The 54,509-nt window shown below is 62.8% G+C and carries 62 protein-coding genes, 1 tRNA gene and 2 pseudogenes (2 of these 65 running past the window's edge); 53 read left to right on the top strand and 12 right to left on the bottom strand.

Features of this window, described 5'->3' with window-relative positions; all coding sequences use genetic code 11:
- On the bottom strand, nt 1-315 hold the 5' portion of the coding sequence (locus L6637_RS35665; RefSeq protein ID WP_237873579.1) for an Arm DNA-binding domain-containing protein. It extends 213 nt beyond the left edge of the window; 315 of the gene's 528 nt are visible here — the first part of the coding sequence; it begins with the start codon at nt 313-315; its stop codon lies beyond the left edge, outside the window.
- 867 nt (nt 316-1,182) lie between these two features.
- Entirely contained in the window at nt 1,183-1,968 is a 786-nt protein-coding gene (locus L6637_RS35660; RefSeq protein WP_237861385.1) for an SDR family NAD(P)-dependent oxidoreductase, read from the bottom strand.
- A gap of 133 nt (nt 1,969-2,101) precedes the next feature.
- Between L6637_RS35660 and L6637_RS35655 the strand changes: the two genes are divergently transcribed.
- Both L6637_RS35655 and L6637_RS35650 read left to right on the top strand, forming a co-directional pair.
- Entirely contained in the window at nt 2,102-2,797 is a 696-nt protein-coding gene (locus L6637_RS35655; RefSeq protein WP_237873578.1) for a histidine phosphatase family protein, read from the top strand.
- Between the two features lie 79 nt (nt 2,798-2,876).
- Nucleotides 2,877-3,644, top strand: coding sequence for an SDR family NAD(P)-dependent oxidoreductase (locus L6637_RS35650; RefSeq protein WP_237861388.1), 768 nt, complete (start codon nt 2,877-2,879; stop codon nt 3,642-3,644).
- A 203-nt stretch (nt 3,645-3,847) separates the two neighbouring features.
- Here L6637_RS35650 and L6637_RS35645 read toward each other — a convergent pair whose 3' ends face one another.
- Nucleotides 3,848-5,068 carry a serine hydrolase domain-containing protein gene (locus L6637_RS35645; protein WP_237861389.1) on the bottom strand — a complete coding sequence of 407 codons (1,221 nt, stop codon included), beginning with the start codon at nt 5,066-5,068 and terminating at the stop codon, nt 3,848-3,850.
- A 151-nt stretch (nt 5,069-5,219) separates the two neighbouring features.
- On the opposite strand from L6637_RS35645, the gene L6637_RS35640 reads away from it, so the two are divergent.
- Nucleotides 5,220-5,295 (top strand) — tRNA-Trp (locus tag L6637_RS35640).
- Between the two features lie 54 nt (nt 5,296-5,349).
- On the opposite strand, the gene L6637_RS35635 is transcribed toward L6637_RS35640, so the two are convergent.
- Nucleotides 5,350-5,499 (bottom strand): hypothetical protein, encoded by a 150-nt coding sequence (locus L6637_RS35635; RefSeq protein ID WP_237873577.1) that lies wholly within the window; start codon nt 5,497-5,499, stop codon nt 5,350-5,352.
- A 692-nt stretch (nt 5,500-6,191) separates the two neighbouring features.
- On the opposite strand from L6637_RS35635, the gene L6637_RS35630 reads away from it, so the two are divergent.
- Entirely contained in the window at nt 6,192-6,422 is a 231-nt protein-coding gene (locus L6637_RS35630; protein ID WP_237861421.1) for a hypothetical protein, read from the top strand.
- A gap of 674 nt (nt 6,423-7,096) precedes the next feature.
- Here L6637_RS35630 and L6637_RS35625 read toward each other — a convergent pair.
- From L6637_RS35625 to L6637_RS42680, 6 genes and pseudogenes are all read right to left on the bottom strand, one after another.
- Nucleotides 7,097-7,666 carry a Gfo/Idh/MocA family protein gene (locus L6637_RS35625; RefSeq protein WP_237873576.1) on the bottom strand — a complete coding sequence of 190 codons (570 nt, stop codon included), beginning with the start codon at nt 7,664-7,666 and terminating at the stop codon, nt 7,097-7,099.
- Nucleotides 7,663-7,947 carry a hypothetical protein gene (locus L6637_RS35620; protein WP_237873574.1) on the bottom strand — a complete coding sequence of 95 codons (285 nt, stop codon included), beginning with the start codon at nt 7,945-7,947 and terminating at the stop codon, nt 7,663-7,665. Before L6637_RS35620 ends, L6637_RS35625 begins: the two co-directional genes overlap by 4 nt.
- A gap of 1 nt (nt 7,948) precedes the next feature.
- A complete protein-coding gene (locus L6637_RS35615) occupies nt 7,949-8,875 on the bottom strand; it encodes a class I SAM-dependent methyltransferase (protein ID WP_237861425.1) in 927 nt (308 codons plus the stop codon).
- A complete protein-coding gene (locus L6637_RS42690) occupies nt 8,868-9,014 on the bottom strand; it encodes a hypothetical protein (protein ID WP_237861426.1) in 147 nt (48 codons plus the stop codon). Before L6637_RS42690 ends, L6637_RS35615 begins: the two co-directional genes overlap by 8 nt.
- Nucleotides 9,015-9,056: 42 nt before the next feature.
- Nucleotides 9,057-9,140 (bottom strand): annotated as a pseudogene (locus L6637_RS42685) (hypothetical protein); the annotation flags it as partial.
- A 302-nt stretch (nt 9,141-9,442) separates the two neighbouring features.
- Nucleotides 9,443-9,970, bottom strand: a pseudogene (locus L6637_RS42680) (class I SAM-dependent methyltransferase); the annotation flags it as partial.
- Nucleotides 9,971-10,194: 224 nt separating this feature from the next.
- Between L6637_RS42680 and L6637_RS35595 the strand changes: the two are divergent.
- The 13 genes from L6637_RS35595 (at nt 10,195) to L6637_RS35535 (ending at nt 29,019) form a co-directional block, all read left to right on the top strand.
- Nucleotides 10,195-10,728 (top strand): methyltransferase C-terminal domain-containing protein, encoded by a 534-nt coding sequence (locus L6637_RS35595; RefSeq protein WP_237861428.1) that lies wholly within the window; start codon nt 10,195-10,197, stop codon nt 10,726-10,728.
- A 355-nt stretch (nt 10,729-11,083) separates the two neighbouring features.
- Nucleotides 11,084-11,275 (top strand): preprotein translocase subunit SecE, encoded by a 192-nt coding sequence (gene secE / locus L6637_RS35590; RefSeq protein ID WP_007611620.1) that lies wholly within the window; start codon nt 11,084-11,086, stop codon nt 11,273-11,275.
- Nucleotides 11,275-11,832 carry a transcription termination/antitermination protein NusG gene (nusG, locus tag L6637_RS35585; RefSeq protein ID WP_015685389.1) on the top strand — a complete coding sequence of 186 codons (558 nt, stop codon included), beginning with the start codon at nt 11,275-11,277 and terminating at the stop codon, nt 11,830-11,832. Before secE ends, nusG begins: the two co-directional genes overlap by 1 nt.
- Before the next feature lie 130 nt (nt 11,833-11,962).
- Nucleotides 11,963-12,391 (top strand): 50S ribosomal protein L11, encoded by a 429-nt coding sequence (gene rplK / locus L6637_RS35580; RefSeq protein WP_011088164.1) that lies wholly within the window; start codon nt 11,963-11,965, stop codon nt 12,389-12,391.
- A 6-nt stretch (nt 12,392-12,397) separates the two neighbouring features.
- Nucleotides 12,398-13,090, top strand: a complete 693-nt coding sequence (gene rplA / locus L6637_RS35575; protein WP_237873573.1) for a 50S ribosomal protein L1 — start codon at nt 12,398-12,400, stop codon at nt 13,088-13,090.
- A gap of 90 nt (nt 13,091-13,180) precedes the next feature.
- Entirely contained in the window at nt 13,181-14,134 is a 954-nt protein-coding gene (locus L6637_RS35570; protein WP_237873572.1) for a 2-hydroxyacid dehydrogenase, read from the top strand.
- A gap of 42 nt (nt 14,135-14,176) precedes the next feature.
- The gene (locus L6637_RS35565) at nt 14,177-14,458 is read left to right on the top strand and encodes a hypothetical protein (RefSeq protein WP_237873570.1); all 282 of its coding nucleotides are present in this window, start codon (nt 14,177-14,179) and stop codon (nt 14,456-14,458) included.
- Nucleotides 14,459-14,712: 254 nt separating this feature from the next.
- Nucleotides 14,713-15,231 carry a 50S ribosomal protein L10 gene (gene rplJ / locus L6637_RS35560; protein WP_140976519.1) on the top strand — a complete coding sequence of 173 codons (519 nt, stop codon included), beginning with the start codon at nt 14,713-14,715 and terminating at the stop codon, nt 15,229-15,231.
- 54 nt (nt 15,232-15,285) lie between these two features.
- Entirely contained in the window at nt 15,286-15,663 is a 378-nt protein-coding gene (rplL, locus tag L6637_RS35555) for a 50S ribosomal protein L7/L12 (protein WP_018647233.1), read from the top strand.
- 483 nt (nt 15,664-16,146) lie between these two features.
- Entirely contained in the window at nt 16,147-20,271 is a 4,125-nt protein-coding gene (gene rpoB, locus L6637_RS35550) for a DNA-directed RNA polymerase subunit beta (protein WP_237873569.1), read from the top strand.
- A 129-nt stretch (nt 20,272-20,400) separates the two neighbouring features.
- Complete coding sequence (gene rpoC / locus L6637_RS35545; protein ID WP_237861434.1) at nt 20,401-24,597, top strand: DNA-directed RNA polymerase subunit beta'; 4,197 nt, start codon at nt 20,401-20,403, stop codon at nt 24,595-24,597.
- 192 nt (nt 24,598-24,789) lie between these two features.
- A complete protein-coding gene (locus L6637_RS35540) occupies nt 24,790-26,853 on the top strand; it encodes an FAD-dependent oxidoreductase (protein WP_237873568.1) in 2,064 nt (687 codons plus the stop codon).
- Nucleotides 26,854-26,988: 135 nt separating this feature from the next.
- Entirely contained in the window at nt 26,989-29,019 is a 2,031-nt protein-coding gene (locus tag L6637_RS35535; protein ID WP_237873566.1) for an ABC transporter ATP-binding protein, read from the top strand.
- On the opposite strand, the gene L6637_RS35530 is transcribed toward L6637_RS35535, so the two are convergent.
- Complete coding sequence (locus tag L6637_RS35530; RefSeq protein ID WP_237873563.1) at nt 28,938-30,185, bottom strand: FAD-dependent oxidoreductase; 1,248 nt, start codon at nt 30,183-30,185, stop codon at nt 28,938-28,940. The genes L6637_RS35535 and L6637_RS35530 overlap by 82 nt on opposite strands.
- A 673-nt stretch (nt 30,186-30,858) precedes the next feature.
- On the opposite strand from L6637_RS35530, the gene rpsL reads away from it, so the two are divergent.
- The 32 genes from rpsL (at nt 30,859) to rplQ (ending at nt 51,063) form a co-directional block, all read left to right on the top strand.
- Nucleotides 30,859-31,230, top strand: a complete 372-nt coding sequence (gene rpsL, locus L6637_RS35525; RefSeq protein WP_007603006.1) for a 30S ribosomal protein S12 — start codon at nt 30,859-30,861, stop codon at nt 31,228-31,230.
- Nucleotides 31,231-31,245: 15 nt separating this feature from the next.
- Nucleotides 31,246-31,716: a 30S ribosomal protein S7 gene (gene rpsG / locus L6637_RS35520; protein ID WP_008136420.1), complete on the top strand. Its 471-nt coding sequence runs from the start codon at nt 31,246-31,248 to the stop codon at nt 31,714-31,716.
- Between the two features lie 33 nt (nt 31,717-31,749).
- Nucleotides 31,750-33,822: an elongation factor G gene (gene fusA, locus L6637_RS35515; RefSeq protein ID WP_237861441.1), complete on the top strand. Its 2,073-nt coding sequence runs from the start codon at nt 31,750-31,752 to the stop codon at nt 33,820-33,822.
- Between the two features lie 40 nt (nt 33,823-33,862).
- Nucleotides 33,863-35,053, top strand: coding sequence for an elongation factor Tu (gene tuf / locus L6637_RS35510; RefSeq protein WP_057745503.1), 1,191 nt, complete (start codon nt 33,863-33,865; stop codon nt 35,051-35,053).
- A gap of 82 nt (nt 35,054-35,135) precedes the next feature.
- The gene (gene rpsJ / locus L6637_RS35505) at nt 35,136-35,444 is read left to right on the top strand and encodes a 30S ribosomal protein S10 (RefSeq protein WP_002712302.1); all 309 of its coding nucleotides are present in this window, start codon (nt 35,136-35,138) and stop codon (nt 35,442-35,444) included.
- A gap of 53 nt (nt 35,445-35,497) precedes the next feature.
- Nucleotides 35,498-36,214: a 50S ribosomal protein L3 gene (gene rplC, locus L6637_RS35500; protein ID WP_092294142.1), complete on the top strand. Its 717-nt coding sequence runs from the start codon at nt 35,498-35,500 to the stop codon at nt 36,212-36,214.
- A 1-nt stretch (nt 36,215) separates the two neighbouring features.
- Nucleotides 36,216-36,836: a 50S ribosomal protein L4 gene (rplD, locus tag L6637_RS35495; RefSeq protein ID WP_011088150.1), complete on the top strand. Its 621-nt coding sequence runs from the start codon at nt 36,216-36,218 to the stop codon at nt 36,834-36,836.
- Nucleotides 36,833-37,135 carry a 50S ribosomal protein L23 gene (locus tag L6637_RS35490; RefSeq protein ID WP_237861442.1) on the top strand — a complete coding sequence of 101 codons (303 nt, stop codon included), beginning with the start codon at nt 36,833-36,835 and terminating at the stop codon, nt 37,133-37,135. The genes rplD and L6637_RS35490 overlap by 4 nt, the downstream gene beginning before the upstream one ends.
- Before the next feature lie 12 nt (nt 37,136-37,147).
- A complete protein-coding gene (gene rplB, locus L6637_RS35485) occupies nt 37,148-37,981 on the top strand; it encodes a 50S ribosomal protein L2 (protein ID WP_237861443.1) in 834 nt (277 codons plus the stop codon).
- Nucleotides 37,982-37,993: 12 nt separating this feature from the next.
- Nucleotides 37,994-38,272, top strand: a complete 279-nt coding sequence (gene rpsS, locus L6637_RS35480; RefSeq protein ID WP_007603021.1) for a 30S ribosomal protein S19 — start codon at nt 37,994-37,996, stop codon at nt 38,270-38,272.
- 10 nt (nt 38,273-38,282) lie between these two features.
- Nucleotides 38,283-38,672, top strand: a complete 390-nt coding sequence (rplV, locus tag L6637_RS35475; protein ID WP_057745488.1) for a 50S ribosomal protein L22 — start codon at nt 38,283-38,285, stop codon at nt 38,670-38,672.
- Nucleotides 38,673-38,690: 18 nt separating this feature from the next.
- The gene (gene rpsC / locus L6637_RS35470) at nt 38,691-39,416 is read left to right on the top strand and encodes a 30S ribosomal protein S3 (RefSeq protein WP_237861444.1); all 726 of its coding nucleotides are present in this window, start codon (nt 38,691-38,693) and stop codon (nt 39,414-39,416) included.
- Between the two features lie 30 nt (nt 39,417-39,446).
- A complete protein-coding gene (gene rplP, locus L6637_RS35465) occupies nt 39,447-39,860 on the top strand; it encodes a 50S ribosomal protein L16 (RefSeq protein ID WP_008136349.1) in 414 nt (137 codons plus the stop codon).
- Nucleotides 39,861-39,865: 5 nt separating this feature from the next.
- Nucleotides 39,866-40,072 (top strand): 50S ribosomal protein L29, encoded by a 207-nt coding sequence (gene rpmC, locus L6637_RS35460; RefSeq protein WP_027535297.1) that lies wholly within the window; start codon nt 39,866-39,868, stop codon nt 40,070-40,072.
- 13 nt (nt 40,073-40,085) lie between these two features.
- Nucleotides 40,086-40,334 (top strand): 30S ribosomal protein S17, encoded by a 249-nt coding sequence (gene rpsQ, locus L6637_RS35455; protein WP_057745481.1) that lies wholly within the window; start codon nt 40,086-40,088, stop codon nt 40,332-40,334.
- A gap of 84 nt (nt 40,335-40,418) precedes the next feature.
- Nucleotides 40,419-40,787 (top strand): 50S ribosomal protein L14, encoded by a 369-nt coding sequence (gene rplN / locus L6637_RS35450; RefSeq protein WP_008549246.1) that lies wholly within the window; start codon nt 40,419-40,421, stop codon nt 40,785-40,787.
- Nucleotides 40,787-41,101 carry a 50S ribosomal protein L24 gene (gene rplX, locus L6637_RS35445; protein WP_007603031.1) on the top strand — a complete coding sequence of 105 codons (315 nt, stop codon included), beginning with the start codon at nt 40,787-40,789 and terminating at the stop codon, nt 41,099-41,101. Before rplN ends, rplX begins: the two co-directional genes overlap by 1 nt.
- Nucleotides 41,094-41,651, top strand: coding sequence for a 50S ribosomal protein L5 (gene rplE, locus L6637_RS35440; protein ID WP_128966828.1), 558 nt, complete (start codon nt 41,094-41,096; stop codon nt 41,649-41,651). Before rplX ends, rplE begins: the two co-directional genes overlap by 8 nt.
- A gap of 46 nt (nt 41,652-41,697) precedes the next feature.
- Entirely contained in the window at nt 41,698-42,003 is a 306-nt protein-coding gene (gene rpsN, locus L6637_RS35435; protein WP_027535302.1) for a 30S ribosomal protein S14, read from the top strand.
- A 14-nt stretch (nt 42,004-42,017) separates the two neighbouring features.
- Nucleotides 42,018-42,416, top strand: coding sequence for a 30S ribosomal protein S8 (gene rpsH, locus L6637_RS35430; protein ID WP_057745471.1), 399 nt, complete (start codon nt 42,018-42,020; stop codon nt 42,414-42,416).
- 16 nt (nt 42,417-42,432) lie between these two features.
- Nucleotides 42,433-42,966 carry a 50S ribosomal protein L6 gene (rplF, locus tag L6637_RS35425; RefSeq protein WP_237861445.1) on the top strand — a complete coding sequence of 178 codons (534 nt, stop codon included), beginning with the start codon at nt 42,433-42,435 and terminating at the stop codon, nt 42,964-42,966.
- A gap of 11 nt (nt 42,967-42,977) precedes the next feature.
- The gene (gene rplR, locus L6637_RS35420) at nt 42,978-43,340 is read left to right on the top strand and encodes a 50S ribosomal protein L18 (RefSeq protein ID WP_007603036.1); all 363 of its coding nucleotides are present in this window, start codon (nt 42,978-42,980) and stop codon (nt 43,338-43,340) included.
- A gap of 44 nt (nt 43,341-43,384) precedes the next feature.
- A complete protein-coding gene (gene rpsE, locus L6637_RS35415) occupies nt 43,385-43,978 on the top strand; it encodes a 30S ribosomal protein S5 (protein ID WP_057745465.1) in 594 nt (197 codons plus the stop codon).
- A gap of 25 nt (nt 43,979-44,003) precedes the next feature.
- Complete coding sequence (rpmD, locus tag L6637_RS35410; protein WP_063682061.1) at nt 44,004-44,198, top strand: 50S ribosomal protein L30; 195 nt, start codon at nt 44,004-44,006, stop codon at nt 44,196-44,198.
- A 75-nt stretch (nt 44,199-44,273) separates the two neighbouring features.
- Entirely contained in the window at nt 44,274-44,759 is a 486-nt protein-coding gene (rplO, locus tag L6637_RS35405; protein ID WP_128951226.1) for a 50S ribosomal protein L15, read from the top strand.
- Nucleotides 44,760-44,910: 151 nt separating this feature from the next.
- Nucleotides 44,911-46,242 (top strand): preprotein translocase subunit SecY, encoded by a 1,332-nt coding sequence (secY, locus tag L6637_RS35400; protein ID WP_237861446.1) that lies wholly within the window; start codon nt 44,911-44,913, stop codon nt 46,240-46,242.
- Between the two features lie 13 nt (nt 46,243-46,255).
- On the top strand, nt 46,256-47,461 hold the full coding sequence (locus tag L6637_RS35395; protein ID WP_237873562.1) for a preprotein translocase subunit SecY: 1,206 nt from the start codon (nt 46,256-46,258) through the stop codon (nt 47,459-47,461).
- Entirely contained in the window at nt 47,458-48,312 is an 855-nt protein-coding gene (locus L6637_RS35390) for an adenylate kinase (RefSeq protein WP_237861450.1), read from the top strand. The genes L6637_RS35395 and L6637_RS35390 overlap by 4 nt, the downstream gene beginning before the upstream one ends.
- Nucleotides 48,313-48,500: 188 nt before the next feature.
- The gene (gene rpsM, locus L6637_RS35385) at nt 48,501-48,869 is read left to right on the top strand and encodes a 30S ribosomal protein S13 (protein WP_014494511.1); all 369 of its coding nucleotides are present in this window, start codon (nt 48,501-48,503) and stop codon (nt 48,867-48,869) included.
- Nucleotides 48,870-48,991: 122 nt separating this feature from the next.
- Complete coding sequence (gene rpsK, locus L6637_RS35380; protein WP_007603045.1) at nt 48,992-49,381, top strand: 30S ribosomal protein S11; 390 nt, start codon at nt 48,992-48,994, stop codon at nt 49,379-49,381.
- A gap of 112 nt (nt 49,382-49,493) precedes the next feature.
- The gene (locus L6637_RS35375) at nt 49,494-50,525 is read left to right on the top strand and encodes a DNA-directed RNA polymerase subunit alpha (RefSeq protein WP_097658748.1); all 1,032 of its coding nucleotides are present in this window, start codon (nt 49,494-49,496) and stop codon (nt 50,523-50,525) included.
- Nucleotides 50,526-50,646: 121 nt separating this feature from the next.
- Nucleotides 50,647-51,063, top strand: coding sequence for a 50S ribosomal protein L17 (rplQ, locus tag L6637_RS35370; protein WP_057745449.1), 417 nt, complete (start codon nt 50,647-50,649; stop codon nt 51,061-51,063).
- A 201-nt stretch (nt 51,064-51,264) separates the two neighbouring features.
- Here the strand turns inward: rplQ and L6637_RS35365 are convergent, their stop codons facing one another.
- Nucleotides 51,265-51,504, bottom strand: a complete 240-nt coding sequence (locus L6637_RS35365; RefSeq protein WP_237873561.1) for a hypothetical protein — start codon at nt 51,502-51,504, stop codon at nt 51,265-51,267.
- A gap of 125 nt (nt 51,505-51,629) precedes the next feature.
- Between L6637_RS35365 and L6637_RS35360 the strand changes: the two genes are divergently transcribed.
- The 4 genes from L6637_RS35360 to hisC form a co-directional block, all read left to right on the top strand.
- Nucleotides 51,630-52,022: a c-type cytochrome gene (locus tag L6637_RS35360; RefSeq protein ID WP_237873560.1), complete on the top strand. Its 393-nt coding sequence runs from the start codon at nt 51,630-51,632 to the stop codon at nt 52,020-52,022.
- 81 nt (nt 52,023-52,103) lie between these two features.
- Nucleotides 52,104-52,892, top strand: a complete 789-nt coding sequence (locus L6637_RS35355) for an SDR family NAD(P)-dependent oxidoreductase (RefSeq protein ID WP_237873559.1) — start codon at nt 52,104-52,106, stop codon at nt 52,890-52,892.
- A 94-nt stretch (nt 52,893-52,986) separates the two neighbouring features.
- On the top strand, nt 52,987-54,303 hold the full coding sequence (locus L6637_RS35350) for a chloride channel protein (protein WP_237873558.1): 1,317 nt from the start codon (nt 52,987-52,989) through the stop codon (nt 54,301-54,303).
- A protein-coding gene (hisC, locus tag L6637_RS35345) for a histidinol-phosphate transaminase (RefSeq protein ID WP_237873555.1) crosses the window boundary here: on the top strand, nt 54,300-54,509 show its 5' portion. Its footprint extends 864 nt past the window's final position; only the first 210 of its 1,074 coding nucleotides appear in the window; its start codon is at nt 54,300-54,302; its stop codon lies off the right edge, out of view. Before L6637_RS35350 ends, hisC begins: the two co-directional genes overlap by 4 nt.

Here is a 54,509-nt window from a genome sequence, read left to right as displayed (position 1 = left end):
GAAAGTCTCGAGAAGCGCGTCGCCGCCCATGGCCTTGAGGCCGTAGACCTTGCTGCGGGCATCCTCGACGGTGAAGGTCTCGGGATTGTAGATACCGAGCCAGCCGGTGCGCTGCTTGCCGGTCTGCCGGTCAGTGAACTTGAAGGAGAAGGTGGCGACCCCCGCCGCGGTGATGCTGACGTAGAGGCCATGGCATTTGCGGTCGTAGAACTTGGTCCGCTTGGCGACCCGCTTCTCGCAGAGGCGATCGGTCAGGATGACGCTGCTGTTGCGGCCCCGCTTGCCGGCGGGGGAGGGGACAGTGATAGTATCCATGTGGTTTCGGCTCCTAAGGCTTGGGACCAAAGGGCTCGGCTTTGGGACTTTCAGTTTGTCGTGCGGACGCTGAAAGGCTCTAGGGCCGGGCCCTTGTTTTGGTGAAGCCCGCTGAAACAGCCCGCCTCAGGCTAGTTCAAAAACGCTTATTTGAAAGGGTTTTCTTAGTTTCGGCGTGTTTCACCGAGTGCCAAAATATAGACGTGTGGTCCTGGCGCCCGGAGCCTGTGCGCCAAGGCTCGTGATGATGTGCGATGTCCAACCGGGCGTGCACATCAGTCATCTGCGAGACGACGGGGGCAATAGTGCATCGCTCCCCGGGGAGATCACGACATAAGCCGTCAAACCACTGCGCAGGGAAGGCCGGATGTTTCGGCTTCACCTGTATGCCGCCGTGCAGCCTGTTGTAGCGCAGATATCGCACAGTGGACCGCGGGTGCCAGCCTTGCACCCGGTCTTCCCTGCGCCCTCTTTCAGAGGAGGGTGAGACGATGAAGCAAAACTCGGGCGAGATGAGCCCCGAGGATGCGAAAGTGTGTCTGAGAGGAAGACGCAAACAATAGGGCGATGCCGATGCACCTCACTCCGTCATTGCGAGCGTAGCGAAGCAATCCAGACTGCCACCGCAGAAAGACTCTGGATTGCTTCGCTACGTTCGCAATGACGGTGTTGATGCAGGTGTGCCCAAAAGCAACCGTCTCGTGCCCCGGACGCAGCGCAGCGTCCCCGGCGATGCGAAGCATCGTCCGGTGCGGTGCGCTGCAGAGCCGGGGCCCATGCCACAGCGGACTCGGTTGCTTGCTCGATCCCGGCTCTGCGCAGCAGCGTAAGGACGCTGCAGCGCGTCCGGGACACGGAGAGCACGTGTCAGACCGGCTTGCCCGTATACGGCATCGATGCCGTCAGGCCACCGTCCACGGGGAACGCTTGCCCATTCACATACGACGCTTCGTCGCTCGCCAGGAACAATCCCATCGCGGCGAGCTCGTGCGGCTGGCCGGGGCGCTTTAGCGGGTTGAGCTGGCCGATCTTGTCCTGGGTGCCACGCTCCTTGGCGCGATCGAAGATCGGCTTGGTCATGCCGGTTTCGATCAGGCCGGGGCACACCGCATTGATGCGCACGCCGGTGCCGGTGAGCGAATAGGCCGTGGTCTGCACGAGGCTGATCACGCCCGCCTTGCTCGCGGCATAGGGATGCCCGCTGGCGCCGGCCTTGAGGCCTGCCACCGACGCCGTGAGCACGATCGCGCCGGATTGCTGTTTCACCATATGCGGCATCGCATGTTTCACCGCGAGGAACGGTCCGATCAGATTGATGCGGAGCACCTCCTGCCAATGCTCGACGGTCTGCTCGCCGAGCGGAACGAGACCGCCGGAGATGCCGGCATTGGCCCAGATCACGTCGAGCCGGCCGTGGGTCGTCACGGCCTTGTCGATGAACGCCATGACGTCCTTTTCGGAGCCCGCGTCGGCGATCATCGCCTCGGCGACGCCACCGGCCTTCTTCACTTCGTCGACGGTCTCTTTCACCGCCTCGGTGCGATCGACCGCGATCAGCTTGGCGCCTTCCCTAGTGAACAGGAGCGCAGCCGCGCGGCCGATGCCGCTGCCGGCGCCGGTGATGATGACGGATTTGCCTTGCAGGCGGCCCATGCGTTTCTCCCTTTGCTTCGCACGCGACGCTTGCCGCGCGACGGAATTTCAAACAAGATTTCAAACAGTAAAGTGTCTTGAGACACGTTCACACCTCACGTACAGCGACATCACACGAGATGGAAGGGTTTCGATGGCAGCCGAAGACAAGCCTGTGATCACGACGCGGTGGTGGTGGGTCCGGCATGCGCCGGTGCGAAACGACGGCGGCAACATCTACGGGCAGAGCGATCTGCCCTGCGACACCAGCGACACCTACGTCTTCAATGCCGTTGCCAAGGTGCTGCCACGCCAGGCGGTCTGGTATTCGAGCAATCTGATGCGCACGCATCAAACCGCCGAAGCGATCTGGGAGGCGGGCTATCCGCGGCCCGCGTCAATGCAGCGGGAAGCGGACCTCGCCGAGCAGAATCTCGGCCGCTGGCAGGGCATGAACCGCGCCGCTTTTATTGCCAGCCGTCCCCTCGGCTCGAACTGGTTTGCTGATATCAACGAGCCCGTGCCCGGCGGCGAGAGCTTCATGGATCTTTATGTCAGGACGCGCCGGACCATCGAGCGGATCAACAACGAGGCGGCCGGGCAGGACGTGATCGCGGTCGCGCATGGCGGCACCATCAAGGCGGCAATCGGCCTTGCACTTGACGGCCAGGTCGAGCGGGCGCTGTCGTTCGATATCGACAATGTCTCGATCACGCGGCTCGATTATTTCGCAAGCCCCGAGCGCTCGGTCTGGCGTCTGCCGATGGTGAACCAGCAGCCGTGGATCGCCGATGACGCCCATGCCGAGATGCATCAGCCGTCGGGGCCGGAAGTCAAGAAACTCGCGTGAGAGAATTGTCATTCCGGGTTCGATGCTTCGCATTGCACCGGAATGACATTGAATACGAAGACCAATCTGGGAGGAAAGCATGACCTTGTTCGACATGAAGGGTAAAGTTGCCGTCATCACCGGCTCGACGCGCGGCATCGGGCTTGCGATCGCCGAGCGCATGGCAGAGCACGGCGCCAAGGTCGTGATCTCCTCGCGCAAGGCCGATGTCTGCGAGCAGGTCGCCAAAGACATCAACGGCAAGTTCGGCAAGGGCACTGCGGTGGCGATCGCCGCCAACATCTCATCGAAAGAGAATCTGCAAAACCTCGTCGACGAGAGCAACCGCGCCTTCGGCAGGATCGACGTGCTGGTCTGCAACGCCGCGTCGAACCCGTATTACGGTCCGCTCGCCGGCATCTCCGACGATCAGTTCCGCAAGATTCTCGACAACAACATCGTCGCCAACAATTGGCTGATCTCGATGGTGGTGCCGCAGATGATCGAGCGCAAGGACGGCTCGGTGATCATCGTGTCGTCGATCGGCGGATTGAAGGGCTCGACCATCCTCGGCGCCTACGCGATCTCCAAGGCTGCCGACATGCAGCTCGCGCGCAATCTCGCCTGCGAATACGGCAAGCACAACATCCGCGTGAACTGCATCGCGCCCGGCTTGATCAAGACCGATTTTGCCAAGGCGCTGTGGGACAATCCGGAGAATTTGAAGGCCTCGACCTCGCGTTCGCCGCTGCTGCGCATCGGCATTCCCGACGAGATCGCAGGCGCGGCGGTGTTCCTGGGTTCGAAAGCCGGTGACTTCATGACTGGCCAGACCATGGTGATCGACGGCGGCGCGACGATTAGTTGAGGCGTCGCGCGGGAAGGGCGTGCAGCTAGCCCAATGACAGGTGTCATCGCCCGCGAAAGCGGGCGATCCAGTACTCCGCGGCGGAAGTTATGTGAACGAACTTCCGCTGCGGCGTACTGAATGCACTGGTCAAGCCGGGGCATGACAGCGAGTGTGTGGATACGGTGTCGCGACTAGCAAGACTTCGCGCCCAATCGCAGACCTCAATCCACCGCCGCGTAAACCAGATCCCGCACCAAGGTCCGCGTAAAATCACGCTGTCCCGGGCCTTGGCTCATGAACACCGTGAACAGATCCTCCTTCGGATCGATCCAGAAGAACGTGCCGGCAATGCCGCTCCAGAAATACTGGCCGACGCTGCCGGGGAAGGGCGCGATGCCGGCCTCGCGCCGCACGGCGAAGCCGAGACCGAAGCCGTGGCCGGGCGGGAGCAGCGTGCCGTTGGTCTGAACGTGAGGGCCGAGGTGATCGGAGGCCATCAGCTCCAGCGTCTTGCGGCCGATGACCCTGGCGCCGTCGAGGGTGCCGCCATTGCGCAGCATCAGGGCGAAGCGGGCATAGTCCATCGTGGTCGAGACCAGACCGCCGCCGCCGGATTCCATCACCGGCTGCTCGAGCATGTTGAACAGCGCGACCTTATCGCCGGTCCAGGGATCGGCTTCGAACGGTTGGGCGAGCCTGCCGGCATTGGCCTCGGAGGTCGAGAAGCCGGTCTCGGTCATCTGCAAGGGCGCAAGGATGCGCTCGGTCAGGAATGCGCCGAGCGATTTGCCGCTGATGACCTCGATGATGCGGCCGAGGATGTCGGTGGAGCGGCTGTAGTTGAATTCGTCGCCGGGGTGGCAGACCAGCGGGAAGCTCGCCACCAGGGCGGCGTGCTCGGCATTGGTGATCTTGCGGCTGCGGACGCGGGATTCCTGATAGAGCTTGTGCACGGGGCCGTCGCCCTGGTGCTCATACGTCAAACCAGACGTGTGGCGGAGCAGGTCCTGCACCGTCATCGGCCGCTTCGGCGGAATCAGCTCCAGCCTGCCGCCGCTGATTACGCCGACCTTCTGATTGGCGAATTCCGGAATGAACTTGGCCACGGGATCGCCCAGCAGAAGGTGTCCATCTTCGACCAACGCCATGACCGCAACCGACACGATCGGCTTGGTCATCGAAAAGATCCGGAAGAGCGAATCGCGCGCCATCGCTGGTCCCGCCGGACACTGCTTGCCGAGCGCCTCGAACCAGCCGACCTGACCGCCTCTCCACACAAGAACGGTCACGCCGGGGATGGTTCCCTTGTCGATCTCACGCTTGAACGCATCCGACATCGCCTGCAGGCGGGGCCGCGACAGGCCGAGGGTTTCGGGACGGGCGTCCGGCAGGGCGGGTGTCCGGGCTACGGAGGCAGCTGTCGTGGCGGCATGGGCGTTCATGGGGGCTCCCGGGTGCGGTTTCTTGTCGTTCGGGCGCAACACTGGCCCAGAAGCGGCTCTGTGAACAAGCGGCCCCAATGCGCTTCTCCCTTGCAATCCGGTCGTCCCCTGTGCTTGAAAGCGCCCCTGAGCCGCGGCGACGCAGGTTCGTAGGAGTGTAGCTCAATTGGTAGAGCACCGGTCTCCAAAACCGGGGGTCGCAGGTTCGAGCCCTGCCACTCCTGCCAAGCAATCTCAATGACTTATCAGGAAATTGACGAGCCCGCGCTACGGCAAATCGGCTATAGTAGCGCCTGGGTAGCAGCGCGATAGTTGGCTGCCAGATCGAGCAGCGCGTCGCGCTCCAGGGGCAGGGCGCTTTCCTCTGCCAGATCCCGGCAGATGCGCTCCATGCGCGCGAGCTCGTCGAAGTCGTGCTGATGCTGCCCCATGCCGACGATCAGACTCCCCGCCGTGCCAACCCGTCAAGAGCCGGCACCACCCGGAAATTTCCCAATGTCGCCCCGACTGCGACAGTCAGATCATCTCGAAATGAAATCACCCAAGGCCAAAGAGTGGACCGCGGCGGAACAGAGACGGCTAGCGTGGCTGGCACGCCGCCGGACTGCCGCTGAAATAGCGGAAGCTCTCGGCCGACACATCGGATCGGTACGGCGCATGGCACGGGAGTTGCGGCTGATCCTCAAAAAGTAGCCAAACACGGCACGTAGTCTGCCTATCTCACTGCAACCTTGGCGAATCGTGCGATCATGCGAACGATGAGCGAGCGCGGTTAGCGGGGCTTCCCCATGTCTCATTTCATGATGGACTGTTATTTCCCCGACGTGACGAAGCCGGGCGGGCTCGCGTGCGACGCCCTGCCAATTAAGGCCCTCAACGAGCGGGATGCAATCGAGGAAGCAAAAAGGATCGCGATTTGGAGAAAGCCTGTCCGGTTCGACGTTCGATCCGTCAGCCGAGGTGAAGAAAAAACGATATTTGCTTCCTAGATGAGCGGGCGGAAACCGCGCGCCTGCTGCGCCTCTTACTTTCCCACACCCACGACGCGCAGTATCTCACGCGTGCGCCGAGCCACCACCGATTGACGATTTGACTCTCGCCGGCGCGGCGCTTCGATGGCGACATGACTGTCCGTCTCATCAAACACGAAGCCGTGCCTGGCACCGGCAGCTTCGAGGTGCGCTTCGCTGATGGTCGTCGGAGTGTCTACTGCTACTTCGACGACCTGCCGTCGCGTCGGCTGAGGCCGAAGCAAATGCTCCGCGAGCAAGCGCTCGATCTGGCGACGATGTTCGCGCGAATTATGCGCGGCTTGATTGAGGGCTGGTCCCAAGGCAAAGGCCCGCCAGCGTGAACCGCTATTGCTCCTGAATCGAGACTCAGTCCTAATTCCCTATCATTGGGCCAAAGGGGGCGATCGTGAACGGCGAAGCCGGATGCACGGTTTGTAGCCAAGCTCGACTGCTCAAAGCTATTTTCCCCGTGGTCAAAGGCTACGAGCTGAAGCTGTATGAATGCGCCAGCTGCGGTAGCGATCTGTGGCTAGTTGCCAGAGCGTCCAGATCATCGAAGCCCAAGCGGCAGAGGGGAAGAGCTCCTCGAGGTACGCGGCTCAAGACCATCGAGGCGGCGTTGAAGGCCGCTGCTCGTGCCGCAGTTGCTCCAAAGCTAAAAGGCCCGCCAGCGTGAACCGGCGCAGGAGCTTTCGTCTGATCCGGATACGGAAAAGCCGCAGCGCGGTTCCAGCCCCACTGCGGCCCATCCCGGGCAACTTGAAATGACTAGGGTTTAAATCTCGCCGGTGTTCCTACGGTAGAACACCCCGTTCCGAAAATGGACTCCGTATAACTACCGGAGTTCACGGTTCCACCCATTGTCATTAACAGCCGAACATGGCACGTCTCGCTCTTCCAGCCCCCAATGCTCCCGGCTGCCGGTTCAATTGCGGATCAGTGCGCCAGGAGTGCTAGGCCCGCCAGTATGACCGGCGGGCCTTTTGCTGTCACCGTCTCAGTCTCCGGCGGTGCGTTAGGAGTCCGGACCGTCCTGCCAGAGTTCAAGACCATCGGGGCGAGCCTCACTGGTCATCACAAAGGTGTCGTGCGATCCGCCGGTGTGGCCGCCGAAACACCAGCCGCGCGCGCCGACGATACGCCCAAGCGACTGGTCCGTTTGAAGGCGTACCAGCTCGGCCAGTGCGCGCGCCACGCCGGCATCGTGACGCTTCATGTAGCCGATCGCATAGACCAGGTTTTGTCGCCGCGCGGCTTCGATCAGCGACGCAGCCTGGTCCGTCGTGTAAGCCATCGGCTTTTCCGACAGTACGTGGCGGCCGCTGTCGAGCGCATCCAGGACTATCGGGCCGGTCGCGCGACGCTTGGTCACGACGACGACGGCGGAGACCTCGCGATCCGCGAGTAGCTCGTGGTGCGTCCCGTATATCCGCGAGACGCCGAATTTCTGTGCTGCTGCGGCAGCGAGATCAGGCCGGAGATCAGCGATCGCGACGACGCGGCAGGCGGGATTGGCGGCGAAATTGGCAAGGTGGCACATCTGGCCGACCATGCCCGTTCCGACAATGCCAATTCCTGGCTTCACGTGCTACGCTCCCGCTGCGCGCTTCCGGACGACGAGGAAATGCGCTGGCTGTCCCCAGTCGTTGAGGAACGCCTGATCGGATTGGGTGAAGGCGGTGACCCCTGCCATATCCCGCTGCGCGATCGCGCTGAAGATATGGTGGAGCTCTCGAGCGTCGCGGCAAAGGCCTCGAGCTCGGCCGGGTCGTCGGCAAGAATCTGGGCGCTTCGGATCGTCGCGCGCAGCGAGGCCAGACTCGCAATTACGCGCGGCAGGCTGTCGCCGAAGGGATCGTCGATCATCCTATCGACATCGAGCACCAGCGCTTCGATCGAAGCCGAGATCGCGCCCCACGGCTTCGGCCTTGCCGACCAGATAGAGCTTGCGTCCGCCGAGGAAGCTGAGGCGGCTGCGACCGAGGTGACGCGTCGCGCGCTGCAGCTTCTCGTCGCCGGACAGGACCTTTTTGTGCCAGTAGACGGCAAGGCTGTCGTGATAAGATGGCCACGCGGAATGGATATCAAATCCTTGACCGTGCGCCGCCGTGCACAAGGCCGCCGCATCGAGAAAGTAGCGGTAGCGGACGAAGGGGTTTTCGAGCACGTCCATCAGCCGGGATTCGAAGCTGCGGGTGTGCGGAATGCTGTCCCACTTCGCTTCGAACAGCGTCTTCGCGGTTTTGAGCGCAGATCGGCCCGTCAACGCCTTGCCGGCCGCGTGGACCGCCTTGAGTGCGAGTTCAAAGAAGCCGCCGTAGCGCTCATAGTAGGAGACGACGGCGAAACCGTCCGGATTGAGCAACCGGTGAAAGATGCCGAGCCAATTTTCGGTCGGCTGCACCGTGTAGATGAATCCTTCGGCATCGATGACGTCGAAGCGACGATCGCTGCGGAATGCCTCGACATCCGACGATACAAGCTCACGCAGACATGTCGTTTGGCCGAATTGCGCGAAGTAAGCGTGAATTTTGGCGTGCGCATGCCGGTTCGGCTCAGCGAGCGTCAAGTTCGCTCCCCACCGCGCAAACACCAGTGCGTTCTCGCCGGAATCGGGGCCGAACTCCAGCACCTCAGCGTCTTGGAACAGGCGCGGCGGCAGCACCAGCTTGTCCGAAAACAACTCCCGTCGCTGGCCGGCATAGGCTTCGAGCGCGGCGGACGATTTGAAATTGCCGAACGTCGGCAGAACGTCTTGGCGTTCGTAATAGTTGAAGAGTTTATCCTCAGCCATGCAGCGACCCTGCGGCGGCGTCGAGCCGGTCGAGTTCGCTCCAGATGTCGGACGGCGCGAAGATCGAGACGATCTGGAGCGGGCGCTTCAAATTCTCGCGCAGCCGGTTGCTGACCTTGTCTTCATTCTCCTGGTTCACGGCGAGAAGACAAACCAGCGGGCCGAATCTGCCGGTGAGGTCTTCCGGCGAGCGGATCGGAATGCCGGTGCCGGGCAGGAACAATCCCTGGCGCTCCTTCTGGTCGTCGACCGAGACATCGACCAGCTCCGCGAGTTCGTGGGCATTGGTGAAGGTGCAGGTGCGCGGCAGCCGGCGCCGTAGATTGCGATCTCGGCGCCGCTGGCGCGGGCCTTGGCGAGGATCGGGCGGAGACGGGCGCCGTACTCCCTCGCACGCTGACCGAATTTCTCGCCGACGCCAGCCGGCGCAGGCGGCGCTGTCACTGCGCCTGTGGCGCGGCGGGCTGCGATGGCCAGGCTGCCGCCGCTGAAATTGTATTTCTTGACGGAGACCGCCTCGAAGCCATGGCGCGCCAGCAACGCAAGCAGCGTCGGCTCGGTAAAGTAACTGACGTGCTCCTCCCAGAGCACTGAGAGGTCGCCCGCCATGGAGCCGGGCGCGAAATCAGGCACGTCGATGAACAGCAGTCCGTCGTCGCTGAGCGCGATCTTTATACAGGCGAAGAAGTTCTCGAAATCGATGATGTGTTCCAGCACCTGTCGCGAGACCACGAGATCGAACTTGCCGGCGTGTGCGACCGCATCGTGGCACAGTGCCGGGCTGATCATGTCGGCATAGACCTTGATGCCGCGCCCGCGGGCGATCTTGCCTGAGACCGGGTTGGGCTCCACGCCGACCAAGACCTTCGCGCCGCGCTCGCGCAACCGGTCCATGAACAGGCCGTCGTTACATCCGATCTCGAACACAGATTGATGCTTCGAGAATTTCGCGATGGTATCGAGCTCGTCCACTTGGTGCGGCTCCGGCTTCCAGCTGCTGAAATTGTAGTTGAACTGCCGATACAGAATGTCGGGGTCGATCGGTCTGACGATCTGGGGCAGGCCCCAATCGCCGCAGGCCTCCTGAAGAGCCATGGCGCGGCCAGCGTCGTGATTGCCAACAACATGATCGCCAATGTCGACAATCTCGATCCGCTGGTGATCGTGGTTCGCGATGTGCTGCGCGGGACGGCCTGTTCGTATTCGAGACGCAATACGGCGTCGACGTCACCGAGAAGAATCTGCTCGATACCGTTTATCACGAGCATCCGTCGTATTCTAACATCAAGCCGCTGACGCGCTTCTTTGCGCGACTCGGGATGGAATTGATCGACGTCCAGCACATCTGGACCAAAGGTGGCTCGATCCGCGTGACGGTTCAGCGCGCGGGCGGCGCCAAGAAACCGTCGGCGGAGGTCGCGCGCTTCATCGCCGAGGAAGACCGGCTCGGCGTCGATCAGCCGGCCTATTACGCGCCCTACGTCAAGAGAATCGCAGCCATTCGCGACGAACTGGTCGCGATGGCCGATGCCGCCCATGCGCAGGGCCAATTGGTCGCCGGCTACGGCGTTTCGGTCGGCACCACGGCGCTGCTGCCGCAGTTCGGCCTGGAGAGCAAAATCGACTTCCTCGTGGACGACGATCCCAAGAAGGGGAACGTGATGGCGGGCCCGGGGTACGACATCCCGATCCTGCCCCCCGCCGCACTCTACGAGCGCAAGCCGGCCTTCGTCGTCGTCTTCGCCTGGCGCTATGTGGACCCGATCCGGGCAAAGCACGCCAGCTATTTCGCCGAGGGCGGAAAGTTCGTGGTGCCGTTGCCGGGCATTTCCATGGTCGACAGTGCCGTCTGAGGGGCGATCGCCAAAAGCGCCCGAGGGGAGGGCGCTGATGGGCGATCTGCAGGGAACGGGTCAACGCCTTTTGGGACGCGCCCGTAAGAGACGGATAAGCCCTTGATCGGTTTGGGCTCTGCTTGGTCGTCCAAGCAAAGCCGGCCGGGCCGGGAAGGCTCCCTCGATCTTGACCTTTGGCCCCATCCGCAGTAGATACCCCGCACTCGCAGCCGGCCCGTTAGACGCGGATCTCCGGCGCGGCTTTGAAATCCCCGAACATCAGAGCCCGGTTTTCCGGCTCATCCTTCGAGACAGAGGGCTGGGCCACAGGCGGCTGTTCGGATCCCCGAAATCCTTATTGGCGTCTCAAACGATGGCAGTCAGCCCGTTCAAGTTCTTGCAGGAAGTGCGCTCGGAGACCGCCAAGGTCACCTGGCCGACCCGTCGTGAGACCACGATCACAACCATCATGGTTTTCGTGATGGTCGCCGTGGCCTCGATCTTCTTCTTCGCCGCCGACCAGATCATCCGCTACCTCATCACCTTCCTTTTGGGCATTCACTGATGGCAACAGCCGCCGCAACCCAATCGTCCGACAAGCGCTGGTATATCGTCCACGCTTATTCGAACTTCGAGAAGAAGGTCGCCGAATCGATCCGCGAGCAGGCCAAGCAGCGCGGTCTCGAGGAGCTGTTCGAGCTCGTGCTGGTTCCGACCGAGAAGGTCACGGAAGTGCGCCGCGGCCGCAAGATCGACGCCGAGCGCAAGTTCTTCCCGGGCTACGTGCTGGTGAAGATGAAGCTGACCGACGAGGCGTTTCATCTCATCAAGAACACGCCGAAGGTGACGGGCTTCCTCGGCGCGGAAAACAAGCCGATGCCGATCTCGGAATCCGAGGCCATGCGCATCCTGCACCAGGTACAGGAAGGCGTGGAACGGCCGAAGGCGTCGGTGTCGTTCGAGATCGGCGAGAACGTGCGCGTGGCCGACGGCCCGTTCGCCTCGTTCTCGGGTGTGGTCGAGGAAATCGACGAGGCGCGCTCGCGCGTGAAGGTTGCGGTGTCGATCTTCGGTCGCGCAACGCCCGTGGAACTGGAATTCGGTCAGGTCGAGAAGGTCTGACCGGGTGCGCGTGAGACTCAGGTCTCGCGCAGAGAGAGGCCGTGGGAGGGAGAGGGCGGTAGCCAGCCGCATCCGACCCAGACCACGAACCTGAAACCGCCGGCGCTTGCCGGCACAACAGGAGTGATACATGGCAAAGAAAGTGACCGGATACCTGAAGCTTCAGGTCCCGGCCGGTGCGGCGAATCCCTCGCCCCCGATCGGTCCCGCGCTCGGTCAGCGCGGTCTCAACATCATGGAGTTCTGCAAGGCGTTCAACGCCCAGACCCAGAAGGAAGAGAAGAACACGCCGATCCCGGTGATCATCACCATCTATGCGGACCGTTCCTTCACCTTCGAGATGAAGACGCCGCCGATGTCCTACTTCCTCAAGCAGGCCGCCAAGATCCAATCCGGCTCGAAGGCGCCGGGCCGTGACAAGGCCGGCAAGGTGACCAAGGCGCAGGTGCGCGAGATCGCCGAGAAGAAGATGAAGGATCTCAATTGCGATACCATCGAATCGGCCATGAAGATGGTCGAGGGCTCCGCCCGTTCGATGGGTCTGGAAGTTGCGGGGTAAGCGGCTATGGCAATCGGAAAGCGTTTGAACAAAGCCCGCGAAGGTGTTGACCGCGAAAAGCTTTACCCGCTCGCGGACGCCATCAAGATGGTCAAGGAACGCGCGAAAGCGAAGTTCGACGAGACCATCGAGGTCGCGATCAATCTCGGCGTCGATCCGCGTCACGCCGACCAGATGGTCCGCGGCGTCGTGACCCTGCCGAACGGCACCGGCCGTACGCTCCGCGTCGGCGTGTTCGCCCGTGGCGCCAAGGCTGATGAGGCCAAGGCTGCTGGTGCTGACGTCGTCGGCGCCGAAGACCTGGTCGAGAAGGTGCAGAACGGCGCGATCGATTTCGACCGCTGCATCGCCACCCCCGACATGATGCCGCTGGTCGGTCGTCTCGGTAAGGTGCTCGGCCCGCGCGGCCTGATGCCGAACCCGAAGATCGGCACGGTGACCATGGACGTCGCCGGTGCGGTGAAGGGTGCCAAGGGCGGCTCGGTCGAGTTCCGCGTCGAGAAGGCGGGCATCCTGCAGGCCGGCGTCGGCAAGGCCTCGTTCTCCGAGGAGAAGCTGGTCGAGAACATCAAGGCTCTCGCTGACGCGGTCGCGAAGGCGAAGCCGGCTGGCTCCAAGGGCACCTACATCCAGCGCGTTGCGGTGTCCTCGACGATGGGCCCGGGCGTGAAGGTCGAGCCGGGCACCATTCTCGGCTGAGGTTTGGAAATTGCATGAGGCGAGGGGCGGAATCGGGCAACCGATTCCGCCCCTCGTCGTTTGTGGGCACATCCACCGGAAACAAGAACAATGGCTGACAAGGTCCTGGTCTACTCGCGCTTTCCCAAGTCGATGATGGCGCGCTTCGCCGAGCGGTTCGAGCTGCTCGACACCGGTGGCAAGCCCGCCCACGAGGTGTTTTCGGCCCGCGAGCTCGGCGGCATCCGCGCGCTGCTGACCGCCGGCGGCTCGCCGCTGGGGGCGGACGCGATGGATCTGTTCCCAAAGCTCGGCGCGATCGTCTGCTACGGCACCGGCTATGACGGCGTCGACCTGAAGGCTGCCGCTGCGCGCAACATCGCGGTCGGGCACAGCCCGGGCGCCAATGCCGCCTCGGTCGCAGATATCGCGATGACCCTGATGCTGGCAACGACGCGGCGGATCCTGGTGGCCGACCAATATGTTCGCAGCGGCGATTGGTCCGCCTCGAAACAGTCGCCGATGATGCGCCCGCAAGCCGGCATGCCCGACCGCCGCATCGGCGTCTACGGCATGGGCCAGATCGGCCGCAAGATCGCCGCGCGCTGCGCCGCGTTCGAGAGCGAGGTCGGCTATTTCAGTCGCAGCAAATACGATCTGCCCTATCAATATTTCCCGACATTGGAGGCTCTGGCTGATTGGTGCAGCGTGCTGATGATCGCGGTGCGGGCAGGGGCGGAGACCCAGCATGTGATCAACGCCGATATCCTCAGGCGGCTCGGTGCGGACGGTTATGTCGTCAACATCTCCCGCGGCTCCGTTATCGACCAGAAGGCCCTGATCGCGGCGCTGACCGAGAGGACCATCGCCGGCGCCGGCCTCGACGTCTTCGAGAAGGAGCCGCACGCCCCCGACGCGCTGACGGCGCTGCCGAATGTGGTGTTCGCCCCGCATATCGGCGGCCACACCCTCGAATCGCATGTCGCCATGCAGAACTGCGTGCTGGCGAACCTGAGCGCATTTTTCGAGGGCAAGCCGCTACCGTATGAGGTCAAATCGGCCTGAATCGGCCCTTGTTGGCCCGGATCAAGCCGAACAGGCAACGGATTGGAACTGGTGCGAATTTTGCTCTTGGCAATCCGGCAGAGAGCGGTTAAAGAGCCGCTTCCGGACGTGCCGGCCTTGGCTGGCGCGTTCGTGCACGCATTCCGAAAACCCGACACGCAGGAGATCATTCCTTTTCAGGACGTCCGCAAGGATTTGCCCGAAAAGGAAGGAAAATCCATCGGCCGGTGGGATGCGGGCAAAGGTCAGACGGTTCGCCGGCTGGCCTTGTCCTGTCCAAGACTGCAGGCGCCCGCGGGAAATTTCGATTTCTCAACGGCTTAATCGCATGGCCTGCATAGACGGGTGAAGACCGGATTTCACTTCGCTTTCCACTTGAGGGTGGTCGCGGAAGGAGTTTGGTTCGGACCTCGACACCCCGTGGACCTTGCAAGAGTTCCGGGAGGGCAGGCTTTAATCGTTGTCTCGCCCCGGCGTGTCCAAAGGGTTTTGGCCCAGAGGTTCAGGTTTGAGCGGGACAATGGGTGCAACCCGGCGGTCCCGCTTTCGCGATGACCGCCAACCGGAAAGAGCTTGCTGTGGAACGAGCGGCAAAAAAGGAAGCGGTCGAACAGCTCAATGGGGTCTTCAAGACCACGAGCGTCGCGGTCGTTGCCCAATATTCCGGCCTGACCGTTGCCCAGATGCAGAAGCTGCGCATGCAGATGAAGCAGGCTGGCGCCTCGGTGAAGGTCTCGAAGAACCGTCTCGCCAAAATTGCTCTTGAAGGCACTGACGTCGTTGCCATCGGCCCCATGCTCAAGGGACCGACCGTGATCGCCACTTCGAACGATCCGGTAGCGGCGCCAAAGGTCGCCATCGAATTCGCCAAGGCGAACGAAAAGTTCGTCATCATCGGCGGCTCGATGGGAAAGACCGTCCTGAATGTCGACGGCGTGAAGGCGCTTGCCTCGCTGCCGTCGCTTGACGAACTGCGCGGCAAGATCGTCGGCCTAATCGTGGCCCCGGCGACCAAGCTCGCTCAGCTCGCCAACGCGCCCGCGGGCAAGCTCGCGCGCGTCATCCAGGCTCATGCCTCAAAGGGCGAAGCGGCCTGACGCCCTTCGCAAAACTCAAACCCGAACCAGACTTACACTCAAGGAAACTGAACAATGGCTGACTTGCAGAAGATCGTTGACGACCTCTCGAGCCTCACCGTGCTCGAAGCCGCTGAACTGGCGAAGCTCCTCGAAGAGAAGTGGGGCGTTTCGGCTGCCGCGGCTGTCGCCGTGGCCGGCCCGGCTGGTGGTGGCGCTGCCGCCGCTCCGGCGGAAGAGAAGACCGAGTTCACGGTCGTTCTCGCCTCGGCTGGCGAGAAGAAGATCGAGGTCATCAAGGAAGTCCGCGCCATCACCGGTCTCGGCCTCAAGGAAGCAAAGGACCTCGTCGAGGGTGCTCCGAAGCCGCTGAAGGAAGGCGTGAACAAGGAAGAAGCCGAGAAGATCAAGGCCCAGATCGAGAAGGCTGGCGCCAAGGTCGAGCTCAAGTAAGCAACGCTTACGGGGTCCCGGGCCGAGGCCCGGGACCTTTTCTGCCCCTCAAGAGGGCGACCTCAAGATGGCAGTCAGATGCAAAAGGCGTGCGACGGATCGTCCCGACGCAGGCCAGACACGAAAATGTGTGGGGATTTGAGGGTTTACCCCTCGAATCTGCACTATTGTCGCCCCATATCGGGTCGGCAGCACGAAAGCGCGGTGGGCAGGGATGCCGGATTTCCCTGTAAGCCGTTGGGAGAGCAGGCTATTTCGGGCTTTTGCAGTCCGTGAAGAGGATCGTTGTGACGGGCGGGCGTGCCTATGCGCCCCGCGCGTCGTTTTGCGTTTTGAAGGTCTGAAGAACAGATTCAGGACATGACGGCCTGAAACTGGATTTTCGGTTCCCCAAAACGGGTTCGAAAAATTCAACCCGGGGAGCGGCGGCAGCTGCGTTCCGGACGGTTCGCCCAGAGCGGGCGACGAAAATGAGAGGCCACGATGGCGCAGCAGACATTCACCGGTCGCAAACGCGTTCGCAAGTTTTTCGGACACATCAAGGAAGTCGCCGAGATGCCGAACCTCATCGAGGTTCAGAAGGCGTCCTATGACCAGTTCCTGATGGTCGATGAACCCGCGGGCGGGCGCCTCGACGAGGGCCTGCAGGCTGTGTTCCGTTCCGTGTTCCCGATTTCCGACTTCTCGGGCACGTCGATGCTGGAATTCGTCCGCTACGAGTTCGAGCAGCCCAAGTATGACGTCGACGAGTGCCGCCAGCGCGGCATGACCTTCGCTGCCCCCCTCAAGGTGACGCTGCGCCTCATCGTGTTCGATATCGATGAAGAAACCGGCGCGAAGTCGGTCAAGGACATCAAGGAGCAGGACGTCTACATGGGCGATATTCCGCTCATGACGATGAACGGCACCTTCATCGTGAATGGCACCGAGCGCGTCATCGTCTCGCAGATGCATCGTTCGCCGGGCGTGTTCTTCGACCACGACAAGGGCAAGACCCACTCCTCGGGCAAGCTGCTGTTCGCTGCCCGCGTGATCCCGTATCGCGGCTCCTGGCTCGACATCGAGTTCGACGCCAAGGACATCGTCTATGCGCGTATCGACCGTCGCCGCAAGATTCCGGTGACGTCGCTGATGTTCGCCCTCGGCCTCGACGGCGAGGCGATCCTGTCCACGTTCTACAAGAAGATCCTCTACAAGCGGACCAAGGAAGGCTGGCGCGTTCCGTTCGACGCCAACCGTTTCCGCGGTTACTCGACCATCAACGACCTGATCGACGCCGACACCGGCAAGGTCGTGCTCGAGGCCGGCAAGAAGCTCACCGTTCGCGCCGCCCGCCAGCTCCAGGAGAAGGGGCTCAAGGCGCTGCGTCTGTCGGATGAGGAACTCGTCGGCAATTACCTCGCCGAGGATCTCGTCAACCCGAAGACCGGCGAGATCCACGCCGAAGCCGGTGAAGAAATCACCGACAAGTCGATGAAGGCCCTCAACGAGCACGGCTACAAGGAACTGCCGCTGCTCGACATCGACCACGTCAATGTCGGCGCCTATATCCGCAACACGCTCTCGGCCGACAAGAACATGACGCGTGAAGACGCGCTGTTCGACATCTACCGCGTGATGCGCCCGGGCGAGCCGCCGACGCTGGATTCGGCGCAGGCGATGTTCCAGTCGCTGTTCTTCGATGCCGAGCGTTATGACCTCTCCGCGGTCGGCCGCGTCAAGATGAACATGCGCCTCGATCTCGATGCGCCCGACACCCAGCGCACGCTGCGCAAGGAAGACATCCTCTGCGTCATCAAGACGCTGGTGGATCTGCGCGACGGCAAGGGCGAGATCGACGACATCGACCATCTCGGCAACCGCCGTGTGCGCTCGGTCGGCGAGCTCATGGAGAACCAGTACCGCATCGGCCTCCTGCGTATGGAGCGCGCGATCAAGGAGCGCATGTCCTCGGTCGACATCGACACGGTCATGCCGCAGGATCTGATCAACGCCAAGCCGGCGGCTGCCGCCGTGCGCGAGTTCTTCGGCTCCTCGCAGCTTTCGCAGTTCATGGACCAGACCAACCCGCTGTCGGAGATTACCCACAAGCGCCGCCTCTCGGCACTTGGACCGGGCGGTCTGACCCGCGAGCGCGCCGGCTTCGAGGTGCGCGACGTGCATCCGACGCATTACGGCCGCATCTGCCCGATTGAGACGCCGGAAGGTCCGAACATCGGTCTGATCAACTCGCTCGCCACCTTCGCGCGCGTGAACAAATACGGTTTCGTCGAGACGCCGTATCGCAAGGTCAAGGACGGTCGCGTCACCGACGAGGTCGTGTATCTCTCGGCGATGGAAGAAGGCCGCTACTCGGTCGCCCAGGCCAACGTGCCGGTCGACGCCAAGGGCCGCTTCACTGAAGACCTCGTGGTCTGCCGCGCGAGCGGTACCCGCGACGTCGTGCCGATGACGCCGGACAAGGTCGACTACATGGACGTGTCGCCGAAGCAGCTCGTTTCGGTCGCCGCGGCGCTGATCCCGTTCCTCGAGAACGACGACGCCAACCGCGCGCTGATGGGCTCGAACATGCAGCGCCAGGCGGTGCCGCTGGTTCGCGCCGAGGCGCCGTTCGTCGGCACCGGCATGGAAGGCGTGGTTGCGCGTGACTCGGGTGCTGCGATCGCGGCGCGCCGTTCGGGCGTGATCGACCAGATCGACGCGACCCGCGTCGTTATCCGCGCCACCGAAGATCTCGATCCGACCAAGTCGGGCGTCGATATCTACCGTCTGATGAAGTACCAGCGTTCCAACCAGTCGACCTGCATCAACCAGCGTCCGCTGGTGAAGGTCGGCGACACCGTCAAGAAGGGCGACATCATCGCCGACGGTCCGTCGACCGATCTCGGCGAGCTCGCGCTCGGCCGGAACGTGCTCGTCGCGTTCATGCCGTGGAACGGCTACAACTTCGAAGACTCGATCCTGCTCTCTGAGCGGATCGTGAAGGAAGACGTGTTTACCTCAATTCATATCGAAGAATTCGAGGTGATGGCCCGCGACACCAAGCTCGGACCTGAGGAAATCACCCGCGATATTCCGAACGTCTCGGAAGAAGCGCTGAAGAACCTCGACGAAGCCGGCATCGTCTACATCGGTGCAGAAGTGCGCGCCGGCGACATCCTGGTCGGCAAGATCACGCCGAAGGGCGAAAGCCCGATGACGCCGGAGGAAAAGCTCCTGCGCGCCATCTTCGGCGAAAAGGCCTCCGACGTTCGCGACACCTCGCTGCGCGTTCCCCCGGGCGTGCAGGGTACGATCGTGGAAGTCCGCGTGTTCAACCGCCACGGCGTCGACAAGGACGAGCGTGCGCTGGCGATCGAGCGGGAAGAGATCGAGCGTCTGGCCAAGGACCGCGACGACGAGCAGGCGATCCTGGACCGCAACGTCTACAACCGTCTTGCCGAGCTCCTCGAGGGGCGGCAGGGCATTGCCGGTCCCAAGGGCTTCAAGAAGGACACCAAGATCACCCGTGCGGTGCTCGAGGAGTACCCGAAGTCGCAGTGGTGGCTGTTCGCTTCGCCGAACGACAAGCTGATGGCCGAGATCGAGGCCATGCGGAAGCAGTACGACGAGTCGAAGAAGGGGCTCGAGCAGCGCTTCCTCGACAAGGTCGAGAAGCTTCAGCGCGGTGACGAATTGCCGCCCGGCGTGATGAAGATGGTCAAGGTCTTCGTCGCGGTGAAGCGCAAGATCCAGCCCGGCGACAAGATGGCCGGCCGCCACGGCAACAAGGGCGTGGTGTCGAAGATCGTGCCGATCGAGGACATGCCGTTCCTCGAAGACGGCACGCACGCCGACATCGTGCTCAACCCGCTGGGCGTGCCCTCGCGCATGAACGTCGGACAGATCCTCGAGACGCATCTCGGCTGGGCTTGCGCCGGCCTCGGCAAGCGTATCGGCCAGACGGTCGATGCTTATTTGTCGAAGCAGGACATCAAGCCGCTGAAGGAAACCTTGAAGAAGGTCTACGGCGAGGACGAGACGATCAAGACGCTCAACGACAGCGAGCTGCTTGAACTCGGCCACAATCTGAGCCGCGGCGTGCCGATCGCAACGCCGGTGTTCGATGGCGCCAAGGAGACCGACATCGAGGAGATGCTGAAGCTGGCGGGTCTGGACGCATCGGGTCAGTCGACCGTCTATGACGGCCGCACCGGCGATGCATTCGATCGCAAGGTGACGGTGGGCTACATCTACATGCTCAAGCTGCACCATCTCGTGGACGACAAGATCCACGCGCGTTCGATCGGTCCGTACTCGCTCGTCACCCAGCAGCCGCTGGGCGGCAAGGCGCAGTTCGGCGGCCAGCGTTTCGGCGAAATGGAGGTGTGGGCGCTCGAAGCTTACGGCGCGGCCTACACGCTCCAGGAAATGCTGACCGTGAAGTCGGACGACGTCGCCGGCCGTACCAAGGTGTACGAGGCGATCGTGCGTGGCGACGACACCTTCGAGGCCGGTATTCCGGAATCGTTCAACGTGCTGGTCAAGGAAATGCGCTCGCTCGGCCTCAACGTCGATCTGCACAATTCCAAGATCGGTCCGGCACCGACGTCGGAAGCGGCCGAGTAACACGACCTTTCATGCCCGGCCTTCGCGGCCGGGCATTGGCGCCCCTCCCGATGCCTTGAGGGCAGGGCGCCCCGCTCGAGTGATTTTCGAATTTGCGGCCGGAGGCGACCGGTACGCGAGGAGAAGACGATGAACCAAGAAATTATGAATCTCTTTAACCCGACGACGCCGGCTCAGGTCTTCGACCAGATCCGGATCTCGATCGCGTCCCCGGAGAAGATTCTGTCCTGGTCCTACGGCGAGATCAAGAAGCCGGAGACCATCAACTACCGTACCTTCAAGCCCGAGCGCGACGGCCTGTTCTGCGCCCGCATCTTCGGACCGATCAAGGACTACGAGTGCTTGTGCGGCAAGTACAAGCGCATGAAGTACAAGGGCATCATCTGCGAGAAGTGCTCGGTCGAGGTCACGCTGTCGCGCGTTCGGCGCGAGCGCATGGGCCACATCGAGCTCGCGGCGCCCGTTGCTCACATCTGGTTTTTGAAGTCGCTGCCCTCGCGCATCGGCCTTTTGCTCGATATGACGCTGAAGGATCTCGAGCGGATCCTCTACTTCGAATACTACGTCGTGCTTGAGCCGGGCCTGACCGCGCTGAAGGACCGTCAGCTGCTGTCGGAAGACGAGTATCTGAAGGCGCAGGACGAGTACGGCCAGGATTCCTTCACCGCCATGATCGGCGCCGAGGCGATCCGCGAGCTGCTCAAGGGCATGGACCTCGAGAAGCTCGAGCTGTCGCTGCGCGCCGAGATGCAGGAGACCGACTCCGACATCAAGCACAAGAAGCTCGCCAAGCGTCTGAAGATCGTCGAGGCCTTCCGCCACTCCGGCAACAAGCCGGAATGGATGATCCTGACTGTCGTTCCCGTGATCCCGCCGGACCTGCGTCCGCTGGTGCCGCTGGACGGCGGCCGCTTCGCGACCTCGGATCTCAACGACCTCTACCGCCGCGTCATCAACCGCAACAACCGCTTGAAGCGGCTGATGGAGCTGCGCGCGCCCGACATCATCATCCGCAACGAGAAGCGCATGCTTCAGGAAGCGGTCGACGCGCTGTTCGACAACGGCCGCCGTGGCCGCGTCATCACGGGTGCCAACAAGCGCCCGCTGAAGTCGCTCGCCGACATGCTCAAGGGCAAGCAGGGTCGCTTCCGTCAGAACCTGCTCGGCAAGCGCGTCGACTATTCAGGCCGTTCGGTGATCGTGGTCGGTCCCGAGCTGCGCCTGCATCAGTGCGGCCTGCCGAAGAAGATGGCGCTCGAGCTGTTCAAGCCGTTCATTTATTCGCGGCTTGACGCCAAGGGCCTGTCCACCACCGTGAAGCAGGCGAAGAAGCTGGTCGAGAAGGAGCGGCCCGAGGTCTGGGACATCCTGGACGAGGTGATCCGCGAGCATCCCGTGCTGCTCAACCGCGCGCCGACGCTGCATCGTCTGGGCATCCAGGCGTTCGAGCCGGTACTGATCGAGGGCAAGGCGATCCAGCTTCACCCGCTGGTCTGCTCGGCGTTCAACGCCGACTTCGACGGCGACCAGATGGCCGTGCACGTTCCGCTGTCGCTTGAAGCGCAGCTGGAAGCGCGCGTCCTGATGATGTCGACCAACAACATCCTGCATCCGGCGAACGGCCAGCCGATCATCGTGCCGTCGCAGGACATCGTGCTCGGTCTCTACTACGTCTCGATCATGCGCGAAGGCCTGCCCGGCGAGGGCAAGCTGTTCGGCGACATGGCCGAGCTCGAGCACGCCCTGCATGCGAAGGTCATCCACCTCCACACCAAGATCAAGTATCGGTGGGAAGGCATGGACGAGACCGGCAAGATCTCCAAGCGCTGGATCGAAACCACCGCCGGCCGCGTCATGCTCGGCAATCTGCTGCCGAAGAACCCGCGCATCTCGTACGAGATCATCAACAAGCTGATGACCAAGCGCGAGATCTCGGGCGTCATCGACCAGGTCTACCGTCACTGCGGCCAGAAGGAGACTGTGATCTTCTGCGACCGCATCATGGCGCTCGGCTTCTACAACGCGTTCAAGGCCGGCATCTCGTTCGGCAAGGACGACATGGTCGTTCCGCACTCCAAGTGGAAGATCGTCGACACCACTCGTACGCTGGCGAAGGATTTCGAGCAGCAGTACAATGACGGTCTGATCACCCATGGCGAGAAGTACAACAAGGTCGTCGACGCCTGGTCGAAGGCCACGGAAGAAATCGCCAAGGCGATGATGAAGGAGATCTCCTCCACCAAGAAGACGGCGGCTGGAGCCGATGCCGACATCAACTCGATCTACATGATGGCTCACTCCGGTGCCCGCGGTTCGCCGGCCCAGATGCGCCAGCTTGCCGGCATGCGCGGCCTGATGGCCAAGCCGTCGGGTGAGATCATCGAGACGCCGATCATCTCGAACTTCAAGGAAGGCCTCTCGGTTCTCGAGTACTTCAACTCGACCCACGGTGCCCGTAAGGGCCTCGCGGACACCGCGTTGAAGACCGCGAACTCCGGCTACCTGACCCGTCGTCTGGTCGACGTCGCGCAGGATTGCATCATCACGCAGTCCGACTGCGGCACGAAGCTCGGCATCAAGATGCGCGCCATCGTCGATGCCGGCACCGTGGTCGCTTCGCTCGGTTCGCGCATCCTCGGACGCACGGCCTGCGAAGACGTGAAGGACGCTTCGGGCAAGGTGATCATCAAGCGCGACACGCTGATGGAAGAGAGCCATCTGGACGCCATCCAGCAGGGTGGTGTGCAGGAGGTGAAGATCCGCTCGGCGCTGACTTGCGAACTCGTCAACGGCATCTGCGGCAAGTGCTACGGCCGCGATCTCGCTCGCGGTACGCCGGTCAACCACGGCGAAGCGGTCGGCGTCATCGCGGCGCAGTCGATCGGCGAGCCGGGCACCCAGCTGACCATGCGCACCTTCCACATCGGTGGTGCGGCGCAGCTCAACGAGCAGTCGTTCGTCGAAGCCAATTTCGACGGCAAGATCGTGATCCGGAACAAGGCCATCGCCCGCAACAGCGAAGGTCACCTGGTCGCGATGGTCCGCAACATGGTGATTGCGATCGTCGATGCCGACGGTACCGAGCGTGCGACGCACCGTATTCAGTACGGCGCGCGCCTGCACGTGGACGAGGGCGACATGGTCAAGCGTGGCCAGCGCATCGTCGAGTGGGATCCGTACACCCGTCCGCTTCTCACCGAAGTGGAAGGCACCATCGGCTTCGAGGATCTGGTCGAAGGCCAGTCGATCTCGGAAACGCTGGACGAGGCCACCGGTATCGCCAAGCGCGTTGTCATCGACTGGCGCTCGACCCGCGGCGGCTCGGACCTGCGTCCGGCCATCGTGGTCAAGGGCAAGGACGGCAAGGTGCTGAAGCTCGCCCGTGGCGGCGATGCCCGCTACATGCTGTCGGTCGACGGCATTCTGTCGGTCGACGTCGGAGCCAAGGTCAACCCGGGCGACATCCTCGCCCGTGTCTCGACTGAAAGCGCCAAGACGCGTGACATCACCGGCGGTCTGCCGCGGGTGGCGGAACTGTTCGAGGCACGGCGTCCGAAGGATGCGGCGATCATCGCCGAAATCGCGGGCACCATCCGGTTTGGACGCGACTACAAGAACAAGCGTCGCATCTCGATCGAGCCGATGGACAAGACCGACGAGCCGCGCGAGTACCTGATCCCGAAGGGTAAGCACATCCACCTTCAGGACGGCGACATCGTCGAAAAGGGCGACTTCATCGTGGAAGGCAACCCGGCGCCGCACGACATCCTTGCGGTCAAGGGCATCGAGGAACTGGCGGCCTACCTGGTCAACGAGATCCAGGAGGTCTACCGGCTCCAGGGCGTGCTCATCAACGACAAGCACATCGAGGTGATTGTCCGTCAGATGCTCCAGAAGGTGGAAGTCACCGACCAGGGCGACACGGACATGATCTCCGGCGAGCAGGTCGACAAGATCGAGTTCGACGCGCTCAACGAGAAGGCCAAGGAAGAGGGCAAGAAGCCCGCCACTGGTACGCCGGTTCTGCTCGGCATCACCAAGGCGAGCCTGCAGACCCGCTCCTTCTTCTCGGCGGCCTCGTTCCAGGAGACCACCCGCGTCCTCACGGAGGCGGCGGTCAACGGCAAGGTCGATCCGCTCGAAGGCCTCAAGGAGAACGTCATCGTCGGCCGGCTGATCCCGGCGGGCACCGGCGCCTCCATGGCCAAGATCCGCGAAGTCGCGATGAAGCGCGACAAGCTGATTCTCGACGAGCGCGAGAAGCAGGCGGCCGTTGTGTCGCCCGCCCCGGAAGCGGAGCTTCCTGCGCTGCCGCCCGCGGAATGATCGTTCATCCGTAGGATTACTGAGGACAATGAAAAGGCCGGCGAAAGCCGGCCTTTTTGCTGCTTTGTTTGCCTGTTGCGATGCGGGATCAACCTTTGTTCATCTTTCCTTCAGGCGCAAAAGCGCTTCTGCTAAGGGAACTTAGACCGGTGGTCCCGTGACGGGGGCAGGGCCGGAGACCACGGAACTAACATGCTTGATCTCGCAATCGTTGGCGGCGGCCCCGGCGGGCTGATGAGTGCTTGGTACCTGAAGCGTAAGCTTGGCGACCTCTGCCGCATCACCATCTTCGAGGCCTCCGACCGGCTCGGCGGCAAGATCGTCACGCGCAAATTCGATTCTGCGCCGGCGATGTACGAGGCCGGCGTCGCCGAGATCTACGACTACTCGATGACGGGTCCAGATCCGCTGCGCGAGCTGATCCAGCATTTCGGCCTGCAGACCATTCCGATGGACGCCGAACAGGTCCAGTTCGGCGGCGAGCTGCTCGACGACGTCGCCGGCATGCGCCGCAAATATGGCGCCAAGACCGCGGCGGCGATCGAAGCGTTCCGCAAGCGTTGCGCCGACGCGATGTCGCCGATCGAGTATTACGAAGGCGTCGGCGCCCACGACAACGAGAACCCCTGGGCCTACAAGACTGCCGAACAGGTGCTCGACGAGGAGGTCAAGGACGAGATCGCCAAGCGCTTCTTCAAGGTGATGGCGCGCTCGGATATCGCGACGGAGAGCCACAACACCAACGGCCTCAACGCGCTCAAGAACTACCTGATGGATGTCGACGGTTATATCGGTCTCTACTCCATCCAGAATGGCAACGAGCAGCTGATCGAATGCCTGCAGTCGGAGGTCAACGCCGACATCCAGCTCAATCATCGCGTGCTCGCCGTCGGCAAGGCGTCGACCGGCCGCTATCAGCTCAAGATGATGAACGGGAAGGGGCCGGAGACGCGCGACTTCGATCTCGTGCTGGTCTGCCTGCCGCATTCCTGGCTCTCCACGATGGGGTGGGAAGGCGAGCAGCTGCGCAAGTCGATGGTCAAGCACGTCTCCTATTTCGATCGTCCGGCGCACTATCTGCGCGTCTCGATCCTGTTCGACTCTCCGTTCTGGGGTGAAAAGATTCCCGGCGCCTGGTTCATGTCGGAAGCCTTTGGCGGCTGCTGCGTCTACAACGAGGGCGCGCGCCACGACGTCGGCAAGCACGGCGTCTTGAACTGGCTCATTCCCGGTTCCGATGCGCTCGCCTTCGCCAATCTGTCGGATCAGGAGTTGATCGACGCCGCGCTGAAATCGCTGCCGGCCTCGCTCGGGGACGCGCGTGCGCACTTCATGGAGGGCAAGATCCACCGCTGGCTGTCGTCGGTGAACGCGATACCGGGCGGTCTGCCCGTGCGCGACGTCATGACCAACCACCGGCCCGAGCCGAAGGAACATCCCGGCATCGTCGTGGTCGGCGATTACCTGTTCGACTCCACCCTGAACGGCCTCCTCGATTCCTCGGACGCAGCGACCGACATCATCCTGACCGAGATGATGCGCCTGCGCCGTGAGCGCGCGCAGGAAGAGGGCGAGCCGATCTCCGACAAGATCGACCGCGACTATTTCGAGAACTATCGCGGCCTCGGCCCCTATAGCGAAACGTGGAGTCATTTCACCGATCCCGACTATCTGACCAAGCTGATCGGCATCGTCTGGGGCAAGGTCAAGGGCGCCAAGCTTCTGGTCGCGGGCTCCGCCAGCGGCGAGCTGGTCGGCGCGCTGCGCGATCGCGGCATCGATGCCTGGGGCATCGAGAACAACCGTGCGATCCACGCCAAGACGCCGAAGGCGCTGAAGAAGTACAACAAGCTCGGCTCGATCACCGACATGCCGTTCAAGGATGGCAGCTTCGACTTCGTGTTCGAGACCAGCCTCTGCCACGTCGCCCCGAAGCAGGTGGTCCGTGCGATCCGCGAGCTCAACCGCGTGGTCAAGACCGGCCTCGTGTTCGGCTCTGTCACCTCGGACATGGCATCAGCCGTGATCGACCGCTACGACCTCTTGCGCGGGGTCAAGAAGCTCGGCACCTGGTGGGAATGGTCCGAGCTGTTCTTCGGCAACGGCTTCGATCTGTCGATGCACCGCAAGGACTGCACCGACGCGCTCTGGACCGCGACGCTCGCCGCGGGCAAGGGCCCAGGGCAGTGGTACGCCGACGCCGACAGCTTGCGCTATTCCTTCTTCGACAAGGTCGAGGACGAAGACGACGACTAAGCATCACAGGGCGGATGAATTCGCCAATTGTTTTGCCGAATTCATCCTGATCGCATAGAATCGGTGCAAGTAGCGGCTTCCGCTATTTCCCTGCTTTCTCTGCGGTCATGCCGGCCGTCAGCATCGGTTGGTTTCATGGCGTCCAGGCCTCTCTCTCCCGACAAACAGAAGCTCGCCGCGCAAGAGGCGACCGAGCTCGACGACAAACTCGCCTCCAGCGCCAAGCCGGACCTCGAAGACGACGAGGACGACGAAGACGAGGATGATGACGAGCTTGATCTCGACGACGACGATGATGACGAGGACCTCGTCGTCTTTACCGCGCGCGAAGCCGCCGGCGCGCTTGCGACCATCCTGGGTTTCGTCAAGCCTTTCCTGTCCAACTACAAGCGCATCCTGGGCTATGTGGCGTTCGGCGTTCTGGTCGAGACGCTGTTCAACGTCATCATGCCGCTCAGCTTGAAGTTCCTGATCGACGACGCGCTCGGCGAGGAGGATTTCCAGGCGCTGTACAAGATCCTCGGCGTGCTCGCGGTCGCCGGCATCTTCACCTCGATCGTCGCGGTCTGGTACGAGCGCTGGGACGCGCGGCTGGCAGCTTCCGTGATCTCCGATGTCCGCAAGCGCCTGTTCGAGCACGTCCAGGACCTGCCGGCCGCCTATTTCGGCCGCACCAAGCGCGGCGAGATCCTGTCGCGCTTCTCGGTCGACCTCTCGGCCTTCGAAGGCTCGGTCAAGTCGTTCGCCAACAGCGCCGCGCTGCCGTTCCTGGAATTGATCGCGGGCATCATACTGATGTTCTTCCTGAACTGGCAGCTCGCCCTCGTCGCGCTGCTGGTGTTCCCGATCACGCTGATCGGCCCGCGCATCCTGACGCCGAAGGCCGTGCAGGCCAATTACGAGCAGAAGCTCAACGAAAGCGCGCTGCTCGGCATGGTGCAGGAGAACGTGGCGGCGCAGGCCGTGATCAAGGCGTTCAGCCTGCAGCGCAAGATGTTCGGTTTCTTCACCTTCCGCAACGATGCGACCCGCAACAGGATCGCGGCCGCCGGCTTCCTGTCGACGATGGTGGAGCGCACCGTCACCATCTCGGTGCTGTTGTTGCACCTCGTCGTGCTTGCCATCGGCGCCTATCTGGCGACCAAGGGCCAGATCACCATCGGCACCTTCGTCACTTTCGAGAGCGCGTTCTGGGAGGTTTCCTACAACATCGCCCATGTGATGCACTTCATCCCGGTGTCGATCTCCTCGGCCGCCGCGATCCGCCACATGCAGGAGTTGCTGGACGAGCCCACCCGTGGTGCCGATCGTCCCGGCGCGCCCGATCTGCCGCGCATCACCCACGACATCACCTTCGACCACGTGACGTTCCAGTACGAGGGCGCGCAGACCCCGGTGCTGGACAATCTCAGCCTCAAGCTCAATGCCGGCAAGCGCATCGCCATCGTCGGCCCATCGGGCTCCGGCAAGAGCACGCTGCTCAACCTGATCTTGCGGCTCTACGTGCCGGACGAGGGCCGCGTCACCATCGACGGCGTCGACGTCCGCAAGGTGACGCTGGATTCGCTGCGCCGGAGCATGGCGGTGGTGTTTCAGGAGAACATGCTGTTCAACATGTCGATCCGCGAGAACATCCGGCTCGGCAAGGAGGGCGCGACCGACGATGAGGTGGAGGAGGCGGCCAAGAAGGCCGAGATCCACCGCTACATCATGAGCCTGCCGCAGCGCTACGACACGCCGGTCGGCGAGCGCGGCGATACGCTGTCCGGCGGTCAGCGCCAGCGCATTGCGATCGCACGCGCGGTCATCCGCAATCCCTCCGTGCTGCTGCTGGACGAGGCGACCTCGGCGCTCGACCAGACCACGGAGGCCGCGATCAACCGTACATTGCTGAAGGTCGCCAAGGGCCGCACCCTGATCTGGTCGACCCATCGCTTGACCTCTGTGGTCGAGATGGACGAGATCATCGTGATTTCAGGGGGCAGGGCGATCGAGCGCGGTTCGCATGCGGAGCTGCTCGCCAAGAATGGCACCTATCGCAAGCTGTGGAACGACCAGATCCACCAGCCGAACGGCGTGGCCGCTCAGGCCGACGACGACAGCGATGATGACGAGGACGATGAGGACCTCGACGAGGATGATGAGGACGAGGACGACGAGGAGTGACCGAGGAAGTTCGGCTCCAGATGGAGTACCCCTCCCAGCCGCCGCAATAATCCCTGGGTCGACCACGCCGTGAAGCGCGCCCAGCGCTGCGCCGTCCAGTAGGGGCTCGTCGCAATCGATACCGAGCGGAAGCCGAATGCTTTTGCCGCCGACCATTCATCGCAGGCTCGCTTGACAGGATCGTTGTAGAAGGCCGCGATCTTGTTTGCATCCATCCCGTCGGACGCTAGCCATTGCGGGATGTGGACGTTGCAGAGCCGCTCGACATCCGTGAACACCTTGTCGCAGCCTGTGCCGGCGGCCGGGCAGGAGGTCGCGAAGGCATCGCCTGCCAGCACCACGCCCGGCTGATGGCTGGAATCGTTCACGTAGAGATCGACCGGGCGAATCTTCACCTCGCCCATGATGTCGAAGGCGCCGGTGATGCGCTTCAGCCGGGGCAGGGCGGCATTCAAAGTCTCGGCCGGCGCGCGGCGGAGCTCGCGCAGCCAGGGATCGTCGAAGTTGCGATACACGAACAGGTTGGCCCGCATGCGCGTGCCGATCGGAAACAGTGAGATGTAGGCAATACGGTCGTTCGGCCGTTCGGAGAAATAGGTCAGCGCCGGGAAGTCGAACGCGTTCCGTCCGGCCGGCGCCACATCGAAGCCGATCGAGATCGAATGGCAGGCGCTGATGATGTTTCTGGTGATGCCAAGCTGATGCCGCAGACCGACGTTCAGGCCGTTGGCGAGCACGACCAGGCGGGCCGAAACCGTCTCGTCATTGGCGAGCGCGATTCTCTGCCGCTCGGAGCTGGTCTCGACCGATACCGCCTTGGTCCAGATTCGCTCGACAGTGTCGGGAATCTCGTCGCGGATCGCATTGACCAGGGAATCATAGAGGATGTTGAACTGCCGGCTCGGCGCCTTGTCGAGGAGATGGCCGAACCGTGCGATCCAGTTCTCGCCAGAGAAAGTCGCGCGGCGCAGGACTGAGTCGGCGATTCCCGTTCGCTGGAATCGCTCGACCTGCAGGTGACCACTGAGCTTCTCGACGCGAAAATCGCCCGGATAGGTCTCGTGCGGGTCGATCATGACAGCCGAAATGCCGGCGCGCCCAAGCATTGCGGCGGCGGTCGAACCGGCAAGTCCCCCGCCAATGATGGCAATATCGGTATACCGCATGGCGCTTGTCTCTGCCCGGAGGTGGCAGATTGACGCATCAAGAGGAAAAAAAGCCTTAGCATTGGTTATAAAAGTACATTTCATCCGGGTAAAAATTGGAGTGAGGCTGGCAGAGCAGGGGCCTCGCCCCCATATTCAGGACGCACCGTAAGGGCGCCAGGCAGGCAATTTCTGAAGGTGCGAGAAGCGCTTTGTGACTGTCGTTTCGCCTTGACTTGAGCGAGTCTCACTTATAGAAAGCGCCTCACTTAACGACAGGCGGTGAGCATCGCCAACGTCGGAACGGGCCACCCGTTTGATCCCGAAGGGGTCGCAAAGACGGGCACCAACCTCGACGAATGCCGCTCAAACGCTGTCGATAATAGCTAGGCAATGCCAGTGCGATTTTAGGTCTTCCGAGCATGTTCTCGTGAGGCCGAATTCGGATGCATGACCTCAGTGCGCGGGCCGCGGCTTTACGCTGATCGGCCGCAATACTGCGGTCCTCTGTGGCGTCGAAGCGCTTTCCACTCAGCGATGGGCGGTTGGCGCGATTTCGCTTTGTGCGGATTGTTCCCGTGCGAAGCGGGCCTCGTCGGGCGGGTAGCGCGACAAGAATTTGCGGTCCCGGAAACGGGCTCGCGGCAAGACAGCGGACCCGCAAGGGGCTGCGATAACAAAGGGTAAGGCCAGGATGCCGACGATCAACCAGCTGATCGCTCAACCGCGTGAAGTGCAGAAGTCGCGCAAGAAGGTGCCAGCGCTGCAGCAGTCGCCGCAGAAGCGTGGCGTTTGCACGCGCGTCTACACCACGACCCCGAAGAAGCCGAACTCGGCGCTTCGTAAGGTCGCCAAGGTGCGTCTGACCAACGGTTTCGAGGTGATCGGCTACATCCCGGGTGAAGGCCATAACCTTCAGGAGCACTCGGTAGTCATGATCCGCGGCGGCCGCGTCAAGGACTTGCCCGGCGTGCGCTACCACATCCTCCGCGGCGTTCTGGATACCCAGGGCGTCAAGAACCGTAAGCAGCGTCGTTCGAAGTACGGCGCGAAGCGTCCGAAGTAAGCGGGAACCAGCTCAATGTCTCGTCGCCACTCAGCGGAAAAGCGCGAAGTTCTTCCCGATCCGAAGTTCGGGAACATCATCGTCACGAAGTTCATGAACTCGGTGATGTACGCCGGCAAGAAGTCGGTCGCGGAAGGCATCGTCTACGGTGCGTTCGGCATCATCGAATCCAAGACCAAGCAGAACCCGCTCGGCGTGTTCGAGCAGGCGCTCGAAAACGTCATGCCGACGATCGAAGTGCGCTCCCGCCGCGTCGGCGGTGCGACCTATCAGGTTCCGGTCGAAGTTCGTTCGACCCGCCGTCAGGCGCTGGGCATTCGCTGGCTGATTTCGGCTGCGCGCGAGCGCAACGAGAAGACCATGACCGAGCGGCTCTCGGCTGAGCTCCTGGACGCATCGAACAACCGTGGCAACGCCGTCAAGAAGCGTGAAGACGTGCACCGGATGGCGGAAGCCAACCGTGCCTTCTCGCACTATCGCTGGTAACGGCGAAACAAACGGACTCGCAAGGAACACCCCATGCCCCGCCAACATGCCATCGAAGACTACCGCAACTTCGGTATCATGGCCCATATCGACGCCGGCAAGACGACGACGACCGAGCGCATCCTCTATTACACCGGCAAGAGCCACAAGATCGGCGAAGTGCACGAAGGTGCCGCGACGATGGACTGGATGGAGCAGGAGCAGGAGCGTGGCATCACGATCACCTCGGCTGCGACCACCGCGTTCTGGGCCGGCAAGCGCCTGAACATCATCGATACTCCCGGCCACGTCGACTTCACCATCGAAGTCGAGCGTTCGCTGCGCGTGCTCGACGGCGCCGTCTGCGTGCTCGACTCGAACCAGGGCGTTGAGCCCCAGACCGAGACCGTCTGGCGCCAGGGCGACAAGTACAAGGTTCCGCGCATCGTCTTCGCCAACAAGATGGACAAGACCGGCGCCGACTTCTTCAAGTGCCTGGCCGACATCGTTGACCGCCTCGGTGCCAAGCCGATCGCGATCCAGCTTCCGATCGGTGCCGAGAACAACTTCAAGGGTCTCGTCGACCTCGTGAAGATGAAGGGCATCGTCTGGAACGACGAGTCGCTCGGCGCGAAGTTCGACTATGTCGACATTCCGGAAGACATGGTCGATCAGGCCAAGGAATACCGCGAGAAGATGGTGGAAGCCGCCGTCGAGCTCGACGACGACGCCATGGCCGCCTATCTCGACGGTAAGGAGCCTGATGAGGCGACCCTGAAGCGCCTGCTGCGCAAGGCGGTGCTGACCGGTGCGTTCTATCCCGTGCTGTGCGGCTCGGCCTTCAAGAACAAGGGCGTGCAGCCGCTGCTCGACGCCGTCGTCGACTATCTGCCGTCGCCGATCGACGTGCCCGCGATCAAGGGCACCGACGACAGCGGCAACGAAGTCGTGCGCAGGGCGGACGACAAGGAGCCGCTCGCGCTGCTCGCGTTCAAGATCATGGACGACCCGTTCGTCGGCACCATTACATTCTGCCGCATCTACTCCGGCGTTCTGCAGAGCGGCACCGGCGTCGTGAACTCGACCCGCGAGAAGAAGGAGCGCATTGGGCGCATGCTGTTGATGCATGCGAACAACCGCGAAGACATCAAGGAAGCCTATGCCGGCGATATCGTCGCGCTGGCCGGCCTGAAGGAAGCGCGCACCGGTGACACGCTGTGCGATCCCGACAAGCAGGTGGTCCTGGAGAAGATGGAATTCCCCGAGCCGGTCATCGAGATCGCGATCGAGCCGAAGTCCAAGGCCGACCAGGAAAAGCTCGGCGTGGCGCTGGCCAAGCTCGCTGCGGAGGATCCGTCCTTCCGCGTCTCGACCGACCAGGAGTCCGGTCAGACCATCCTCAAGGGCATGGGCGAACTCCATCTCGACATCAAGGTCGACATCCTCCGCCGTACCTACAAGGTCGACGCCAACATCGGCGCGCCCCAGGTTGCGTTCCGTGAGCGCGTCACCAAGAAGGCCGAGGTCAAGTACACCCACAAGAAGCAGACCGGTGGTACCGGTCAGTTCGCCGAAGTGTCGATCGTCGTCGAGCCGAACGAGCCCGGCAAGGGCTACGAGTTCGAGTCGAAGATCGTTGGTGGCGCGGTGCCGAAGGAATACATCCCCGGCGTCGAAAAGGGCCTCAACAGCGTGATGAGCTCTGGCGTGGTCGCGGGCTTCCCCGTGGTCGACGTCAAGGTTCAGCTCGTCGACGGCAAGTATCACGACGTCGACTCGTCGGCGCTCGCCTTCGAAATCGCATCGCGCGCGGCTTTCCGCGAAGCGCTGCAGAAGGGCAAGTCCGTCCTGCTCGAGCCGATCATGAAGGTCGAAGTGGTGACCCCGGAAGACTATACCGGTTCGGTCATTGGCGACCTGAATTCCCGGCGCGGTCAGATCCAGGGCCAGGACATGCGCGGCAACGCCAACGTCATCAACGCGATGGTGCCGCTCATGAACATGTTCGGTTACGTGAACAACCTGCGCTCGATGAGCCAGGGGCGCGCGACCTTCACCATGCAGTTCGATCACTACGCAGAAGCGCCGGCTAACGTGTCGGCAGAAGTCCAAAAGAAGTTTGCCTGATTGTCGTCGGTCTAAAGCTGACGATTGAACGGAGAGTCAAATGGCCAAAGCAAAGTTTGAACGTACCAAGCCGCACTGCAACATCGGCACCATCGGTCACGTCGACCATGGCAAGACGTCGCTGACCGCGGCGATCACCAAGGTTCTCGCCGAAGCCGGGGGTGCGACGTTCACCGCGTACGACCAGATCGACAAGGCGCCGGAAGAGAAGGCGCGCGGCATCACCATCTCGACCGCGCACGTCGAGTACGAGACGCCGAACCGCCACTACGCGCACGTCGACTGCCCCGGCCACGCCGACTACGTGAAGAACATGATCACCGGCGCCGCACAGATGGACGGTGCTATCCTGGTCGTGTCGGCTGCTGACGGCCCGATGCCGCAGACCCGCGAGCACATCCTGCTCGCCCGCCAGGTCGGCGTGCCCGCGCTCGTCGTGTTCCTCAACAAGTGCGACATGGTCGACGATCCGGAACTGCTCGAGCTCGTCGAGCTCGAAGTCCGCGAGCTGCTCTCGAAGTACGACTTCCCGGGCGACAAGATCCCGATCATCAAGGGTTCGGCTCTCGCCGCCCTCGAAGACTCGGACAAGAAGCTCGGCCACGACGCCATCCTCGAGCTGATGAAGAACGTCGACAGCTATATCCCGCAGCCGGAGCGTCCGATCGACCAGCCGTTCCTGATGCCGGTTGAAGACGTGTTCTCGATCTCGGGCCGCGGCACCGTCGTGACCGGCCGTGTCGAGCGCGGCGTCGTCAAGGTCGGCGAGGAAATCGAGATCGTAGGTCTCCGCGCCACCCAGAAGACCACCGTCACCGGCGTCGAAATGTTCCGCAAGCTGCTCGATCAGGGCCAGGCCGGCGACAACATCGGTGCGCTGCTCCGCGGTACCAAGCGTGAAGACGTCGAGCGCGGCCAGGTGCTCTGCAAGCCGGGTTCGGTCAAGCCGCACACCAAGTTCAAGGCTGAGGCTTACATCCTCACCAAGGAAGAGGGCGGTCGTCACACCCCGTTCTTCACCAACTATCGTCCGCAGTTCTACTTCCGCACCACCGACGTGACCGGTGTCGTGCATCTGCCGGAAGGTACCGAGATGGTGATGCCGGGCGACAACATTGCGATGGAAGTGCACCTGATCGTGCCGATCGCGATGGAAGAGAAGCTCCGCTTCGCGATCCGCGAAGGCGGCCGCACCGTCGGCGCCGGCGTCGTCGCTTCGATCATCGAGTAATTACGAGAATAGGGATCGGCGAGTAGCGAATGGACACATTCGCTATTCGCTATTCGCCACCCAACGAAGAGAGACCACGGCAATGAACGGCCAAAATATTCGCATCCGTCTCAAGGCGTTCGACCATCGTATCCTCGATACGTCGACCCGCGAGATCGTGAACACGGCGAAGCGCACCGGTGCGCAGGTCCGCGGACCCATTCCGCTACCCACCCGCATCGAGAAGTTCACCGTCAACCGTTCGCCGCACGTTGACAAGAAGAGCCGCGAACAGTTCGAGATGCGCACTCACAAGCGCCTGCTCGACATCGTCGATCCGACCCCGCAGACCGTCGATGCTTTGATGAAGCTCGACCTGGCCGCCGGTGTCGACGTCGAGATCAAGCTCTAAGATTTTTGGATCACGTTCGCACCTCGCGGACAGAAAGAACAGGAAGCACGCCGATGCGCTCCGGAGTGATCGCACAAAAGGTCGGGATGACGCGGGTCTTTACAGAGGCCGGCGAACATATCCCCGTGACCGTGCTGAAGCTCGGCAATTGCCAGGTCGTAGGCCACCGCACTGAAGAGAAGAACGGTTACGTCGCGCTCCAGCTTGGTTCTGGCAGCCGCAAGACCGTGTACATGCCCAAGGCTGAGCGCGGCCAGTTCGCGGTCGCCAAGGTCGAGCCGAAGCGGCAGGTCGAGGAGTTCCGCGTGTCCGCGGACGCCATGATCCCCGTGGGCGCCGAGATCCTCGCCGACCATTTCGTCGTAGGCCAGTTCGTCGACGTCACCGGCACTTCGGTCGGTAAGGGCTTTGCCGGCGGTATGAAGCGCTGGAATTTCGGCGGTCTGCGCGCCACGCACGGTGTGTCGGTCTCGCATCGTTCGATCGGTTCGACCGGTGGCCGTCAGGACCCCGGCAAGACCTGGAAGAACAAGAAGATGCCCGGCCACATGGGTGTCGATCGCATCACCACGCTGAACCTTCGCGTCGTCCAGACCGATGTCGAGCGTGGCCTGATCCTCGTCGAAGGCGCCGTTCCCGGCTCCAAGGGCGGCTGGATCCGCGTGCGCGACGCCGTCAAGAAGCCGCTGCCGAAGGAAGCTCCGAAGCCCGGCAAGTTCAAGGTTGCGGGCGGCGAAGCCGAGGCTGCGGCCCAGCAAGAGGGTGCGTGAGATGGAACTAAAGGTCACCACCCTCGAAGGTAAGGAAGCGGGCTCGGTCCAGCTGTCCGACGCCATTTTCGGCCTTGAGCCGCGCCAGGACATCATTGCGCGTTGCGTGCAGTGGCAGCTCAACAAGCGTCAGGCCGGCACGCACAAGGCCAAGGGTCGCGCCGAGATCTGGCGCACCGGCAAGAAGATGTACAAGCAGAAGGGCACCGGCGGTGCTCGTCACGGCTCGGCCCGCGTGCCGCAGTTCCGCGGCGGCGGTCGTGCCTTCGGACCGGTCGTGCGTTCGCACGCGACCGACCTGCCGAAGAAGGTCCGTGCGCTCGCTCTGAAGCATGCGCTGTCGGCCAAGGCCAAGGACGGCGATCTGCTCGTGATCGACAAGGCCGCGCTGGAAGCCGCCAAGACCAAGGCGCTGCTCGGTCACTTCTCGGGCCTCGGGCTCACCAACGCGCTGATCATCGACGGTGCCGAGCTCAACAACGGCTTCGCCGCTGCGGCCCGCAACATCCCGAACATGGACGTGCTGCCGATCCAGGGCATCAACGTCTATGACATCCTGCGCCGTCAGAAGCTCGTTCTGACCAAGGCCGCCATCGATGCGCTGGAGGCGCGCTTCAAATGAGCAAGAACATCGAGCCTCGGCATTATGACGTGATCGTCGCACCGGTCGTCACCGAAAAGGCGACGCTGGCGTCCGAGCACAACAAGGTCCTGTTCAAGGTGGCCGCGAAGGCGACCAAGCCGCAGATCAAGGAAGCAATCGAGAAGCTGTTCGACGTCAAGGTCAAGAGCGTCAACACGCTGGTCCGCAAGGGCAAGACCAAGGTCTTCCGCGGCAATCTCGGTTCGCAGTCGAACACCAAGCGCGCGATCGTGACCCTCGAAGAGGGTCATCGGATCGACGTGACCACCGGTCTGTAAGGTCGCACGACGATGGCACTGAAGAAATTCAATCCCACGACACCGGGCCAGCGCCAGCTGGTCATGGTCGATCGTTCGGCCCTCTACAAGGGCAAGCCGGTCAAGGCGCTCACCGAAGGCAAGCACTCCTCGGGCGGTCGCAACAATACCGGTCGCATCACCGTGCGCTTCCGCGGCGGCGGTCACAAGCAGACCCTCCGCATTGTCGACTTCAAGCGCGACAAGGTCGACGCGCCCGCGACCGTTGAGCGGCTGGAATACGATCCGAACCGCACCGCGTTTATCGCGCTGGTCAAGTACGAAGACGGCACCCAGGCCTATATCCTGGCGCCGCAGCGTCTGGCGGTCGGCGATTCCGTGGTTGCCGGCAACTATGTCGACGTGAAGCCGGGCAACGTCATGCCGCTTGGCAACATGCCGGTCGGCACGATCATCCACAACATCGAGGTCAAGATCGGGAAGGGCGGTCAGCTCGCCCGCTCCGCCGGCACCTATGCCCAGCTCGTCGGTCGCGATCAGGACTACGTGATCATCCGTCTGAATTCGGGTGAGCAGCGTCTCGTGCACGGCCGTTGCCGCGGCACGATCGGCGCGGTGTCGAACCCGGATCACATGAATACCTCGATCGGCAAGGCCGGCCGCAACCGTTGGCTGGGCCGCAAGCCGCATAACCGCGGTGTTTCGATGAACCCGATCGACCATCCGCACGGCGGTGGTGAAGGTCGTACCTCGGGCGGTCGCCACCCGGTCACCCCGTGGGGCAAGCCGACCAAGGGCAAGAAGACCCGCACCAACAAGTCGACCAACAAATTCATTCTCCTAAGCCGCCACAAGCGGAAGAAGTAAGGAACGCCGGACATGGTTCGTTCAGTCTGGAAAGGCCCGTTCGTCGAGGGTTCTCTGCTCAAGAAGGCAGATGCCGCCCGCTCGTCCGGCCGTCACGACGTCATCAAGATCTGGAGCCGTCGTTCGACGATCCTGCCGCAATTCGTCGGTCTGACCTTCGGCGTCTACAACGGTCAGAAGCACGTGCCGGTGGCCGTCAACGAGGAAATGGTCGGTCACAAGTTCGGCGAGTTCTCGCCGACCCGGACCTTCCATGGCCACTCCGGCGACAAGAAAGCCAAGAAGGCTTGAGGATTAAACGATGAGCAAACCTAAGCGCGAACGGAGCCTCGCCGAGAACGAGGCCAAGGCGGTCGCCCGGATGCTGCGGGTGAGCCCGCAGAAGCTCAACCTGGTCGCCCAGCTCATTCGCGGCCGGAAGGCTTCCGCTGCGCTCGCCGATCTGCAGTTCTCGCGCAAGCGGATCGCGGTCGACGTGAAGAAGTGCCTGGAATCGGCTATCGCCAATGCCGAGAACAACCACGACCTCGACGTCGATGATCTCGTCGTAGCGCAGGCCTTCGTCGGCAACGGCCTCGTGATGAAGCGTTTTGCCGCCCGCGGCCGTGGCCGCTCGGGCCGTGTCTACAAACCATTTTCGCAGCTGACGATCATTGTTCGTCAGGTCGAAGCCGAAGCAGCAGCGGCTTAAGGGTCGCAGGAGAAAACGATGGGTCAAAAGATCAATCCGATCGGTCTGCGTCTCGGCATCAACCGGACCTGGGATTCCCGCTGGTTCGCCGGCAAGCAGGAATACGGCAAGCTGCTGCACGAGGACGTCAAGATCCGCGAGATCCTGCACAAGGAGCTCAAGCAGGCGGCCGTCGCCCGCATCGTGATCGAGCGTCCGCACAAGAAGTGCCGCGTCACCATCCACTCGGCTCGTCCGGGCGTGGTGATCGGCAAGAAGGGCGCCGACATCGACAAGCTGCGCAAGAAGGTCGCGGACATCACCTCGTCCGACGTCGTCATCAACATCGTCGAAATCCGCAAGCCGGAGCTCGATGCGACGCTGGTGGCCGAGTCGATCGCCCAGCAGCTGGAGCGCCGCGTTGCGTTCCGCCGTGCCATGAAGCGCGCCGTTCAATCGGCGATGCGTCTCGGCGCGGAAGGCATCCGCATCAACTGCTCGGGTCGTCTGGGCGGTGCGGAAATCGCGCGCATGGAGTGGTATCGCGAAGGCCGCGTGCCGCTGCACACCCTGCGCGCCGACATCGATTACGGCGTTGCGACCGCGTTCACGACCTTCGGCACCTGCGGCGTCAAGGTCTGGATCTTCAAGGGTGAGATCCTCGAGCACGATCCGATGGCCCAGGACAAGAGAATGGCCGAAGGCGAGACGGGTGGCGGTGGTGATCGTGGTGGCCGTCAGCGCCGCGATACGGCTGCGGCCTGATCCAGCACAGGAATTTGAGGGCTTAAAGCCATGATGCAACCTAAGAAAACGAAGTTCCGGAAGGCGCATAAGGGCCGTATCCACGGCGTTGCGTCGTCGGGCGCGACGTTGGCGTTCGGCCAGTTCGGCCTGAAGGCGACCGAGCCTGAGCGCGTCACCGCGCGCCAGATCGAAGCCGCCCGCCGCGCGCTGACCCGCCACATGAAGCGCGCCGGCCGCGTCTGGATCCGCGTGTTCCCCGACGTTCCGGTGTCGAAGAAGCCGGCCGAAGTCCGCATGGGCTCCGGCAAGGGTTCGCCGGAACTGTGGGTCGCCCGCGTCAAGCCGGGCCGGGTGCTGTTCGAGATCGACGGCGTCAACACCCAGACGGCGCGCGAAGCGCTGACGCTCGCGGCCGCCAAGCTGCCGATCAAGACGCGCTTCGTCGAGCGCATTGCGGAGTAATGGCCATGGCCCAGATGAAGATCGAAGACATCCGCGCGATGAGCCCCGACCAGCAGGACGATGCAGTCCTGAACCTGAAGAAGGAGCGCTTCAACCTGCGCTTCCAGCGTGCCACCGGGCAGCTCGAGAACACCTCGCGTCTGCGCGAGGCTCGCCGCGACATCGCCCGGATCAAGACCGTCGCCGCGCAAGCGCGCGCGAAGAAGAAGTAAGGGGCTAACGGATATGCCGAAACGTACTTTGCAAGGCGTGGTCGTCAGCGACAAGACTGCCAAGACCGTCGTGGTGCGCGTCGATCGCCGCTTCACGCACCCGATCTACAAGAAGACGATCCGTCGTTCGAAGAACTACCACGCGCACGACGAGAACAACGAGTTCAAGCCGGGCGACATGGTCTGGATCGAAGAGACCAAGCCGATTTCGAAGTTGAAGTGCTGGATCGTGATCCGGGGCGAACACAAGAAAAGCGCCTGATCTGTTGGCCTTGGCCGACTGACTTCAGGGAAATGTTGAGCGCCGGCTAGGCTGGCGCAAAGAGAAAGAGGACGAGGTGCATCAATGATTCAGATGCAGACCAACCTCGACGTGGCCGATAATTCTGGCGCACGCCGTGTCATGTGTATCAAGGTGCTCGGAGGCTCCAAGCGCCGCTACGCGACGATCGGCGACATCATTGTCGTCTCGATCAAGGAAGCCATTCCACGTGGCAAGGTGAAGAAGGGCGACGTGATGAAGGCCGTCGTGGTGCGTGTCCGCAAGGACATCCGCCGCGCTGACGGTTCGGTCATCCGCTTCGACCGCAACGCCGCTGTCCTGATCAACAACCAGGCCGAGCCGGTCGGCACCCGTATCTTCGGGCCCGTGCCGCGCGAGCTGCGTGCGAAAAATCACATGAAGATCATTTCGCTCGCGCCGGAGGTGCTGTGATGGCTGCGAAGATCCGCAAGGGCGACAAGGTCGTCGTGCTGACCGGCCGCGACAAGGGTCGCACCGGCGAGGTGTTTGAAGTTCGCCCCGACGCCGGTACGGCGCTCGTGCGCGGCATCAACATGGTCAAGCGTCACCAGAAGCAGACGCAGGCCCAGGAGGGCGGCATCATCTCGAAGGAGTCGCCGATCCAACTGTCCAACATCGCGTATGTCGGCAAGGACGGAAAGCCGACCCGCGTCGGATTCAAGATTCTGGCGGACGGCAAGAAGGTCCGCATCGCCAAGAGCTCGGGAGCTGAGATCGATGGCTGAGGCCGCTTATACCCCGCGCCTGCGCGCGGAATACGATGCGAAGATCCGCACGGCGATGACCGAGAAGTTCGGTTATCAGAACGTGATGCAGGTTCCGCGTCTGGACAAGGTCGTGCTGAACATGGGCGTTGGCGATTCCGTCAACGACCGCAAGAAGGCCGAGACCGCAGCTGCCGAGCTGACCCAGATCGCCGGCCAGAAGGCAATCGTGACCTACTCCCGTATCGCGATCGCGACCTTCAAGCTGCGTGAGAATCAGCCGATCGGCTGCAAGGTCACGCTGCGCAAGGCCCGTATGTACGAGTTCATCGATCGCCTGGTGACGGTCGCGCTGCCGCGCGTCCGCGACTTCCGCGGCCTGAACCCGAAGAGCTTTGACGGCCGCGGCAACTACTCGCTCGGCATCAAGGAGCACATCATTTTCCCCGAGATCGACTTCGACAAGGTCACGGAAGCCCGTGGTATGGACATCACCGTCTGCACCACGGCCAAGACCGACGAAGAGGCGAGGGCCTTGTTGACCGCTTTCAATTTCCCGTTCCGGCAGTGAGACGCTGACCTAAAGCCTCTCAAACGCGGATACCCAGGAGCCAAGCATGGCAAAGAAGAGTTCAATCGAGAAGAACAACCGGCGCAAGCGGATGGTGAAGAACGCCGCCCCGAAGCGCGAGCGGTTGAAGGCGATCATCGCCGACAAGACGCTGCCGATGGAGGAGCGGTTCGCCGCCACCCTGAAGCTTGCGGAAATGCCGCGCAATTCGTCGGCCACCCGCATTCGTCTGCGTTGCGAGCTGTCGGGCCGCCCGCGCTCGAACTATCGCAAGAACAAGCTGTCCCGTATCGCGCTCCGCGACCTTGGCTCCAAGGGCATGGTCCCGGGTCTCGTGAAGTCGAGCTGGTAAGGAGGGTCGTTTAGATGTCTACGCACGATCCAATCAGCGATCTGATCACCCGCATTCGCAACGCGCAGATGCGCTCCAAGAGCAAGGTCTCCACGCCCGGCTCGAAGATGCGCGAGAACGTCCTCGAAGTGCTCAAGAGCGAGGGCTACATCCGCGGTTACGCCACCCTCGAGCACGCCTCGGGCCGCAGCGAGATCGAGATCGAGCTGAAGTATTTCGACGGCGAGCCCGTCATCCGCGAGATCGAACGTGTCTCCAAGCCAGGGCGTCGCGTGTACGCCTCGGTGAAGAACCTGCCGCGGGTCAATAACGGGCTCGGTATTTCGGTGTTGTCGACGCCGAAGGGGATCATGGCCGACCACAGTGCGCGTGAAGCGAACGTGGGCGGTGAAGTCCTCTTCACGGTGTTCTGAGAAGGGTTTTTGATCCATGTCACGAGTTGGCAAAAGGCCTGTGGCGGTGCCGTCCGGTGTGACCGCGACCGTCGATGGGCAGACCGTCAAGATGAAGGGCCCGAAGGGCCAGCTTCAGTTCGTCGTCCATGACGACGTCGAGGTGAAGCTCGAGAGCGGCCAGATCAAGGTCAAGCCGCGGGCTGAGACCAATCGCGCGCGGGCGCTGTATGGCACCGCTCGCGCCCAGGTCGCGAATCTGGTCGAAGGCGTCACCAAGGGCTTCGAGAAGAAGCTTGAGATCACCGGCGTCGGTTACCGCGCCGCGATGCAGGGAAAGAACCTGCAACTCGCGCTCGGGTACAGCCACGACGTGATCTACGCGATCCCGGAAGGGATCACGATCGCCGTGCCGAAGCCGACCGAAATCACGGTGTCGGGCAGCGACATTCAGCGCGTCGGCCAGGTTGCCGCCGAGATCCGCTCCTATCGTCCGCCGGAGCCCTACAAGGGCAAGGGCGTGAAGTATGTGGGCGAATTCATCTTCCGCAAGGAAGGCAAGAAGAAGTAACGGAGCCGGTCATGTCCAAAGCCAAGGTTACCAATGCCCGGCGCAAGCGGAGTGTGCGGCTGAAGCTGCGCCGCTCCGGTGGTGGTCGTCCGCGTCTGTCGGTGTTCCGCTCGTCCAAGCACATCTACGCCCAGGTCATCGACGACCTGAAGGGCGAGACGCTGGCCTCTGCCTCGTCGCTCGAGAAGTCGATGCGCGACGGCGGCAAGACCGGCGCCGACATCGATGCAGCGAAGGCGGTCGGCAAGCTGCTGGCCGAACGCGCCGCCGAGAAGGGCGTCAAGGAAGTCGTGTTCGATCGCGGCAGCTACCTCTACCACGGGCGCGTCAAGGCTCTCGCCGACGCTGCGCGTGAGAGCGGGCTGAGCTTCTAACAGAATTTGAGGATTGAGGCGCAAGCCTCTGAAGGATTGGAAAAATGGCAGAACGCGAACAACGTGGTGGACGCGATCAACGCGGCGGCGGGCGTGAACGCAAGGAGCGCGAGGAGCGCGACAGCGAGTTCGTCGACAAGCTCGTCCACATCAATCGCGTGGCCAAGGTCGTCAAGGGCGGCAAGCGCTTCGGTTTCGCTGCGCTGGTCGTGATCGGCGATCAGAAGGGCCGCGCCGGCTTCGGTCATGGCAAGGCGCGCGAAGTGCCCGAGGCGATCCGCAAGGCCACCGAGTCCGCCAAGCGCAACCTGACCCGCGTGTCGCTGCGCGAGGGTCGTACGCTGCATCACGACATCGCCGGCCGTCATGGCGCTGGCCGCGTCTACCTGCGTGCAGCTCCGGCCGGTACCGGCATCATCGCCGGTGGCCCGATGCGCGCCGTGTTCGAGACGCTCGGCGTCCAGGACGTGGTGGCGAAGTCGATCGGCTCGTCGAACCCGTACAACATGGTTCGCGCGACCTTCGATGCGCTGAAGCACCAGGACTCACCGCGTTCGGTCGCGGCGCGCCGCAACATCAAGGTGTCCACCCTCCAGGGTCGTCGCATCGGCGGCGATGCCGAGGCGGCGGCGGACTAACCAACGCTTTTCGGAGTAGACCACGATGGCCAAGGCCGCAAAGACGATCAAGCTCGAGCAGACCGGCAGCGCGATCCGCCGCCATCACTCGCAGCGTTCGACGCTGATCGGGCTCAAGCTCAACAAGATCGGCCGCGTCAGCGAACTGCCGGACACCCCGGCCGTCCGCGGCATGATCGAAAAGGTTCACCATCTCGTTCGCATCGTCGACGAGAAGTAAAATTGCGCGCATGATCCCGAAGGGCGGATCCCGGTTTTCGGACCAGATCATGCGCAAAACACAAGGAGCAGGGCGATGAAGCTCAGCGATATCGCCGACAACGCCGGCTCGCGCAAGAAGCGCATGCGCGTCGGCCGTGGCATCGGTTCGGGCAAGGGCAAGCAGTCCGGCCGCGGCGGCAAGGGCCAGACCGCGCGTTCGGGCGTGCGCATCAAGGGTTTCGAGGGCGGCCAGATGCCGATGCATCGCCGTCTGCCCAAGCGCGGCTTCAACAACATCTTCCGCGTTGAGTACGCCGAGATCAATCTCGACCGTCTCCAGGATGCGGTCGATGCCAAGAAGCTCGACACTGGCAGCGTCGTCAACGTCGAGGCGCTGGTGAAGGCGGGCGTGCTGCGTCGCGCCAAGGCCGGCCTGCGGCTGCTCGGCCGCGGCGAGCTCAAGGCCAAGCTGAACATCGAAGTCCACGGCGCCACCAAGTCCGCGATCGAAGCGGTCGAGAAGGCCGGTGGTTCGGTGAAGATCCTCGCCCCTGCCAAGGAAGAAGGCGAGGCGGCGTAACAAACGCGTCATTGGCCCGCGCCTCGCGGGCCTTTTTCGCATGCGGGACGATGGACTTATCGAAGCCGAAGCCCCAGATAATGTCCGGCGTCCGCTAGAATAGCCCGGCCGCGGGTATGACGGCGCAAAAGGCGGCGGGAGAAAGTCCAATATGGCCTCTGCAGCGGAACAACTGGCAGCCAACCTCAATTTCGGCGCGTTCGCCAAGGCCGACGAACTGAAGAAGCGCATCTGGTTCACGCTGGGTGCGCTGCTCGTTTATCGGCTCGGCACCTACATCCCGCTGCCCGGCATCGATCCCAACATCTGGGAGCAGGTGTTCAAGTCGCAGGCAGGCGGCATCCTCGGCATGTTCAACATGTTCGCCGGCGGCGGTATCCACCGCATGGCGATCTTCGCGCTGAACATCATGCCGTACATCTCGGCCTCGATCATCATTCAGCTCCTGACCACCGTCTCGCCGCAGCTCGAGGCGCTGAAGAAGGAAGGTGAGGCGGGCCGCAAGACGCTGAACCAGTACACCCGCTATCTGACGGTGATCCTGGCCGCGTTCCAGTCCTACGGCATCGCGGTCGGTCTCGAAGGCGCCGGCAACGTCGTCAGCGATCCCGGCATGTTCTTCCGTCTTTCCACCGCGATCACGCTGACCGGCGGCACCATGTTCCTGATGTGGCTGGGCGAGCAGATCACCTCGCGCGGTATCGGCAACGGTATCTCGCTGATCATTCTCTCCGGCATCGTTGCCGAGCTGCCGGCGGCGCTCGCCAACATGCTCGAGCTTGGCCGTCAGGGTGCGATGTCGACCGGCCTGATCCTGGTCGTGATCGTGATGGCGGTCGCTGTGATCGCCTTCATCGTGTTCATGGAGCGTGCCCAGCGCCGGCTGCTGATCCAGTATCCGAAGCGCCAGGTCGGCAACAAGATGTTCGAGGGCCAGTCCTCGCATCTGCCGCTCAAGCTCAACACCTCGGGCGTGATTCCGCCGATCTTCGCGTCCTCGCTGCTGCTGCTGCCGACCACGGTTGCGAACTTCAACGCCGGCAAGGGGCCGGAATGGTTCCAGTGGATCACCACCCAGCTCGGCCACGGCCGTCCGCTGTTTCTGATCCTCTATCTCGCGCTGATCGTGTTCTTCGCCTTCTTCTACACCGCGATCGTGTTCAACCCGACCGAGACCGCCGACAATCTGAAGAAGCACGGCGGCTTCGTCCCGGGCATCCGCCCCGGCGAGCGCACGGCCGAATATATCGACTACGTGCTGTCGCGCATCACCGTGCTGGGTGCGATCTACCTGGCGATCGTCTGCTTGATCCCGGAGATCCTGATCTCCTACGCCTCGGTGCCGTTCTATTTCGGCGGCACCTCGTTGCTGATCGTTGTCAGTGTCACCATGGACACGGTGGCGCAGGTGCAGGGCTATCTGCTGGCTCATCAGTACGAAGGCCTGATCCGCAAGTCGAAGCTGCGGGGCCGCCGCAGGTAGCGCGCACCGCAACATGACGAACGAGCTCGCGCGCCGCATCGCTATCACGATCGGCGCGCTTCTCGTTTATAGGCTCGGAACGCACATCCCGGTCACCGGCGTCTCGACGTCGATGGGCGCACTGCCGCCGGGCGCATTTGCCCGGTTGTCGATCTTCTCTCTTGGTCTCATCCCCTATCTGAGCGCGGCGATCTTCATTCGATTGCTGTCGCTGGTCTGGAAACGGCTCAGCGCGATCGAGCGCTCCAGCGAGCGCGGCCGCACCAGCATCGCGCGCTACACGCTGCTTCTCACCCTGCTGCTCACCACGTTCCAGGCCTGGGGCATAGCGACGGCCATTCAGCGGATTCCGGAGATCGCCGCTGATTCCGGCGGCTGGTTCGTGCTCTCGACCGCAGTCTCGATGACGGGGGGCGTGTTCTTTCTGATCTGGCTCAGCGAGCAGATTACGCGCCGCGGCATCGGCAACGGCCTCGCGCTGATTCTCAGCGTGGCCATCATTCCTGACCTTCCGGGTGAGCTCGCCGCGATTCTCGACTTGGTGCGGCGTGGCGCGGTTTCCAGCAATCTCGTGCTGGGCCATGCGGCGCTTTGGATAGCGATGGTCGTGCTGATCGTCGTCGTCGAATCCGCGCGGCGGAATGTGCCGGTGCAATTTGCCGAGCGCCGCGTCGGTGAGCGCGTCCTTCTGTCGCGAGCGGTAGTGCTGCCGATCAAGATCAACAGCGCCGGTTATCTGGTGCCCAGCACGGTGGGGCCGTGGCTGATCTATTTGCCGCTCGCCTTTGCCGATTGGATCTTCACTGCCGATACGCCCTGGCTCAACGCGGTCTATCTGCATCTTCACTATGGCCGGCCGGCGCATCTCATCGTCGGATCGCTTGCCGTGTTCGTGCTCGCAATCGTCTACACGGCGTTTGTCGTCGATCCCGATAACGCCGCCGAATCGCTTGCCCGGCAGGGCGGGGTGATTCCCGGCGTCATGCCGGGTGAGGCCACCGCTGAATATCTCGACCGCGTGGTGTCGTCGACGACGCTGTTGGGTGCGGCCTATTTGACTGCGATTTCGCTGATTCCGGAGGTGTTCTTGGCCTACGGGAATGGGCTAGATTACAAAATGGGTGGTGGTGCAGCGCTGATTGTGGTTTGCACTATTCTCGACATTCAAACACAGGTGCGCGACCTATCGCTCACCAATCCGGGGGGCGTACGCCGATGAGAATTATACTTCTTGGACCGCCAGGGTCGGGCAAGGGGACCCAGGCGCAGCGACTGGTGCAGCGCTATGGCATCGTCCAGCTCTCGACCGGCGAGATGTTGCGCGCAGCCGTGGCGGCCGGAACGCCGGTCGGGCTCAAGGCCAAGGAGATCATGGCCAGCGGCGGTCTCGTCCCTGACGACATCGTGGTTGGAATCATCTCCGATCGGATCGACCAGCCGGACGCGAAGAATGGTTTCATCCTGGACGGATTCCCGCGCACTGTGCCGCAGGCCGAGGCGCTGGACGAGCTCCTGAAGCACAAGCACATGAAGCTCGACGCCGTGATCGAGCTGCGCGTCAACGAGAGTGCACTTTTGAGCCGCGTCGAGACTCGTGTCGCCCAGATGCGGGAGCGCGGGGAGGAGGTCCGGGTCGACGACACCCCGGAGGTCCTGACCAGGCGACTCGCCAGCTACCGCAGCCAGACGGAACCGTTGATTCACTACTATTCCGAGCGCCGGAAGCTCTCGACCATCGACGGCATGATGGCCATCGACGAGGTCACCCGTGCCATCCACCGCCAGCTGCTGGCGCTGGGCGCGGTCGAGCCCAAGACCCATGCTCGCAGCGCGGCCAAGGCGGCGCCCGCCAAGAAGGGGGCCAAGAAGGCCAAGGTAGCCAAAAAGCCGGCGAAAACGGCCAAAAAGGCTGCCAAATCGGCGAAATCAGCCAAAAAGGCTGTGAAGGGCGCCAAGAAAGCGGCGAAGAAGGTTGCCAAGAAATCGGTCAAGAAGGCCGCCAAGACGGCAGTCAAAAAGGGTGCCAAAAAGGCCGCAAAAAAGGTCACGAAAAAGCGAGCCAAGCGCTAGCGGCGGTTGACGAAAGCCCCCTGAATCCCTTAATAAGCCCCGCATCCAAGTCGGATAGTTTCAAACGATGCCGGGCCCCAGGAAGACTAGGGGTGGGCGTCGTGTTCGCGTTTGTGAACACCTGCCCGAGAAACATAAGCACTTAAAGCCCGATTCCTGACGAGGGATCGGCAACAGGAGAGAAGGCCGTGGCCCGTATTGCCGGCGTGAACATTCCGACCAACAAGCGCGTGCTGATCGCGCTCCAGTACATCCATGGCATCGGCCAGAAGATCGCTGGTGAGATCCTCGAAAAGGTGAAGATCCCCGAGGATCGTCGCGTCAATCAGCTCAGCGATGCCGAAGTGCTCCAGATCCGCGAAGTCATCGACCGCGACTATCTCGTCGAGGGTGATCTGCGTCGTGAAGTCGGTATCAACATCAAGCGTCTGATGGACCTCGGCTGCTATCGCGGCCTGCGTCATCGTCGCGGTCTGCCGGTGCGCGGTCAGCGCACCCACACCAATGCGCGTACGCGCAAGGGTCCGGCCAAGGCCATCGCCGGCAAGAAGAAGTAAGTTTTCGAATCCAATCGCGGCGTGTGGCGATAGGGGAAACCCGTTCGCCACGCGCCTTTCGTTCCATCAGGTGTAGCCGCTGGCATTACGGCGGCGTTTGAGATCTCCAGGAAAGGTACTCTATGGGCAAGGAAGCCACCCGCGTTCGTCGTCGTGAGCGTAAGAACATCGCCTCCGGCGTCGCGCACGTGAACTCGTCCTTCAACAACACGACCATCACCATCACCGACGCACAGGGCAACACGATTGCCTGGTCTTCCGCCGGCACGATGGGCTTCAAGGGCTCGCGCAAGTCGACCCCGTATGCCGCGCAGGTCGCCGCTGAAGACGTGTCCAAGAAGGCGCAGGAACACGGCATGCGCACGCTGGAAGTCGAAGTCGCCGGTCCCGGTTCGGGCCGTGAGTCAGCGCTCCGCGCGCTGCAGGCCGCGGGCTTCACCGTCACCTCGATCCGCGACGTGACCACGATCCCGCACAACGGTTGCCGTCCGCGGAAGCGTCGGCGCGTCTGATACGAAGTTGCGGGCCCCGTGGTGCCCGCGATGCTTTTTTTAAGAAGCCGCGGGTTTGATCTGCGGCCTTTCTCCAACGCCAGTGTTTGAATTTTCAAATCGACTGGCCTGTATGGGTGAAACAGTGACGATCCAGAAAAATTGGCAAGAACTGATTCGGCCGAACAAGCTCCAGGTGCAGCCCGGCAGCGATTCCTCGCGTTTCGCGACCATCGTCGCCGAGCCGCTCGAGCGTGGTTTCGGCCAGACGCTCGGCAACGCGCTGCGCCGCATCCTGCTCTCCTCGCTCCAGGGCGCGGCGGTGCAGTCGGTGCACATCGACGGCGTGCTGCACGAGTTCTCCTCGATCGCTGGCGTCCGTGAGGACGTCACCGACATCGTGTTGAACATCAAGGACATCGCGATCAAGATGCAGGGCGAAGGCCCCAAGCGCATGGTCGTGAAGAAGTCGGGCCCGGGCACTGTCACAGCTGGCGACATCCAGACCGTCGGCGACGTCGTCGTGCTGAACCCGGACCTCCAGATCTGCACGCTCGACGAGGGCGCCGAGATCCGCATGGAGTTCACGGTCTCCACCGGCAAGGGCTACGTGCCGGCCGAGCGCAACCGTCCCGAGGACGCGCCGATCGGCCTGATCCCGGTCGACAGCCTGTACTCGCCGGTCCGCAAGGTCTCCTACAAGGTCGAGAACACCCGCGAGGGCCAGATCCTCGACTACGACAAGCTGACCATGACGATCGAGACCAACGGCGCGATCTCGCCGGATGACTCGGTGGCCTACGCCGCCCGCATCCTGCAGGATCAGCTCAACGTGTTCGTCAACTTCGAAGAGCCGCGCAAGGAAGTCGCCCAGGAAATCATCCCGGACCTCGCCTTCAACCCGGCCTTCCTCAAGAAGGTGGACGAGCTCGAGCTGTCGGTGCGTTCGGCCAACTGCTTGAAGAACGACAACATCGTCTACATCGGCGACCTCGTGCAGAAGAGCGAAGCGGAAATGCTCCGCACCCCGAACTTCGGTCGCAAGTCGCTGAACGAGATCAAGGAAGTGCTGGCCCAGATGGGTCTGCATCTCGGCATGGAAGTGCCGGGCTGGCCGCCGGAGAACATCGACGAGCTCGCCAAGCGCTTCGAGGATCACTACTGAGTATTTCCACAGTCGTGGCCGGAGTCATCCGGCCACGATTTTTATTGGGCGAACGCAGGCAGCCCACCTGAGCAACATGTCCGACGAACCGTCGCGGCAGTTTTAAGTAAGGACACCACACATGCGTCACGGCAAGGTTCATCGGAAGCTCAACCGCACGGCCGAGCACCGCCGCGCGATGTTCGCCAACATGGCGGCCGCGCTGATCAAGCACGAGCAGATCGTCACCACGCTGCCCAAGGCCAAGGAGCTTCGTCCGATCGTCGAGAAGCTCGTCACTCTCGGCAAGAAGGGCGGCCTCTCCATGCGCCGCCAGGCCATCTCCGAGATGCGCGACAAGGACCAGGTCAAGAAGCTGTTCGATGTTCTGGCGCCCCGCTACAAGGATCGCCAGGGCGGCTACACCCGCATCATCAAGGCCGGCTTCCGCTACGGCGACAACGCCGCGATGGCCGTGATCGAGTTCGTCGATCGCGACGTCGATGCCAAGGGCCAGGACTCAGGTCCGGTGCAGGCAAAGGAAGCCGAGGCGGCGTAAGCCGGACGGCATTTGAATTTTTTGAGAAAGCGGCGCCCTCGGGTGCCGCTTTTTTGTATCCCGCAGCCATTTCTCATGCTGCGCACGCGATGATTTTGACAGAACGTTTTGATTGGGGGCCTCGATGAGGATCGCCTTTGGGATTGCGCTGGCGCTGCTGATATCGCCCGCTACAGCCGAGACGCTGGTCGAGCGCGGCGCCTATCTCGTTGGCAGCGTGATGGTCTGTAACAACTGCCACACGCCGCGTGGGCCCCAGGGCCTCGACATGACGCGCATGCTTTCGGGCGGCCAGACCTTTGACGAGCCCGCTTTCAAGGTCACCGCATCCAACATCACGCCCGATAAGGAGACCGGCATCGGCAGCTGGAGCGATGCCGAGCTGAAGCATTTCCTCGTCAGCGGCGTCAGGCCGAACGGATCGGCCGTTGCGCCGATCATGCCGACCATCTTCTACACGGTGCTCACGACCCGCTCTCGATGCACTCACTGCCTACTTGCGCTCGGTGCCATCGGTGCATCGCGAGACGCCGGCGCCGGAATACAAGATCTCACTGAAGCCAGAAATGCCGACCTATGCGGGCAAGCAGGCGACCGAGGCGGAACTGGCCGACAAGCTTGCCCGCGGCCGCTACCTCCTGACCATCGCCCATTGCCTCGAATGCCACACGCCGGAGGGCCGGTCCGTCGTGCACGACTTCGCTGATGCCAGCGGGAAGGGTGGACGCACCTTCAGGGGGCCGTGGGGCGAATCTGTCTCGCCCAACATCACCTCGGATCCTGCGGCCGGCATCGGGCAGTGGAGCGACGACGAAATCAAACGTGCGATTACGCAAGGCGTCGCGCGCGATGGTCGCAAGCTCAAGCCGCCGATGGCTTATGCTGGCTACGCCACCATGACGGCCCAGGATCTCGATGCCATCGTCGCGTTCGTCCGAACGCTACCGCCGAAAAGCTGAAACCTCACGCGTCGGTGAGGGACGATTGAAGCTGCGTGCGCAGCGCACGATATCTCCGTCAACAGCAATGGAGATTGACTGATGAAGATCGACCTTTCCGGAAAGACTGCCGTCGTCACCGGCTCGACCGCCGGCATCGGCCACGCCATCGCCAAGGGCCTCGCGGGCTCGGGTGCGAGCGTCGTGATCAATGGGCGCGGCCAGGACAAGGTCGATGCCGCTGTGCGCAAGCTGGAAGGGACGGGTAGCAAGGTGCGAGGCATCGCCGCCGACGTCTCGACCGCTGCTGGTTGCAAGGCGCTCGTTGCGGCACTGCCTGAGGTCGACATCCTCATCAACAACGCCGGCATATTCGAGCCGAAGGGCTTCTTCGAGATTCCGGACGAGGATTGGAGCCGCTTCTTCGAGGTCAACGTGATGAGCGGCGTGCGGCTGTCGCGCGCCTACATGCAGGGCATGCTGAAGCGCAACTGGGGCCGCATCGTCTTCATCTCCTCCGAGTCCGGACTCAATATTCCCGCCGAGATGATTCACTACGGCATGAGCAAAACAGCCCAGCTCGCGGTCGCGCGTGGCCTCGCGCAGCTCACCCAGGGTACCAGCGTTACCGTGAATTCGGTGCTGCCTGGCCCGACCATGTCCGAGGGCGTCGAGACTTTCGTGAAGGATCTCGCTAGGCAAAACGGGCAATCGGTGGATGAAGCCGCCGCCAATTTCGTCAGGCAGCACCGCCCGAGCTCGCTGATCCAGCGTTTTGCCAGCGTCGACGAGATCGCCAACATGGTGGTCTATGTCGCCTCGAAGGAGGCATCCGCGACCAACGGCGCGGCGCTGCGGGCAGAAGGCGGCATCGTCAACACTATCGCTTAAGCCGTCATCGGGCGTCGGGAGCGGGGGTTCCAGCCTAGCTGTTCTGCTCCCGCGCCCCTTTCATTCGTGGCGAGACTGGCTAAAACGGGCCACCATGCTCTGGCCCCTCTCGACCCGCCACAAGCGCCTGTTCAGGCTGACATCCGCGCGCTGGCAGCGGCGGGCGATCTTTCTGCTCGGCGGGATCGGGGTCGGCGCTGCAGCGGTGGCGCTGGCGCAGCTGGCCGATCTCGCGCAGCACGCCTTCGCGCTCCTGCTGGCCAAGTCGCGCTATGCCGTGCTGGCGGTGACGCCGCTCGGCTTCATGCTGTCGGCCTATATGACCATCCGTCTTTTTCCGAATGCGCAGGGCAGCGGCATCCCGCAGGCGATCGCCGCGCGCCATCTGACCGATCAGGCGGCGCGTGAGAGCCTGGTCTCGATCCGGATCGCGATCGGCAAGATGATCCTGACCCTGTTCGGGTTGCTGTGCGGCGGCTCTGTGGGGCGGGAAGGGCCGACCGTTCAGGTCGGCGCGTCCATCATGTTCGCGCTCGGTCGTGTCTCGCCGCGTCGCCAGCCTGGATTGATCCTGGCCGGTGCGGCTGCCGGCGTCGCCGCGGCCTTCAATACGCCGCTCGCCGGAATCGTCTTCGGCATCGAGGAGATGAGCCGAGCATTCGAGACCCGCACATCCAGCCTGATCATTGCCGCCGTCATCGCCGCCGGCCTGACGTCGCTCGCGCTGGCCGGCAATTACGCCTATTTCGGCAGCAGCGCGATGTCGCTGGCGCGTGGCGCCGACTGGCTGGCCGTTCCGGCCTGCGGCGTCGTCGGCGGCCTCGCCGGCGGCCTGTTCAGCCGTGTTGTCATCGCCATGGCGCGCGGTTTCAAGAACCCGCTCGGACGTGCGATCAAGGGCCACCCACTCTGGTTTGCTTTTGCCTGCGGCTTCGCCGTGGCGATTTGCGGCCTGGTGTCCGGCGATACAGTTTACGGCACGGGATACGTGCAGGTGAAAGAGGCGCTGGATCACGGCACCCCGCTGCCGCAGAACTTCGGCGTGCTCAAGCTGCTGGCGACGAGCTTCGCCGCGATCAGCGGCATACCGGGCGGCATCTTTTCGCCTTCGCTCGCCGTCGGCGCCGGCATCGGCAGCAACATCGCCGCGTTCTTCCACGACGCGCCGCTTGGTGCGATCATGCTGCTCGGCATGGTCTCGTATTTCGCCGGCGTCGTGCAGGCGCCGATCACCGCCTTCGTGATCGTGACCGAGATGACCGACAATCGCGGCATGGTCGTGCCGCTGATGGCGGCCGCGCTGATCGCGCATTTCGTCTCGCGCATGATCTGCGAGGAGGGTATCTATCACGCGCTCGCGAAAGGCTTTGTCGAGCGGGCGACGCGTCCGCGCGAGGGGGAGGGAAGATGAGCCGTTTCTGGAGCAGCTTGACGCATGATTTGAAGCCCTACGTGCCGGGCGAACAGCCGCGCATGGCGGACCTGGTCAAGCTGAACACCAACGAGAATCCGCTCGGCCCGTCGCCGCGTGCGCTGGAGGCGATCCGCGACGCGGCAGCCGATACGCTGCGTCTGTATCCGGACCCGCAGGCAACCGCGCTGCGGGCAGCCCTGGCC

This window comes from Bradyrhizobium zhengyangense (assembly GCF_022012435.1).
Classification (GTDB): domain Bacteria; phylum Pseudomonadota; class Alphaproteobacteria; order Rhizobiales; family Xanthobacteraceae; genus Bradyrhizobium; species Bradyrhizobium zhengyangense.
Note: the sequence above shows the minus strand (reverse complement) of the source record. Positions and strands in the feature narration are given on the sequence as shown.

Bases quoted from the DNA above. Each gene is read 5' to 3' on its own strand.
- L6637_RS35595 (WP_237861428.1), top strand. From the start codon at position 10,195: ATGGAATTGATCGACGTCCAGCACATCTGGACCAAAGGTGGCTCGATC.
- L6637_RS35660 (WP_237861385.1), bottom strand. From the start codon at position 1,968: ATGGGCCGCCTGCAAGGCAAATCCGTCATCATCACCGGCGCCGGCAGC.
- L6637_RS35570 (WP_237873572.1), top strand. From the start codon at position 13,181: ATGGCTGACAAGGTCCTGGTCTACTCGCGCTTTCCCAAGTCGATGATG.
- rpsN (WP_027535302.1), top strand. From the start codon at position 41,698: ATGGCAAAGAAGAGTTCAATCGAGAAGAACAACCGGCGCAAGCGGATG.
- rplK (WP_011088164.1), top strand. From the start codon at position 11,963: ATGGCAAAGAAAGTGACCGGATACCTGAAGCTTCAGGTCCCGGCCGGT.
- L6637_RS35645 (WP_237861389.1), bottom strand. From the start codon at position 5,068: ATGAACGCCCATGCCGCCACGACAGCTGCCTCCGTAGCCCGGACACCC.
- rpmC (WP_027535297.1), top strand. From the start codon at position 39,866: ATGGCCCAGATGAAGATCGAAGACATCCGCGCGATGAGCCCCGACCAG.
- L6637_RS35490 (WP_237861442.1), top strand. From the start codon at position 36,833: ATGAGCAAGAACATCGAGCCTCGGCATTATGACGTGATCGTCGCACCG.
- rpsL (WP_007603006.1), top strand. From the start codon at position 30,859: ATGCCGACGATCAACCAGCTGATCGCTCAACCGCGTGAAGTGCAGAAG.
- rpmD (WP_063682061.1), top strand. From the start codon at position 44,004: ATGGCCAAGGCCGCAAAGACGATCAAGCTCGAGCAGACCGGCAGCGCG.
- L6637_RS35620 (WP_237873574.1), bottom strand. From the start codon at position 7,947: ATGATCGACGATCCCTTCGGCGACAGCCTGCCGCGCGTAATTGCGAGT.
- rpsS (WP_007603021.1), top strand. From the start codon at position 37,994: ATGGTTCGTTCAGTCTGGAAAGGCCCGTTCGTCGAGGGTTCTCTGCTC.
- rplL (WP_018647233.1), top strand. From the start codon at position 15,286: ATGGCTGACTTGCAGAAGATCGTTGACGACCTCTCGAGCCTCACCGTG.
- fusA (WP_237861441.1), top strand. From the start codon at position 31,750: ATGCCCCGCCAACATGCCATCGAAGACTACCGCAACTTCGGTATCATG.
- rplV (WP_057745488.1), top strand. From the start codon at position 38,283: ATGAGCAAACCTAAGCGCGAACGGAGCCTCGCCGAGAACGAGGCCAAG.
- rplB (WP_237861443.1), top strand. From the start codon at position 37,148: ATGGCACTGAAGAAATTCAATCCCACGACACCGGGCCAGCGCCAGCTG.
- L6637_RS35530 (WP_237873563.1), bottom strand. From the start codon at position 30,185: ATGCGGTATACCGATATTGCCATCATTGGCGGGGGACTTGCCGGTTCG.
- rpsH (WP_057745471.1), top strand. From the start codon at position 42,018: ATGTCTACGCACGATCCAATCAGCGATCTGATCACCCGCATTCGCAAC.
- rpsE (WP_057745465.1), top strand. From the start codon at position 43,385: ATGGCAGAACGCGAACAACGTGGTGGACGCGATCAACGCGGCGGCGGG.
- rpsC (WP_237861444.1), top strand. From the start codon at position 38,691: ATGGGTCAAAAGATCAATCCGATCGGTCTGCGTCTCGGCATCAACCGG.
- secE (WP_007611620.1), top strand. From the start codon at position 11,084: ATGGCAGTCAGCCCGTTCAAGTTCTTGCAGGAAGTGCGCTCGGAGACC.
- L6637_RS35655 (WP_237873578.1), top strand. From the start codon at position 2,102: ATGGCAGCCGAAGACAAGCCTGTGATCACGACGCGGTGGTGGTGGGTC.
- L6637_RS35635 (WP_237873577.1), bottom strand. From the start codon at position 5,499: ATGGGGCAGCATCAGCACGACTTCGACGAGCTCGCGCGCATGGAGCGC.
- rplQ (WP_057745449.1), top strand. From the start codon at position 50,647: ATGCGTCACGGCAAGGTTCATCGGAAGCTCAACCGCACGGCCGAGCAC.
- L6637_RS35390 (WP_237861450.1), top strand. From the start codon at position 47,458: ATGAGAATTATACTTCTTGGACCGCCAGGGTCGGGCAAGGGGACCCAG.
- rpoC (WP_237861434.1), top strand. From the start codon at position 20,401: ATGAACCAAGAAATTATGAATCTCTTTAACCCGACGACGCCGGCTCAG.
- rplE (WP_128966828.1), top strand. From the start codon at position 41,094: ATGGCTGAGGCCGCTTATACCCCGCGCCTGCGCGCGGAATACGATGCG.
- L6637_RS35395 (WP_237873562.1), top strand. From the start codon at position 46,256: ATGACGAACGAGCTCGCGCGCCGCATCGCTATCACGATCGGCGCGCTT.
- L6637_RS35375 (WP_097658748.1), top strand. From the start codon at position 49,494: ATGGGTGAAACAGTGACGATCCAGAAAAATTGGCAAGAACTGATTCGG.
- rplN (WP_008549246.1), top strand. From the start codon at position 40,419: ATGATTCAGATGCAGACCAACCTCGACGTGGCCGATAATTCTGGCGCA.
- L6637_RS35355 (WP_237873559.1), top strand. From the start codon at position 52,104: ATGAAGATCGACCTTTCCGGAAAGACTGCCGTCGTCACCGGCTCGACC.
- rplC (WP_092294142.1), top strand. From the start codon at position 35,498: ATGCGCTCCGGAGTGATCGCACAAAAGGTCGGGATGACGCGGGTCTTT.
- rpoB (WP_237873569.1), top strand. From the start codon at position 16,147: ATGGCGCAGCAGACATTCACCGGTCGCAAACGCGTTCGCAAGTTTTTC.
- rplR (WP_007603036.1), top strand. From the start codon at position 42,978: ATGTCCAAAGCCAAGGTTACCAATGCCCGGCGCAAGCGGAGTGTGCGG.
- rpsK (WP_007603045.1), top strand. From the start codon at position 48,992: ATGGGCAAGGAAGCCACCCGCGTTCGTCGTCGTGAGCGTAAGAACATC.
- L6637_RS35650 (WP_237861388.1), top strand. From the start codon at position 2,877: ATGACCTTGTTCGACATGAAGGGTAAAGTTGCCGTCATCACCGGCTCG.
- rpsQ (WP_057745481.1), top strand. From the start codon at position 40,086: ATGCCGAAACGTACTTTGCAAGGCGTGGTCGTCAGCGACAAGACTGCC.
- L6637_RS35350 (WP_237873558.1), top strand. From the start codon at position 52,987: ATGCTCTGGCCCCTCTCGACCCGCCACAAGCGCCTGTTCAGGCTGACA.
- rplX (WP_007603031.1), top strand. From the start codon at position 40,787: ATGGCTGCGAAGATCCGCAAGGGCGACAAGGTCGTCGTGCTGACCGGC.
- L6637_RS35535 (WP_237873566.1), top strand. From the start codon at position 26,989: ATGGCGTCCAGGCCTCTCTCTCCCGACAAACAGAAGCTCGCCGCGCAA.
- L6637_RS35360 (WP_237873560.1), top strand. From the start codon at position 51,630: ATGCCGACCTATGCGGGCAAGCAGGCGACCGAGGCGGAACTGGCCGAC.
- rplF (WP_237861445.1), top strand. From the start codon at position 42,433: ATGTCACGAGTTGGCAAAAGGCCTGTGGCGGTGCCGTCCGGTGTGACC.
- rpsG (WP_008136420.1), top strand. From the start codon at position 31,246: ATGTCTCGTCGCCACTCAGCGGAAAAGCGCGAAGTTCTTCCCGATCCG.
- L6637_RS35630 (WP_237861421.1), top strand. From the start codon at position 6,192: ATGACTGTCCGTCTCATCAAACACGAAGCCGTGCCTGGCACCGGCAGC.
- tuf (WP_057745503.1), top strand. From the start codon at position 33,863: ATGGCCAAAGCAAAGTTTGAACGTACCAAGCCGCACTGCAACATCGGC.
- rpsJ (WP_002712302.1), top strand. From the start codon at position 35,136: ATGAACGGCCAAAATATTCGCATCCGTCTCAAGGCGTTCGACCATCGT.
- secY (WP_237861446.1), top strand. From the start codon at position 44,911: ATGGCCTCTGCAGCGGAACAACTGGCAGCCAACCTCAATTTCGGCGCG.
- L6637_RS35365 (WP_237873561.1), bottom strand. From the start codon at position 51,504: ATGATCGGCGCAACGGCCGATCCGTTCGGCCTGACGCCGCTGACGAGG.
- rplA (WP_237873573.1), top strand. From the start codon at position 12,398: ATGGCAATCGGAAAGCGTTTGAACAAAGCCCGCGAAGGTGTTGACCGC.
- L6637_RS35615 (WP_237861425.1), bottom strand. From the start codon at position 8,875: ATGGCTGAGGATAAACTCTTCAACTATTACGAACGCCAAGACGTTCTG.
- L6637_RS35540 (WP_237873568.1), top strand. From the start codon at position 24,790: ATGCTTGATCTCGCAATCGTTGGCGGCGGCCCCGGCGGGCTGATGAGT.
- rplP (WP_008136349.1), top strand. From the start codon at position 39,447: ATGATGCAACCTAAGAAAACGAAGTTCCGGAAGGCGCATAAGGGCCGT.
- nusG (WP_015685389.1), top strand. From the start codon at position 11,275: ATGGCAACAGCCGCCGCAACCCAATCGTCCGACAAGCGCTGGTATATC.
- rplO (WP_128951226.1), top strand. From the start codon at position 44,274: ATGAAGCTCAGCGATATCGCCGACAACGCCGGCTCGCGCAAGAAGCGC.
- rplD (WP_011088150.1), top strand. From the start codon at position 36,216: ATGGAACTAAAGGTCACCACCCTCGAAGGTAAGGAAGCGGGCTCGGTC.